The organism is Streptomyces sp. NPDC002870 (assembly GCF_042888505.1).
GTDB lineage: Bacteria > Actinomycetota > Actinomycetes > Streptomycetales > Streptomycetaceae > Streptomyces.
Window position 1 is genome coordinate 1 of the sequence record NZ_JBIAPW010000007.1, and the last position, 57671, is coordinate 57671.

The following is a 57671-nucleotide window of genomic DNA, read 5'->3' on the forward strand; positions in this document are numbered from 1 at the left end:
AACGCTCGGCTGGGAGACCCCAGCCGAGCGCCTGCACAAACTGCTCGCGGCCTGATCAAACCGACCACGTGTTGCGACAATCCCTAGAAACCGCCCCGCGCAGTGCGGCCTGCCGGTTTGCCGCGCAGATCACGGTCAATAGCCGGACCTGGTCCGCGGAAGCCACGAGCGGCAGCCGGGCTTTCGCGGCGAGCGGCTTTGAGCTCCTTCTTTACTGCTGGGCGGACCAACGTGATCTCGATGGCGTGGAGGGACATATCCACTCCTATTCGTGAGGGAATGATCCGGCGTGCCCTCCAGCGAGGGGTTCAGTCGCGGGTGGGAGGCCGTCGGGCAGGCGTACTCAGCGGGGTCATCGGCCGGAAGAGGCGCGAACCAGATGCGTAACAGCCCATGGCTGGTCTCAGCGAAGGGTGATCGGACCGTCCGGCAACCACCCGTCGAGGTAGCCGAGGACAAGATCAGTGGTGCTGTCGACATGTGATTCCTGCAGGACATGGTCCAGGGTCGCGCGCGGCGTCCAGACGGCGGTTGGGCCGGGATGGCCCGCAGTGACCGAGCTTGAGGATGGGGAAGGCCCGGCGCGAGCGAGGAAGACGCGCTCCTCTACTCGTACGAGCGATGGATCATCAGGAGGAGGGGCCCAGCGCCGCCCGACCACTGACCCCCACCGCAAGGGCCGGCCAATGAACCAGCGTGCTGCCACCCGGACAGCGGCTTCTGCGTAGGACTCCGAGAGCCTGACATTGGCCTGCGGCAAGGCCCAGTGCCCGGAGGTCCGACCGGGATGGTGGAAAAGAGCTACCTGCTCGTCGGCGTCGATAACGACGAGAGTGGCCATGCGGCGGAATCGAGGACTGGGAAGACCCATGAGAACAGCATCGGCGTGTGGCCAGACAAATAGCCACCTGGGTGAGCTGAAAGGGCCACAGGGGCGAATCTCAAGTGACCTGGGTTCTGGTGCCCGCGAAGAGGCCGCGGTTCGCGTCGCGCGAGGCATGGGGCGGCTGCGGTGTTGGTGCCGCGCTGGATGACATGCGCTCGGGCCCCACTGGTGGCACGGGCGCATGTCGGACGGCGTTACTGCTGGACGAAGCCCAATGCAGTCTCCTTGTCGAGGCCGCCCCAGCTGTCCGGGGTGCGCCACAGGACGTGGACGCCGAAGACGTTGTGGACGGTGTCGGCCGACCAATCTTCTACGGGCGGTTCGCACAGGACCAGGTAGAGGCCGGTGGCCTGGACGGGAAGCGTGTGGTTGATCTCAAGGAGGCGGGTCGCTCCGGAGCGGAGGTCCTCATACGTGGAGCGGTCGGCCCCCAGAACCTCGTAGATGAACAGGCCCTCGCTGGTGTCGCAACTGACGTCGACGACCGCGGAGTCGGCCGGCTGCAGGTCCGACCACAACAGGGCCGACTTCAGCGCGTGGCGCACAGCCTCGTGCTTCCTGCATGTGCGGTCGGCAGCCGCCGACGTCTCCAGCGCGCGCAGGAAACCCTCCTTCGTGCTCGCTGCCTGTGTGGCGGGGACTTCTTCGACGGCGGTCACGGGTTCGGTTTCCTTCTGCTCGGGTTGATGCGCAGCGGTGGTGGGGGTGTTCTCGAAGTCCAGTTCGGCCGCAGCGGCAAGGCGCGCCTTGAGTGTTTCCCGTGCTTCGGCCAGGGCCTGGGTCCAGCCCGAACTCGCAAGGTTCTCCCGGAGCCGACTTACGTCCGGCGCCTCGTCCTTGAGCGCGCGGTTCGTGCTTGCCGCGAGGTCGCGCAGCACGCTCAGCCGGTGCCGGTCCGGGGAACCGAGCACGCGCCGTACGTCCACCCAGTCCGCCTGGTCGCGGCGGAGGATGCGGTTGGCCATGCCCTGGAGCTCGGAGAGGCGGCTGCGGGCATCCTCCGAAACAGTGCCGCCGTCACCGCTGGTCAGTTCGTCGAGAACGCCGAGCGCCGCAACATAGCGTTCCGCCATCCTGGGCGAGATGGGCTGGCGGCCACGCTGGTCGGCTGTGAGCACGCTCTGGTTCGTCTCGTTGGCGAACACCCAGCAGTCCAGGTCCTCGCCCGGACGCGGAGGAACCGAGCCGTGCCGGACGGTCAGGATCAGCATGCGGTCGATGGCGGGAGACAGGGCCTTGACCTTGTAGCGGCCGCCGGGCCCAGGGCCGATGACCCGGACCCGGAAGTCGGCCCCGATCTCGGGGACGTCACCCAGCGCTGTGCCGGCTTCGGCTTCGGTGGGTGGTGGTTCGGTGGTGTCGTCGGTGTTCGTGAGGCTCTCCGGGAGCGGAGAGGTGTGCAGCACGGTCAGGCTTTGCGTGCTGCGGGTGAGGGCGATGTAGAGCTGGCGCAGGCCCGCCGGGCCGCGATCGGCGATGGTGGTGGGTTCGACGACAAGGACGTGGTCGTACTCCATACCCTTGGCCTGGGCCGCGGCCAGTACGGACACCGCCTCGCGGCTCTGGCCGGTGACGTCGGCACTCTGATCCAGGTGGCGGCTGATCTCGTCGAGCCAGCCCGAGTCGTCGGGGACGATGACGGCCACCGAGCGCAGGGTGTGCCCGTCGCTCGTGTCCACCAGGCGGGTGGCCTGGGCGACGGTGTCGTCGAGGAGCTTCCACGGCTCGGTCGTCACGGTTCGTACAGCGTCCTCGCCGGCTTCGCGCACGGCCTGCGGGTAGGGCAGCGCCGGGGCGACCGCACGGGCCAGGGGTGCGACGAACTCCATGATCTCGGCGGGCACGCGGTAGCTCGTGTTCAGCTGGGCGACGCGCCAGTCGCCGTGGTCGGAGAGGAGGCTGCCGAGGCGGTCCCAGTCCACGTACGTGTGGGGCCCGGTGGCCTGGGCGAGGTCGCCGAGGACCGTCATGGAGCCGTTCACTGCGCAGCGGCGGCGCAGCGAGCGGGCCTGCATGGGGGTGAGGTCCTGGGCCTCGTCGACGACGATGTGTCCGTAGCGCCGTGGGGTTTCCCCGGTGATGAGGTACCGGAGTTCTTCGAGGCAGACGCGGTCGTCGAGGGTCCAGGGGTCGTCGGTGGCGGTGGCCGCCCGGGGGCGGTGCAAGGCGGCCTGCTCCTCGTCGTCAAGGATGTCGTCGGCGCAAGTGCGCAGGAGGTCAGACGAGTCGTAGAGGCTCCGGAGCGCTTCCCTGGCGCCCGGTGACGGCCAGACGCGTTCGATGAGGCGCTCGACTCGGCGGTTGCGTTCCAGGTCGCGACGGATGGTGTCGTCACCGCGGCGCCGCGGGGCAACAGCCATGAGTTCCCGCAGAAGGCGGTCGACGAGCAGGCTGCGGAAGCGGTCGCGCCGATCACGGTAGGCGCCGTCGCCGCCGCGGGCCTCGTCGAGGAGCGCGAGGAGCTCGGAGCGCGGGATGCGTAGGGTCGTGCTGCCTGCCGTGACGGCGAACGCCGCTTCGTCGCCCACGTGAGAGGGGACGCTGGTGAGTGTGTCGAGGGCCTCGGGGCGGCACTCGTTCTCGACCCGCCGCCTCAGGACGGCAGCCATGCGCTCGTCGGACTTCACCAGCCGCGCCTGCGGGGTGTCGGAACCGAGGATCTCGCCGTCCCACAGGCGGGTCAGCTGCACGGCGTTGACGTCGCGGGTGCCGAGGGTGGGCAGGACCTGACCGACGTAGTCGAGGAACCGCTGGTGAGGGCCGACGACGAGGATGTCCTGGGCCTTGAAGTGGTTGTTGTTGACCAGCCACGTCACGCGGTGCAGGCCGACCGCGGACTTGCCGGTGCCTGGGCCGCCCTGCACGACGAGGATGTCGGAGGGTGAACCGGTGACCAGATCCATCTGGTCGCGGCGGATGGTCTCGACGATGTCCCGCATGCTGCCGCTGCGCGAGCGCTGGAGTTCACGCAGGAGAAAGTCGTCGGGCTGCAGCGGCTTCTGACGCTGGACGCGGGCGATGTCGGCGGGGGTCGGGACGGGCGGGCTCGGTGCTCCCCCTTTCTGCGTGACGCTGGCTGGGTCCGTGGGCTGGGCCTCCCGCTGGGCGTCGTCTGTCGCTGGCCGTGGCTGCGGGACGGGGACGGCGACAGTGATCTCGTCGAAGTAGTCCTCGACAACACGCTGTACACAGCGCAGTTGCCGCCGCAGGAGCACCTTGCCCGGGGCATCGGGCAGCGCCTCGAACCACTTCTTGGCCAGCCGACTGGTCCACAGTACGACGACGGTGTCGCGGGTACGGACGTCGGAAACGGCACGTCGGCCGACGTACCAGGTCTTGGGCCTCTTACCCGGCTCGTCCTCGTCGGGTGCGTCGACCCGGCTGATGACCAGCGACTCGTTGCCGAGTCCGCCGTATGCCACGGCCCGCTCCTCGGCCTCGATCCGGTTGGCGACGCTGTCCTTGCCACTGGCGGAGGCCGTGGCGACCGAGCCCCCGGTCATTTCGGCCAGCCGCGCCGCGTAGCAGTCGTAGGCGTGGTCCACCGCCTTCTGCTCGACGGCGATGATCTCGTCGCGCGTGGTGGTGCCCATGTACATTCCCCTCCCCTTGCAGCACCCCAAGGGACGCTGCGACGGGCATACGCCCGGCCCCGGCGAAATAACTATCAGAGACCTACGGGTAACAAACAGTCAGAGGGCCAACGCCCCGACCAGCTCGCCGACTTCCGTCCGCCAGGTGCGGACCTGGTCGTGCGTGGGGCCGATCTCGTACTGGTGGTAGTGGCATCCCAGGCAGAGGTGCGACCACACGGCGTTGGCGCGGCGCGCGGTCTCCGCCGCGGTGTAGCAGCCCAGGCACAGCAACTTGGCGCGCATCGTGGTAGCTGCGAGCCCCGTCACGGCGGCGTCTAGTACGCGGTCGATGGAGATCTCCAGGGCGGTCCGCAGAGCGAGGGAGGCTCCGCGGTGTCGGCCGGCGGCCGTGGCGCCCGTGCGGGCGGCAAGCAGCTGATCGGCCGTCAGCAGGAGCTCCTCGACCGAGGTGGTGGGAGTGCTCATCACACGGTCACCTCCGGCTTGCGCACCTTCTGCGCCATGATCTCGATGTCGTCCACGAAGCCGTGGGGGTCGGTGATCTGCGCTCCCGCAGCGTGGGCGCCGTCCTGGCACTTCCTGAGGAGGTCCACCGCACGCGGTCCGCAAAGGGTGCGCAGTTCCCGGTAGACGTCGCCGGTCCGCCCAGCGTCGCCGAACAGGGCCAGGGCCGTGACTTTCATGAGCTTGTCGGCGCCGCCGACGGCGGCTTGCAGCGCGTGCTCGGGCGCGCCGGAACGGTGGTGCCGGATCCAGGCGGCCTCAAGGAAGGCGTTCTCCAGGGCGATACGGCACAGGCTGGGCAGCACGTGGGTCCGTGCCGCCGTCGGCAGGTCACTGGTACTGGCGATGGCCCGCGCGTCGTCGAGCGCCTGCCGTACCGGGTCGGTCACCGGCTTGACCTTCACCTTGGACGACTCGGCCCGCTCGACTCGAACACCGTCACCGGCAGATCCTGACTGGTGAACGCCCGCTGGAGCCGGGTGTCGTGGGTGAACACGACGACCTGCCGGTGCTCGCCGAGCTCGTGCAGGACCTGGGCGAGTCCGTTGACCTTGGCTGGGTCCATGGACTGTACGGGGTCGTCGATGACGATGAAGCCGAACGGGCTGTCGGCGGTGGCGGCCCGGGGCAGGAACAGGGACAGCGCGAGGGAGTGCTGCTCGCCCTGGCTCATGACGCTGAGAGCCGAGGCCTCCTGGCCGTCGACGGAGACATCCATGACGAGCTTGCGGACAGTGGCCTTCTCGCTGCCCTTCAGGCTCACGGCCTTGAGGTCGATGTTGCTCTCCTGGCGGAGCCGCTCCCAGATCCGCTGCGACTGGTCGGCGAAGCCTTCCATGCGCTGTTCCCGCAACTCGGCGGCCAGCGCCTTGATCCAGGTGCTCGCCTTCCTGATGTCCCGCAGCCGAGGCTTGTTCGCCTCCACGGCACGGGCTCTCTCCGCCCAGCCCGCCAGGCGGATGACGAGCCCGCGCCAGCGTTCGTCCCGCTTCTCCAGCTCCCTGACGGCGTTCTCCTTGACCGCGGTGCAGGCATCGGCCAGGGGCGCGGCGGCCTCGTGGGCGCGCCGGGCGAGCTCGTCGGGATCGCTGATCGTCCGGCAGGCGATCCAGGCGCGCCACGGGTCGGCGAGGGCGGCGGGGATCCGCGGGGGCGTGTGAACGAGGTCCTGCACGGCCCGCGCGGCCGACCGGAGTTCGCTGCGCGCGCCCGCGGCTGCCTCCGCCTCCTGCCGCAGTGCGGCGATCTGGGCGATGGCGTCCGCAGCCCATGCCGCGTCCAGCATTCCGTCGGTCCCGCATACGGGGCAGGAGTCAGCGTCGGGGTGACGGTCGTTGTGCGCCACAGCCCGTTCGAGGAGTTCCGCACGCTGCAGGGCGTCCTCTGTGCCGGTGCCGCGCAGGTCCTCGACGTCGGCGAGAGCTCTGCGCAGGCGGTCCACGGTCGCGCGGACCTGCGCCATCTCGGGTCCCCGCACCTCTGCCTCGGCGCGCAGCCGGGCGAGCAGGCCATCGTCCGTGTTGGCGGGCAGACCGGCGATCAGGGCTTCAACGGTCTCCAAGTCGGGCGTTCCCGCCGTGTCGACGGCGACGAGTGCCTGGACCGCGCGGTCGTCGTCCTCCAGCTCGTACAGGGCCTCCTTGAGGCCCGGCAGCTCCGCCTTCGCCACCTTGTCCGCGTCTTCGAGCGTCTTGGCCTCCTGGCGGAGCCGGCCGTCGGCGGCGCTGAGCTGCCCCAGGCCGAGGATGGTGGCGATGGAGTCGTACATCTCGGAGGGCTTGCCACTGATCATGCGGTCGAGATCGAGGTACGACAGGAAGGGCCGGAAGTCCCGCAGGGCCTGCTTCCAGTCCACCTGGTCGAGGGGTGCGCGGCCGTGTCCGGGGCGCTTGAGCTCGGCCTGGGAGTCGTCGAAGTCGTCGCCCTCCCAGGTGCGGGTGAGTGTGCTGCGGCCGGTGTCGCCCTCGATGGCGAGCTTGACCTCGATCTCCGGCCTGCCGTCGGTGTCGTGGAGGTTGCGCCAGTTGCTGCTGCGCGTCGCGTGCTGCCCCTGCCAGCGCATGTTCACGCCGGTGAAGGCCGTCTCGATGCCCTCGGCGATGCTGGACTTGCCGGAGCCGTTGCGACCCACGACCAGGTTCACGCCGGGCCGGGGGCTGAGCTTGAGCAAGGCGCGCGGTCCGATGCCGCGGAACCGGGCGACGGCGACTGACTCGAGGTAGATCCGGTCGGCCGTGGAGGTCTCACCGGCCTCGCTGTCGCCCAGTGCCTCCTTCAGGAGCGCCTTCACGGGCTCGGTGAGTGCCACCTCGCCCAGGCGGGTCCGCACCAGCTCGGCCACGGGCACGGGCTGGTCGGCGGGGGTCGGCTTAGCGGGGTCGGCGGGGTGGTCCGCGTTCTGCTGGGGCTGTTCCGTGACGGTCATGTGCTGTCTCCCGGGGGCCGGATGTTGGTTCGGAGGATGGGTCGGACACCGGCACTCGGTCGGTGAGGACGATGCCCCTGTCGTTCGCGTCGGGTGGGCGGCGGGGTTGCTCCGTTGTGCGGTGGTGGTGACTGCGGTCGCGCAGTCCCCGCTTCCGCTCGGAAGCAGAACCAGGTAAGCACGTCACTGAAAGCATCGTCAAACAACTTGACGGACTTGACGACCGCTGTAATGTGTTTACTGTTCACTACCGACTGGCCCGAGAGGAGCAGCACCCGACGCCATGCCCCAGCAGCCCGCAGCCCAACTGCCCGCCTCGGCGCACGTGACCGCCGCCGAGATCTCCCGCGTCGCAGGGGTCACGCGCGCCACCGTCAGCAACTGGCGCCGTCGCCACGACGACTTCCCCGCCCCCAGTGGGGGCACGGAGAGCAGCCCGCTCTACGACCTGACGGCTGTCCAGGCATGGCTGCGGGGGCGCGGGCACACCTCCGCTGCCTCGCCCGCCGAGGAGTTGCGTACGGCGCTGCGTCTGCTCGGGCCCGGCTCGGGTGCGGCAGCGCGGCTGTTCCCGCTGGTGGCGGCCATGTCCCGCCTTACGCCCGGGGAACTGGCCGAACTCGCCACCGCATCCGACGACCAGTTGATCGCCCGCATGGAGAAGGCCGCAGCCCAGCTACCCGCGGCTGTGCCCGAGGCCGAGCCGGTCCGCTACGGCCCGGACGATGCGGGCACGGTCCGCGCCCTGCTGGGTTGCGTCCGTGAGGCCGGAGCGCAGGCCGCCCTCGATGTCCTCGCTGAGCGCGAACTGGACGAGGGTGCCGCCAGCGGTGTTTACCAGACCCCAGAGGGCCTGGCTCTGCTCATGGCGCGGCTCCTGCCCGCCGGCGCGGCCCGTGTCCTCGATCCAGCCTGCGGCAGCGGCACTCTCCTCGCTGCCGCTGCCCGGCAGGGCGCACAGAAGCTGTTCGGGCAGGACACGCTCCCAGTCCAGGCCCAGCGCAGCGCCATTCGGCTCCTGCTCGCCGCACCCGGGGCCGACGTGGCGATCCGCGTCGGCGACAGCCTGCGCAACGACGCCTTCCCCGAGGTCACTGTCGACGCCGTCCTGTCCAACCCGCCTTTCGGCGATCGCGATTGGGGTCACGACGAGCTGGCGTACGACCCGAGGTGGGCGTACGGGGTCCCGCCGCGCTTCGAATCCGAGCTGGCCTGGGTGCAGCACGCCCTCGCGCATCTGGAGGCCGGCGGCCACGCGGTCATGCTGCTGCCGCCCGCGCTCGCCTTCCGCTCCTCCGGCCGCCGCATCCGCGCCGAGCTCATCCGCAGCGGGGCCCTGCGAGCAGTCATTTCGCTCCCGGCGCGTGCCGCGTATCCGCTCCACATCGGTTTGCAGATCTGGGTGCTCCAGCGCCCCGAGCCGGGCGGCGCGGACCGGACGCCGGTGCTGTTCGTCGACAGCGAGGGCGAGCAGCGGGACGCCACCACGGGAACGCCTGGCGCGACCGTTGCGGCCACGGCTGGCTTCGGCACACGCGGCGGCTCGCGCCTTGGCCGGTCCGGCTCCTCCTCTTCCGCCGCATCCTCTTCCACTTCCTCTGGTTCCACCTTCGACTGGGCGGGGCTGACCGGCAGGGTCCTCACCCAGTGGGCCGCGTTCACCACCGCCCCCGACACCTACGCCGACGAGCCCGGCGTCGCCCGCGCGGTGCCGCTCGTCGACCTCCTCGACGACGTCGTCGACGTCACCCCGGCCCGCCATGTCCGGGCGACCGCGGCCGACATCGACCCGGCAGCCCTGGCCCGGCGCGTCGCCGAGCTGCACGGGCAACTGGCCGAGCAAGTCGCTGCCCTGGCAGGCGCCTCCGAGTCCGGCGGCTGGCAGCCGTCCGGGGCCTCGGCCCGCGAGTGGCGTACGGCGACCGTCTCCGACCTGGCGCGCGGCGGGGCCCTGACCGTGCTGCGGGCCTCGACCCCCGGGACGCGAGGCTCCAAGGGCGCCGCCACCCCTGTCGCAGACCGGCCGGTCCTCACCGCCCTGGACATCTCGGCCGGGAACCCGCCGTCCGGCGGCGCCGGTGACGTCCACTCGGACGCCACGCAGCCTGTCGCCGCCGGAGACGTCCTCGTACGCGCAGTCGCGGGCGGCGGCGACGCGGCCGGGATGACGCGGGTCGCGGACGACCGGGACGCCGGAGCCCTGCTCGGTCCGAACGTCCACCTCCTGCGCCCCGACCCGGCCCGCCTCGACCCGTGGTTCCTGGCCGGATTCCTCGGCGCCGAGGACAACATCGCCTCCGCGTCCACCGGCAGCACCCTCGTGCACGTCACACCGGGCCGCCTGCGCGTACCGCTGCTGCCCCTGAAGGAACAGCGGCGCTACGGGGAGGCCTTCCGCCGCGTGTACGAGCTGCGCGCGGCCGTCCGCCGAACCGCCGACCTCGCCGCCGATACCGCGGCCACCCTGACCACCGGCATCACCGCCGGCGTACTCCTGCCACCGGACACCCCGGACAGCGATTCCGCCTGAAACGCCCCACGCGTCCCACCGCACACGACCACACTGGATCCAGCGCCGTCCCACGCCTGGACGGCGCTCTTCGGAAGGAAGCCGGGACCTCTTGAACAGCAGTAAGCACACGGAGCTGGCGAACCACGCCTGGTCCGTCGCCGATCTCCTGCGCGGCGACTACAAGCAGTCCGACTACGGCAAGGTCATCCTGCCGTTCACTGTGCTGCGCCGCCTGGAGTGCGTCCTGGAGCCGACGCGCGACAAGGTCGTCGAGACCGTCGCCAGGTTCGCGGGCCAGGAGATCGACACCGACCACTTCCTGCGCAAGGCCTCGGGCCACTCCTTCTACAACAAGAGCGACCTCACGCTGCGGAAGATCGCGGCCGACCCGCAGAACGCCGCGAAGAACCTGCAGATCTACGTCGGCGCCTTCTCCGACAACGCCCGCGAGGTCCTCGACAAATACGAGTTCAACCAGCAGGTCAGGAAGCTCGACAGCGCGAACCTGCTCTACCAGGTCATCGGAAAGTTCACCGACCTCGACCTGCACCCGGACGTCGTGCCCAACCACAACATGGGCTACATCTTCGAGGAGTTGATCCGCCGCTTCGCCGAGCAGTCGAACGAGACCGCGGGTGAGCACTTCACCCCGCGCGAGGTCATCAAGCTGATGGTCAACCTGCTGGTGGCGCCCGACGCGGACGCCCTCAGCCTGCCCGGTGTCGTCCGCACGGTCATGGACCCGGCCTGCGGCACGGGCGGCATGCTCAGCGCCGCCGACGACCGCATCAAGGCCCTCAACCCGGACGCCACGGTCGAGGTGTACGGGCAGGAGCTCAACCCCGAGTCCTGGGCGATCTGCCGGTCCGACCTCATGATCAAGGGCCAGGACCCGGAGAACATCCGCTTCGGCAACTCCTTCTCCGACGACGGCCACGCCCGCCGCAGGTTCGACTACCTCCTCGCCAACCCACCGTTCGGTGTGGAGTGGAAGAAGGTCAAGGAGGAGGTCGAGTACGAGCACAAGTCGCTCGGCGACGCCGGCCGCTTCGGCGCGGGCCTGCCGCGCATCAACGACGGCTCGCTGCTCTTCCTCCAGCACATGATCTCGAAGATGAAGCCGGTGGACGTGAACGGCGGGGGCGGCTCCCGCATCGCCATCGTCTTCAACGGCTCCCCGCTGTTCACGGGCGCGGCCGAGTCCGGCGAGTCCAACATCCGCCGCTGGGTCCTGGAGAACGACTGGCTGGAGGCGGTTGTCGCCCTCCCGGACCAGCTCTTCTACAACACCGGCATCTCGACCTACTTCTGGATCCTCACCAACCGCAAGGACGCCGATCACAAGGGCAAGGTCGTCCTGCTGGACGCGCGCGACTACTGGCTGAAGATGCGCAAGTCGCTCGGCAACAAGCGCAAGGAACTGGGGGATGGCACGAACGGCCGCCCCAACCACATCGGCGACATCACCCGGCTGTACGCGGAGGCCGTGCAGGTCGCGAAGGACCCCGAGCACCCGCTGCACGGCAAGGTCAAGCTCTTCGCCAATGAGGACTTCGGCTACCAGCGCATCACCGTCGAACGCCCGTTGAAGCTGCGCTTCGAGGTGACGGAGGAGACATTGGCGGCACTGGCGGAGGCCAAGCCGGTGGCGAGGCTGGAGCGCAGCGAGGAGTTCCTGGCGACCCCGCGCCCGCTGCTCGGCTCGACGTGGAGGACGAAGTCCGAGGCGTTCATCGCGCTCAAGGACGCTGTGGTCGCGGCTGGCCTGACCTGGCCGTCGGGCGCGCCGTTCGCGAAGGCGGTACGGGACGCGGTCGGCGTCCGCGACCCCAAGGGCGAGGTCCAGAAGATCAAGGGCGCGCCGGAGCCGGACGCGGACCTGCGGGACTTCGAGAATGTTCCGCTGGGGGAGGACGTCGAGGACTACCTCAAGCGCGAAGTGCTGCCGCACGTCCCGGAGGCGTGGATCGACCACACGAAGACGAAGATCGGCTACGAGATCCCGTTCACGCGGCACTTCTATGTGTACGAACCGCCGCGGCCGCTATCGGAGATCGACGCGGAGCTGAAGTCGCTGGAGGCAGAAATTCAGGATCTGCTTGCGGAGGTTACAGAGTGACTGACGGACTGGGCTTGCTGCCAGCTCACTGGGACGCTACGCGGCTCGATCGCGTGGCCACGGTGAATGCACGCATCGGCTGGAAGGCCCTCACCGCGGCTGAATACCAGCCAGAAGGGTATGCATTCCTAGCCACTCCTGGACCTAGTCCGCGGTCTGCGGATTCCCGCTCCTCCCCATTACGAGCAGGACGAGATTATTCGTCGTGCCCACGAAGTGGAAGACGCAGCCGCTCGGCAGGAGCAACTCCAAGTACGCCGCGTCCAGCTACTTTCAGAACGCCGCCAAGCCCTGATCACCGCCGCCGTAACCGGCCAGTTCGACGTAACCACCGCCAGCGGGCGCAACGTAACGGGCGGAGTGCAGCCGTGAGCCCCATCCACACCGAGTCCGCCTTCGGCGAAGCTATCGTCGCCGCCATGACCGAGCGCGGCTGGCGCGAAGCGCGCCCGCAGGACTACCGGGCCGATCTCGGCCTGGACACCAACGAGTTGTTCACCTTCATCGGCGCGACCCAGCCCGACGAGTGGGACGAGCTTCTCACCGTCTACGGCAGCGACCCGAACGAGGCCCAGCGCGGGTTCGCCAGCCGCCTCGACCAGGCCATCGCCACCAACGGGCTCCTCGACGTGCTCCGCAACGGCGTCAAGGACCGGGGTGTTCTCCTCCGCGTCGCGTACTTCAAGCCGAACCTCGTCGCCCACGACTCCGTCCTCGACGGCTACCGCGCCAACCGCCTCACCGTCGACCGCGAGCTGGAGTACGCGACCAAGCAGGCGGACTGGGGCAACCGGCTTGACCTCACCCTCTTCCTCAACGGAATCCCCGTCGCCACGGCCGAGTTGAAGAACCCGCTGACCAAGCAAGGGGTGGAGCAGGCCAAGGAGCAGTACCGCACCGACCGGGACCCCACCGAGCTGATCTTCACGCGCCGGGTCGTCGCGAACTTCGCTGTCGACCCGGACCTGGTCTTCGTCGCCACCCAGCTCAAGGGCAAGAACACCCGCTTCCTCCCGTTCAACACCGGCTCCAACGGTCCCGGTCAGCCGGGCGGCGCCGGCAACCCGGACCCGACCGCCTTCGGCACGTACGCGACCTCGTACCTCTGGGAGCACGTCTGGCAGCCGGACAACTGGCTGGACCTGCTTCAGCGGTTCGTGCACCTGCACAAGAGCAAGACGCCCGGCGGCGGCACCACCAAGACGATGGTCTTCCCCCGGTTCCAGCAGTGGGACGCGGTCAAGAAGCTCACCGCGCACGCCGCAACGCACGGCGCGGGACACGACTACCTGGTCATGGCCTCGGCCGGCTCGGGCAAGTCGAACACCATCGGCTGGCTCGCGCACCGCCTCAGCGACCTGCACACCCCCACCGACCCGCGCGAACTCGACCCTGAGGCCATCGCCAAGGGCCTCAAGCCGGGCGTGCCGGTCTTCGACAAGGTCATCGTCATCACCGACCGCCGCAACCTGGACGCCCAACTCCGGGAAACGGTTGGTAATTTCGAGCAGACCGCGGGCCTCGTCGTGAAGATCGACGAGAAGCACGGTGCGAAGGGAGAGCAGCTCGCCAAGGCCCTCTCCCGCGACACCGGCAAGATCGTCACGGTCACCCTGCACTCGTTCCCGGCGCTGATCTCGTACATCGAGCGCAACCCCACCGAGATCCGGGGCAGCCACTTCGCAATCATCGTGGACGAGGCGCACTCCTCGCAGTCCGGCGACGCCGCCAAGGACGTACGGGCCGCTCTGCGTGACCTCGGCCTGGACTCCGACTCGGACGACGCGGGCGCGACCACGGTCAAGGCCCCGGCCGCCGCCACCCTCGACGAGCAGCTCAGGAAGAGGGCCGAGCAGCGTTCCCGCGCCGCGAACCTCTCCTACTTCGCGTTCACCGCCACGCCCAAGGCCAAGACTCTCGAACTCTTCGGCACGCTCCAGGACATCGATGGCAAGGCAACCTACCGGCCCTTCCACACGTATTCCATGCGGCAGGCGATCGAGGAGGGCTTCATCCTCGACCCGCTGCGCAACTACGTCACGTACAACACGTACTGGAAGCTGGTGAACCAGAACCCCGACGAGCGGGAGGTCGACCCGTCGAAGGCGAACGGCCTACTCGCCCGGTACGCGCTCACCCATGACTCGACGGTCGCCCAGCACGCCCAGGTGATCGTGGAGCACTTCGTGGCGCACAGCCGGGGCCGTCTCGGCGGACGGGCCAAGTCGATGGTGGTGACCGCCACCCGGCAGTCCGCCGCGCAGATGGCACGCGCCATCAAGAGCTACATCAAGGACCGGGACTACGACACCAAGTACCCCGACCTTGGTGTCCTCGTCGCCTTCTCCGGCTCGCTCACCGTCGACGGCGAGGAGACCACCGAGCCCAAGGAGAACGGCGGGCTGTCGGAGAGCGCGCTGCCGAAGGCGTTCGCGTACACGCGTGCCGACGACAAGGCCGCCCGAGCCGGCGGTGCGGGCCAGCGCGAGTACAGGATCCTGGTGGTGGCGGAGAAGTACCAGACCGGGTTCGACCAGCCGCTGCTGACGACGATGTACGTCAACAAGACGCTGACCGGCATCTCCGCCGTCCAGACCCTTTCCCGGCTGAACCGGACCGCCGAGCGCAAGACCCAGGCGGACCTGGCGGTACTGGACTTCGTCAACGACGCTGACGACATACAAGAGTCCTTCCGCCCGTACTTCGAGGAGGCGAACACCCTCCCCTCCGACCCCAACCTGCTCTACACCGCACAGAGCCGGGTCATGCAGGCGCCGATCCTGTCCGGACAGGAGATGGACGAGTTCGCCGCCGCGTACTTCGCCGCCAAGGCGAAGGCGGCGGGGTCCCAGTCCAAGTGGGAGAAGCTGCACGCCGAGCTGTACCGGCTGCTGTCCCCCGCGGTCGCCCGCTTCACGCCCCTGCTCGAAAGCGACGACGAGGACGACCAAGAGACGGCGGAGGGCTTCCGCGCCGACCTCAACGACTACGTCAGGAAGTACGGCTTCCTCGCGCAGATCGTCCCCTACCGGGACGCGGAGCTGGAGCGGCTGCACCTCTACGGCCGCTACCTCCTCAACCGGCTGCCGCGCCGCGCGGACGGCGGCGTGGACATAGGCGAGATCGACCTCAGTCATATGCGGGTGGAGAAGACCGGTGAGTACGACGTCTCCCTCACCGCCGAGGGGCCGACGACGATGCAGGGCTTCGGCGACGGCTCGGGTGGTGCGAAGGAGGCGGAGAAGTCGCTGCTGTCGCAGCTGATCGAGAAGTTCAACGAACGGTTCGGCACGGAGTTCACCGAGCAGGACGTCATCCGGCCCTTCGAGGAGGCCAAGGCCGACCCGAAGGTGCGGGCGGCGGCCGTCGTCAACGACGAGGACAACTTCGGCCTCGTCTTCGACAACGTCTTCGCGGACAAGATGGCTGACCACATCGACACCATCGCGGGCATGGGCCGCCAGTACTTCGGCCCCGACAAGGGTTTCAAGTCCAGCCTGGACCGCAGCGCCCGCAAGGCAGCCTGGCGGATGATCCGCCGCGAGGAGGGCTTGGACGACGACGTCTGATGCGTACGCCCCGGCTGGATATGCCGGCCGGGGCACGCTTTGGTGGACATCGTGAGCCCACAGCTGGACCACTGGCCGCGATCACGCGGGACTGTTCCAAGCACTCTGATACTGAGGCGACGACATGACTCTCTCTGCTTACGAACAACGGGAGTGGGACCGACTCCAGAAGCGAAAGGCGGAGTCCCTCAACAAGCAGTCGAGGAACCTCCTTCCGCAGCAGGCCCGGGACCGACTCGCTTCGCTCGGCCAGAAGGCGATGAGCACCCCGGGCGCCGACAAAGTGGCTGCCGCCTACGGCGGAGCCGCAAAGGGTCTCGGCAGAGTTGTGGGAGACACCGCAGGCCGGACAGTGAGCAGGAAACGTGTCGTTGAGCAGTATCGACGTACCGGACACGAGATCGCCGGGTTGCACGAGATCCGTGAGCTCGACCTGCGGGTCGTCGATGAGGTCGCGAGGCACAACTTGGTTCGGTACGGCCACGCGCTCTCGGCAGCGGCAACCGGTCTCGGATCCGCTGCGGCCGTGACGGGCGGAGAGGTGCTCGCCAGCGCCGGAACAGTCGCCGGCGCGGGCGCGGGTGCCGCACCCGGACTCGGGACCGTAGCTGGGGCGATGCTCGCTGACACCGCGATGATGCTCGCCCTGGCCACGCGAACGGTCGCCTCCACAGCTCTCTCCTACGGCTACTGCCCGAGCGATCCCGAAGAAGAAATCTTCGTGATGTCCGTGATCGCTCTCGGAATGGCCACCGGCACATCGGCGAAGACGGCCGCGTACCGCGAACTGTCTCAACTCACCCAGTTGCTGGCGAGGAACGCTCCTTGGGCCAAGTTGAACGAGAAGGTTCTCACCAAGATCGCCCAGGCCTTCGCAGCACAGTTCACGCAGCAGCTGACGAAGAAGAAGCTCGGACAGTTCGTGCCCATCGCTGGCATGGCTGTCGGTGCAGGCCTGAGTTACAGGCACATCGATCGCATCGCTGTTTCGGCACGCGACGCGTATCGTGAACGCTTCCTGATCGACAAGTCGGGCGGCGACCTGACCGGTAACCCGAACTACGGCGCCGCCGACCCCGCGCAGGACGATGACGCGATCGGCGTGATTGAACTGCTCCGGGAGGAGGATGCTCTGCCGACGTCTGCCCCGTCCGACTCCGAGGACCAGCCGGACAACTGAGCTCGGCGAAGTACCGCAGTGATACCGCAGGAGAACCGTTAGAGACCCCAGGGAGCGTTGAGGGCATGAACAGTGAGACCGCTACCCGACCGCGTCCCCCGGCCCACCAGGCCCACAGGCACTTCGCGATGGGGTTCAGCTCCACCCCGCGCGACGCGCGTCTTGCCGGGCAGCGGCTCGACGCGTAGGGCATCCCCTACGACTGCGACACGCACCGCGCGCTGACGCTGATCGTCGCCGAGCTCGCCGCCAACGCCATCCGGCACGGCCGGGTCCCCGGCCGCGACTTCCACCTCTCGTTGGCCTGCGACGCCACGACCGTACGGATGGAGGTCACCGACACCCGCACCGAAGGCGTACCGGTCGTAGCGAGGCCCACGGACCTCCGCGACGGCGGCCGCAGTCTGCTCCTGGTGGAGCACCTCGCCGACCGCTGGGACTGGCACCCGCGCCGGGACGGCCCCGGCAAGACGGTCTGGGCGGAGTACGTCCTGCCGGCGGGAGGCTGACCGGCCGCCACCGGCCGCCGCACCCTCCCGCCCGTCGTCCACCGCCGCGCCCAAGTCCTGTCGCAGCGCGAACGCTGGACGGCAGATCGACGCAGCGGTCACACTTGACCCCTGACCGTGACTGTTCATCACGCACACCGGGGGCAAGGTGCCGCAGGAGGCGATCTCCGACCGTTACGAACTCCTGGAGGAGCTCAGCCACGGCGGCATGGGCGACGTGTGGCGCGGCTACGACGCCGTGCTCGACCGGCCCGTCGCGGTGAAGCTCATCCGGCAGGCGTCGGTCACCTCCCCGCAGCTGGCCGAGGAGTTCGCCAAGCGCTTCCGCCGCGAGGCGCGCATCACCGCGCGCATCCAGCACCCCGGCGTGCCGCAGGTGTACGACGCGGTGCTCGACGCGTCGTACGAGCGTCTGTTCCTGGTGATGGAGCTCGTCGACGGCGTACCGCTGTCCGCCTACCTCGACCCCGGCCGGCCGCTGCCGGTCAGCTGGGCGGCCGCCGTCGCCGCGCAGATCGCGACCGTGCTGTCGTACGCGCACGACGTGCCGGTGATCCACCGGGACCTCAAGCCGGGCAACATCCTCGTCGCACGCGACGGCACCGTGAAGGTGCTCGACTTCGGTATCGCGGCGATTCTGCGCACCGACGTCACCAAGCTGACCGCCACCGGCAGCCCCATCGGCACCCACCAGTACATGTCGCCCGAGCAGGTCCGCGGCGGACGCATCACCCCGCAGACCGATCTGTACGCGCTGGGCTGTGTGCTGCACGAACTCCTCAGCGGGCGCCTCGTGTTCGAGGCGGAGAGCGAGTACCTGCTGATGTACCAGCACGTCAACGCCGCCCCCACCCCCCTGCGGCAGTTGCGGCCCGACGTCCCCGAGGCGTTGGAGGAGCTGGTCCTGCACCTGCTGCGCAAGGCGCCCGAGGCGCGGCCCGCCGACACGCAGGAGGTGTACGCGCGGCTGCTGCCGTTCCTCCCGCCGCCAGGCGGAGAACCCGGCACGGCCGATGCCGGGCCGGCCAGCGCACCCGACCCGACGGGCGTGTTCCGTCGCCCTTTCGCGCCCCGCGCCCGCGCCCAGGCGCCTGCACTCGGTGGTTCGACGCCGACAGCCGTCCTCCCGGGGGCCCAGCCGGTGCCCGTCCCCGCCCAGCTGCGCGAGGACATCAAAGAGGCGTACGCCCACTCCGACGCCCTTCTGGAGGAGGAGCGGTTCGCGCAGGCCGCCGAGGTGCTCGGCGAGGTCATCGAACCTGCGGCCCTCGCCCTCGGCTCCGAGAGCAAGCCGGTGTTGGCGCTGCGCCGCCAGCGAGCAGCGATCCGCCTCCTCGGGGGCGACTACCGGGCCGCCCTGCCCGAGTTCGACGCTCTCGCCGACGCGTACGCCCGCATCGCCGGACCCACCGCCGAGCAGGCCCGCGCCTGCCGCGCCCAGGCGGCCCGGTGCCGCGCCGAACTCGGCCAGGTCACCGACGCGCTCGCCGCACTCCAGGGCGTGCTGAACGTCGTACGGGCCGTCGACAGCGACGTGAGCGAGGAAGCCGTGGAGCTACGGCACAACATCGGGATGCTGCTGCTCGCCCAGGGCCGGACCGCCGAAGCCCGGCAGGTCCTCGAACCGCTCCATCAGGACATGTGCATGGTGTTCGGCCCCGACGACGAGATGACCGTCGAGATCGCCGAGGCGCTGGCCCTGATCCACCTCGACCTCGACGGCGACGCCGCCGGGTAACCCCCTCGTACACCTCGCAGGCACTCGTAGCCACTCCCAGCCACGGGACGCACGCAACGCACACGCAGAACGGGACACCATGCCACACCTCGCCTTCGATATCGGGTTCTGCGCCCAGCTCGGTAAACTCCAGGGCACCGACAAGCAGGGGGTCTTCGACGCCTGGGAGAAGTTCGAACGCCTCACCCTCGACCAGCTCTTCAAGGACCCCGGCCTGAATCTGGAGTCACTGAAGCAGGCCAAGGATTCACACATCCGCACCATCCGGATCGCCCAGGGCACCCGCGGCGTCATCCTCGCCCCCGACAGTCGGCGACACCTTCGTACTGCTGCGCGTGATGCCGCACGACAAGGCGCCATCGCCTGGGCGATCAAACAGCGCGCCAGCATCAACACGGTCACCCGCGCCCTGGAGATCCGCGACATCGCCATGCTCGACGAACTGACGCCCGCGTATGAGCGGATCGCCGCCGCGGCCGACGAGCGGCTCTTCGCCAAGGTCTCCGACGGTGACCGGCCGCCCTCGGCATCGACGAGACCACCCTGCGCCAGGCCCGTGTCCTCACCAGCAAAGAGCAACTGGAGTCCTTCGCCCCCTACTTCCCGCAGGAACAGAGGGAAGTGGAGTACCTCGCCGAGGGCTTCACCGTGGAGGAGGTCTGGCGCGACCTGGTATCCGTCAACCTCTCGACCTCCGCGTCCGATCCGGTGGACACGACCGACTACCCGACCGCCATCCGCCACACCCGCATTCGCATTGCCCTCGTCACAGCCTCCGACGAACTGCGCGACATCCTCGACAGCCCGTTTGCCGCCTGGCGGGTCTACCTCCACCCCTCCCAGCACAAGGTCGCCTACCGGGCCAGCTACTCTGGACCGGCGCAGGTGACCGGCGGCCCGGCAAGACCGTCGTCGCCCTGCACCGCGTCAAGCAGCTGAAGTTCCTACGCGACGGCGACGGGACCCACACGACCCGCGTCCCCGTTCGACGGGCTGAGCAGCCACTGCCGCCCCCATGCTGCCGGGGTGCAGGATCCCCACCGTAGTGCTGGACATCGGCTTCATGCCGTGAATCTCCTCGTGCCGAGCCGACCTAGCAGGTCGATGGCGGCGCGGGCGTCGGGAACCTGATGGTCAGGTTGAGGTAAGTCTTGCGGCCAAGTCGTGGCACGGTCGATCCACACCGTGCGCAGCTCAGCGGCCTGCCCGCCGCCGATGTCATTCACCGCGCTGTCGCCGACCATCCAAGCCTGGCCGCCGTCGCGGAGGCCGCCGCACCGGCGTACCGCCTCGAGGAACATGGCCGGCTCCGGCTTGCGTGCTCCCGCCTCCTCCGAGATGCAGACCGCGTCCACTCGGTCCGCGATGCCTGTGACACGCAGCTTGGCTCACTGGATATCCGCCGCGCCGTTCGTCGCGATCCCGATCCGCCAGTCGGCGGCCGCAGCACCTCCAGGCCTGCCAGTACGTCGGGCGGACAGAGAACCGCAGCAGCGATATCCGTGCAGTATTGGTCCCACAAGACGGCGGTTGGTTCGCCCAGTTGGAACCGCCCGCGGATCGACTTGAACTGAGCGGGGGCAGCTCGTTCCGCCAGCAGATTCGTCAGCCATGCTTCGTCCTCCTGTCTGAGGCCGTAGCGGGCTCGGAAGGATGCGGCCCAGTGGACTAGCGCGAAATGCCGGTCCACCAAAGTGTTGTCCAGGTCGAAGAGCACCAGAGGCTTCACGCACTGAGCCTATGCCGGGGACAAGATGGCGGGCTTCGACGGGTGCCTCCATGAAGCGGTTGGAGCCGCGTCTCGCTCCTTATGTCCGCCTACAGCTGACGCCGGGTTGACGGCCCGTTCGCATTGACACCCTGCATCCGGGACGGTGCGCGAACACGTACAGCTTGAAGGGCAGGAATGCGTGAGCGATCGCGTGGTCCACTCGGGTGTTCCCGTACCGAGGGACGACAATGTCCGGCGCCTGAGCGCGACGTCGTCGTCTGCGCAGCTCAGACCTACCCGCGAACTGTTCCCGACATCCGGGTTAGCCAGTCACTGCTAGCTGGGATCTCGGTGTATAGGCCTCTACTTGTGAGAAAGTCAGTGTGCATGCTGGGCCGTTGGGAAACGCGGCGGTTTGCGTCGAAACGGAGCGGTGGTGGGGATGCGGACATACAGCGAACCCCAGGCGTGGAGGCAAGCTTCTGCGATCTTGCGATGTGTCGGTCTTCAGGCTGGCGGGGATCGCATTACCGTCGGCCTCTGGAAGGAAGGCAAGGTTCTTCCTTCGTCGTGTCAGAACGGCTGGGGATGTGCTCGATCAGCACAAGCCGGGAGCGTTGCGAAGCGGTCGACTCAGCCCGATCGAGCCCAAGGAGAGGTCGGCGTCGAAGTGGGGGGATGGGAATGAGCGGGGCGTCAGCATCGAAGGGGCAAGGCATTCGGGCATCGGCCGGCGTGCCGTTCGACGACGACATGCTCAGGCTGCAGTACATCCCCTGGGAAGGCTTGATCACAGCCCCGGAGTCGCTCTGTGCGGCTCACCAGTTCTTCTACGACCTTCCCGAAACCGCGGACCGGATCCCGGTGCCTGCTGAGCGGATGCGTCCGGCGCCGCCGTCTGCGGCGAGCATGATCCAGCACGGCCTTCCCAACGGCCTTTACATCTTTGAATCGCGTGCAAACGGCCGGGTCTCCGCGGGGCTTGCGTTGAGTGGTGGTGAGGCTCCCGCCGCCCCCCAACTCAAGCGGCTTCGTGACATCGATGACGGTCACCTGCTTCACCGGGCCTTCCTTCTCTACCAGGAGTGGTGCGCCGCCGACCCCGACGAGACCACGCCCGCCTTCGCCCCCGGCGACCTCGTCCGTCTGCCGAGCCGCGGTGACACCCACACCGTGGTGAAGATCAGGCTGGCGCGGGACGGGGGAGTCCAGTACGTGCTTCAGGACGCGGCCGGGCGCCGCATCAGGGCCTTCGAAGAGGACCTCGAGGCGATTCCGCCCAGTGCCGAGGACCCCGAGGACTGGATCCTGCGCGCACCCGCCTCTGCCGACTGGACGGCGCTCGCGCTTACGCTCGCCAAACTGAGCACGCCGCTCACCGACATCGTCTATTCGTTCCAGTCGAGCCGGACGGTATTTCGGCCGTACCAGTTCCGGCCTGTGCTCAAGCTGATGAGTTCGGACCGCCAGCGGCTGCTGATCGCGGACGAAGTCGGTCTCGGCAAGACCATCGAAGCCGGCTTGATCTGGAACGAGCTGGAGCAGCGCACCCACCTGCGGCGCACACCTGAACGGCGTGGCGGCACCCACTTCCGGGGACTGGTCGTCTGCCCCGCAGCACTCGTCACCAAGTGGCAGGACGAGATGCGAGAACGCTTCGACCGGCGCCTGCGTGTGCTTGACAAAGAGGGCATGGCGGAGCTGGTAGAGCTGTTCCGTAGCGGAAACAGCGACGAGCCGTTCGCCGGAGTGGTTTCCCTGGAGCGACTCCGTCGCGCCGCTCAGCTCGCAGACCTCGCGGAGCTCCAGCCCCGGTTCGATCTCGTGATTGTGGACGAGGCGCACTACCTGCGCAACGCGAGCAGCCGGAGCCACGCCGCAGCGACTCTACTGGCCGACTGGGCCGACGCTCTGATCTTCCTCTCCGCGACCCCGCTCAACCTCGGTAATCAGGACCTTTACAACCTCGTACATCTCCTCGACGAGACTTCATTCCCCGATCCAAAGGTCTTCGAGGGCCAACTCGAACCCAATCGTCACCTCAACGCGGTGGCCGTAAGCCTCGCCGAGGGCGTCGCGGGTACTCCGGGCGGCACCAGTACCCTGTGCTCGGTCCTCGAACGGGTCCGAGGTTCCGCCTTCGGTCGGCTCACGGCCGCCCGGCCGGAGTTCGGCCGCCTCATGGATATCCTGGACACGGACGCGCCGCTGCCTCCTCAAGGGCTGGCCGAGGCCCGGAGGTGCATAGCCGAACTCAACGCCCTCGCCGGAGTTGTCAACCGCACCCGCAAGGTCGATACACCGGACCGCAAGGCTGTGCGCCAGGCCGAGGACATCGCAGTCCGCTGGACGGCCCAGGAACGCACCTTCTACGACGACCTGCACGCCTGGTGCCTCGATCGGGCGGCCCGCAGCGGCACCGCCGCTGGGTTCGCCGCGCAGATGTGGCTGCGGCAGTCAGCCAGTTGCATCCCCGCCATGCAGCAGCGGCTGCGGGAACGCTTCTCGGCTCTGTCGGTCGATGGCACCGCCGCAGCGGAGCTGCTCTACGAAGCGGAGGTCGTTGACGACGACACCGAGGACACACCGACCGACGGCAACCTCGGACCGGGAGCAGCGTCGGAGAAGCTCGCCCGCGAGTTGGCGGACCAGGCAGGCGACCTGTCAGCTCTGCCCTCGTTACTCCGGCCGCTCCCCATGGACACCAAATTCGAGCGCTTCGCCGAAATGCTGCGCGGTGCCCGCGCCAAGGGCCTGCGTCAGGCGATGGTCTTCTCCTTCTTCACCCGTACCTTGGAGTACCTGGAGGACCGGCTGACACCGGAGTTCAAGGTCCGGGTGATGCACGGCAAGGTGCCTCCGCCTGAGCGCGTGCGTATCATGCAGGGCTTTCGCAGAGGCGCATTCGACTTGCTGCTGGTGAGCGAAGTAGGCAGCGAAGGCCTGGACTTCGAGTTCTGCAACGTCCTGGTCAACTACGACCTGCCCTGGAACCCCATGCGGGTCGAGCAGCGCATCGGACGGCTCGATCGGTTCGGCCAGCAGCACGAGAAGATCTTCATCTTCAACATGCAGGTTCCCGGCACCATCGAGACCGACATCTTCCAGCGTCTCTACACCCGCATTGGGGTCTTCCGTGACTCCATCGGAGAACTCGAACCGATCCTTCGCGGGCGCCTTAAGGAACTCCACCGCATCGTTCTGGACCCCCGTCTCTCTCCGGATGAGCGGCGCCGCCAGGTCGACCGTATAGAAGTCGCCCGAGCGGACCGCGATAAGGACCTGCAGACCCTGAACGCGGCCCAGGAGCTTCTCACCGGTCTGGACGGCCTGCTCATCGAGGGCTTCGACGAGTCCAGTCCGGGCAGGGGCCGTTACCTGGGCCCGAAGGAGATCCGCGGGCTCGTCGAGCGCTTCCTCGAGGAAAGCGGACACGGCAGCCTGCATCGGGTCCCTGGCAACGATGACCTGGTGGACATCACCGGCAGCAAGGAACTGCTCCAAGTGATGTACGGGGCGATGGATGCCGGTGCCTTCTCCCAACCCCGTGACGACTTGTTGGCCAGGCTCAGGGGCGGCGGACCGATGCGTGCATGCTTCACCGCAAGCACCTCCTCAGAAACTGCACTTCCGCTGCTCAGCGTCCGCCATCCGCTGGTACGCACCGCCCAGTGGTGGTTCGAAGAGCATGGCGAGCTGCTCCGCCGGTACGGCCGCGTACGGCTGCCCGGCCTGCCGCCGAGCTCCCGCTATCTGGTGGAGGTCCGCCTGGCCCGTACAGACGGCACTCGTTCGCGCCGCGAGCTGTGGACCACCGCGGTCGACACCGAGACCCTGCGGGAGGTCCCCGAGGTCGGAACCGCCCTGCTCACCTCCCTTGCCCATGGCGACTTCACTGACCCGCAGGGACCACTGCCCGTAGAAGTCACCTCGTTGCTCGCCGAGGCGTTGGAAGAGGTGCAGGACTTGGCGGCCGTGCAGGAGCGCACGACCAAGCGGTCCTACGAGGCAGAGAACGCCCGACTTGCCGAGGGGCGGCGTGCCACCGTGCGCGGCACGTTCCGGTTGAAGATCGAGCAGGCGCGCCGTCTCGCCCTCGAGGTGGATCACACTTCGATCAGCAGACTTCACGAAAGCCGGGTCAATCACTTGGAAACCCGGCGAGACGCACTCCTCGCTCAGATGGATCGTGACTCCCGCTTCAGCCTCTCCACGGAAACGGTCGCGCTGGTCCTGGTCGAGGGCGACTGACCGGACCCCAGTCCGGTGGCCAGGCCAGCACGGTTGCCGGTGGACACCGCCCGTCTCACTCCCAGGGGTGGGAATGGAGGTCGGTGAAGGATCTCGGTTGCGGAACTTTGTCACCGGTCCGCAGCCGGGTCAGGCTGATCGCGCCGTGCTCTCCGGCCCGCAGCACGGGCCACCTCTCCACCCTGAACTTCAAAGGCCGGAGAGTGGCGTCCCTGACGACCATTTCACCAGAGATCCGCAGCTCGAAGGAGAAGAGCGTGCGCGGGTGGAGTTCGATGGGCAGATACGGCTGAACAGTGCCGTCCACGGAGAAGTCCATTGGGTCCCCGTCCACCGACACGGCCCGAAGCCGTGCTTTCGTGACCCGCCTGACCTCTGGTATCCCGCTCCAACGGTGGGCCAGATTCCGCTCCCGGCGCATCACCTGGTCCCAGGAATAGAGGGGCTCGAAAGCGGGATAGAGCAGTTCGCAACGCTGGGTCACGTCGGAGTCCTCCCACTGCAGCAGCAGGTCGAAGCCGGGCCTCGGTAGGTTGAGCCGGTGGTAGTTCTGGACCACCAGCCCGGTCACGACCGACTGTTCTGGTGTCTCAAGCGATCTGTCGAATCCCACTTGAGCATGAGGGAACACCTCTTCGAAGGCCTGCCGTACCAACGGCACCTGGGACATGCCGCCAGCTAGCAGCACGTGCCGCACGTCCGACGCCAGATCCCGAAGCCTCATGCGCGCCAGTCTCTCGATGTCGGGCGTTGTGCGTCTGCGCATTCGGGCTTCGCAAAAGGCGGCTCTGACGTGTTCCAGCGCCTCGTTCAACTGGGGCCGGAACGCGTCCTCTAACCGCCGTCGGGTGTAAGTGAGCAACGGTAGATCTGTGAAACCACCGCCAAGCGGAACTGCCTGTTCTTCGTAGCGGGTGTCGGAAAGCAGGACCTTGAGCCGTCGGGCGGCCGCCACGAGCAGTGACCTGATAGTGGATGGATCGGGCATCCGGTCGACCTCCACACCGAGAGCTTCCAGATCCCTTTCGAGGTCCTGTGCGATCCGCCGGTCCAGCGTGTCGCCAGCCTTGGCAACACCCCGTGCTGACAGCACGGTGAGCTCCGGGGCGCCGTCCTGGAGCGACTCGGTGACCTCGACCACCGCGATGTCAAGGGTGCCGCCGCCGAAGTCGAAGACCAGCGTGGTTCCATCGGGCCGGTCTTCGCCAAGGTCCCAGAAGAGACCCTCGGACCAGGCAAGGCCGGCGGCGATCGGCTCGTCGACGATGTCGGCGACGGAAACCGGAATGCCGGCAGCCTTGGCCAGCCCGGAAAGTCGTCTGCGCCGCGGGCCGTCCCAGATGGCGGGGCAGGCGAGGCGGAACACGGCGTCGTCCGTCTCGGCTCCATTGGCCTTGGCTCGCAGCGCCACGTGCTTCAGCATCTGCCCGATCAAGAAGTCCGCCGTGAACCGCATGCTACGGGCCGTGCCCTCGACCGGCAGCGCATCGGGTGACGTGTTGAAGGTGATGCACTGTTTCACCGATCGCAGCGCCGACGGTCCCGCCGCCGCCTCTGCTCCTTCGCCGAAGAGGAGGTCGCCGGAGGCGGAAACGGCTATCACGCTCGGCATCCAGGCCGTACCGCGACCGATCGGCACGTTCTCCGGTAGGCCACCAGGGAGCCGCTGGCTCACCAAGGTGGTCGCGGTACCGAAGTCGATACCGATCAGGGGCTTGTCGTTCTGCAACGATGTCCTCCAAGGACGCGAGCTGCCCGGGACGTGAGGATCCGCGCAGCGGAATGACGACCCTGCCTACTGCTCGGCCTGGCGAACGACAACAGGTTCGAGCACGACATGATCGGAGTCGTCGCCCCCCTGCCAGACGAAGCCAGGACGCTCCACCACCACCCTCGCGGACGGCCCACCCGGCGCCCGGTGCCTCACCGGGTCGTAATCCACCTCTTCCCTGGGTGACCCGATGTCCAACACGCCGACCGCTGCCGCGCGCGCCAGAACCCTTCGGTACAGAGCGCTTGCTGCTCCTGATTCGTCATCCTCGTGCACTGCCTGGTCAGCGACTTCTCCGAGTACCGCGGCCAGCACCCTTAAGGTGTCGATCCTGGCTTGCCGCAACTGTGCCTGCGACGCTCCGCGCACAGCCTTCCGGGCTTGGCGGAGTTCGTTGTCCCGTCGCTGGCCCTGGAGCGTCAGTGCCTCGACGCGCTGAGTTGCCGCTGCGAGATCTCGCTGGGTCGTCTCCCATTTGGCCTCTGTGGCCTGGATGTGCCCCTCGGATGCAGCTAGTTGCTTGTCGCGATCAGCCAACTTGAGCCGCAACCGATTTGTCTCCGCTTCCGCGTCGGCGATTGCAGCCGAGGCGGAACGCTGGTCCCGCTTGTGCTGGGCCCGAGCAGCCTCGGCGCTGGTTCGCTCCGTTTCGAGCAACTTGGTCAGGGTGGCGATCTCGGCGAGCAGGTCCTGCGCGGGCTGCTTCGCCTCTGACAGCCTGTCCGGTACGTCCTCCACAGCGGGTTCGGTCGTGATTGCGGCAACCGGAGAGGCAAAGACGTCGTCGGCCTGCTCCCGGCCCGCGCGGACGGTCTCTCTGACAGCCCCCGAAGGCACATCGGATGCGGCCGTGGCCTCGCCAGGTTCGCCCGCCTTGATGCTTTCGGCTGCTCTGGCTGCTTCGGCTCGGATCTCGATGGGAATGGCCGGATATCCGGCGACGAGCTCGCCCCATTCATGCACTGGTCCGTGCGACAGCTTCCGCAGCTCGGCGTAAGCCAGCAGTTTGCAGGCCCGAGTTGCCATTTCCTCGGCGAATTCCAGCCACAGGCCGTCGTCTTCGCTGGGCCGCCTGAGCAGGGCGCTACGCAGAAGGTTCGGAGCCCTGTCCAGGAGTGGGCGCAACTGCTCCACCGAGATCGGAGCATCCCCCGAGCCGGAGCTCGGAGACACTGCCTGTTCGAAGCACTCCATGAGCGAATGTCCGCAGGCCCAGGCGTTCTTGCCGCTGAGGGCCTTCGCTGCCGTGTCCGCGGCGCGACTCGGAGCAGGCATCGCCACGAGCGGCACGAGCAACGGCAACAAAGGGAGGGAAGAAGGGGGCCCGGCTTCCCGGCTCACGGGCCCGCTGGGCTCAGGCTCAGTCCCTGGGAGGATGATGCGGCGCCGTGCCCGTGACACTTCGGTGATGTGTCTGACTGCAACAGCGCGGACCTCTTCGGGAACGCGCTCGGGGTGGGGCTCCGCCCACTCCTGCGGCCACTCGGCGACGGGTACGTCGAGTGCGTGGGCCGCCAGCAGCTCGTATGGTGAGAGCTCGTCCAGCCTGGCGGACACGATGGGAAGCAGCCTCTTCTTGGCTGCGGCTGTGACGGTTCGCGGAGGGCCTGCCAGCTGCCGAAGCGCCTCCGACGCAGACAGTCGGAGGCCGGACTTGCGACGTGCTATGTCGTCCCCGTGGTCCCACCTGAGAGGGCCTCTCTTCGGCCCCACAACGCGGGGATGGGCCAGGAGTAGTTGGCGCATTTCGCTCCACCGCTCGGTCGGCACGTGTGCCCCGAGGCCCAGAGCCTCCGCCAGTTTCCGAAGTCCGCTTATGGTAGTTGGCTCCCGCAATTCATGGAGCAGCTGCGCGAGCACTTCAACGGGATTGTTGTCGAACTCACTTTGGAGCGCTGTAAGGTTGGCGGCTGCTCGGTACCGGACCGAACCCGGCACGAGAGTGACTACAGACTCCGGCACGGTCAGCCGTTCGGTGTCGCCTCCAGTCCACTCGACGACGACTCCCCTTTCGTCCAGCGCGCGAACAGTTCCGATACGGCCTACGGCGGTGCTGGGGTCGCGTTGCTCTACCAGGGATCCGATCTCCACAGCAGAAAATCCTATCGGTGTCGAGCCAGGACTCAGGGTCCCTGCCTCGATCGTCTATGAGCCTTCGTCAGTTTGATGGTGGGGTCCGTGGAGTGCGGCTGCGGACCAGGGCATGCACATCTGCGATGCAGGAGCCGAGAGTGCAGCCATGTGTGGTCAGTCGGCGGCGTCGCCACAGTCTGCGTCGGTGTTGGCTTGTGTCCATCCAGGTGGATTCTCTCTTGCCTCGTCGAGGAAGCGATCGACGTCGAAGCGGTGCTCGGTTAGCCGCCACATGGCCGTCTCCAGATGATGTTCATCGAACAGACCTCGGTACCAGGGGAGTAGCACGTACGCCTCCACGCTGACGTCCAGTCGGTCGTGCTCCCAAAGCGTCGTGAAACCGTCCGACGCGTCGTGTCCGCGAAGGAGCTGTCGAGCGGCCGCCACGCCACCGAGTCCGCCCAGCATCTGCGCGAACCTCGTCGCGTTGTAGCCGATCTCGCGCTTGAGGCGGTCGACGCCGGCAACCATGTCTGTGTGAAACCTGCGCTCCGCTTCCGTTGACATCTTGGCTCTCTCTCAGTCATGCCGGATCTTTGGAGGGGGGCGACTGGCGTCGTCGCCGATAGGCGTCGTCGTCCACACAGCTGTCAGGCGATCGGATCCAGCGACCTGAGTACCGCGAGCAACCCCCGGACGGGCGTGAGTTCCTCGTCGGGGATTGGGTCGGGGCTGAAGTGCATGAGCTTGTTGCGGAATGCAGAGCACGTTCGCAACGAAGGCAGAACGAGCCCTTGGTAAGCATCCCATTTCAGGGCGCCCCAATGAGCCTCGGGCTCAAGGACGTGTGAGTACTCACCGAGAGTCAGATCGTCGGCCGCATGCACCTTCTTCTGCCGGTGTGGCAGCAGCCTGGATCGGATGGCGTCGAGAGTGAGGGTTCCTCGCTCCAGCGCCTGATTGAGTAGGCGCCGCAGCCGCTGCTCCAGCTCTTCCAGCAGAACGAAGGGCTCGACGCGGGCGCCGAACTGGTTGGTGAGATCCGCCGTTGTGACGATGCCTGTGATCTTGTGCTGGTCATCGCGTATGAAGGCATATCCGTGTTTGTGGATCTGAGGGATCCAGTCGAGCAGCTCAGCCTGGCTGTGAATGTCCAGCGGCTGGACGATGACGTCAGACAGGCTCAGGGAGTTCCCGGACATACGAGCCTTGCCTATCGACTCCCAGGTGATCGCACCGCTCAGCCGACCATCCCCATCCAAAACTGGTAGTTGCGAGAAGTCGTGAAATACCATCTTGGTGATCGCCAGCCGCAGCGTGTCCTCGGGGCGCACGGATACCACTTGGCAGTCCGCCGAAGCGACATGGGCGATGCGGTAGGTAAGCGGGGCCTGCTCGGCTGCCTCATCCGGCACATCGCGGGCGGTGAGCAACGGCTGGCCGGGACCTGGCTCTGCTCCCACGCGAAGGAGCGCTACCTGACTGTCGAAACCGACTTGGGTGATCGGCGGAGCCGCCGTGAGGCCTTTCTCGCCCAGTTTCGCCTCAATCTGGTCGATGACGGTGGATCCGCGGCGCGTCGCGCCCCACGCGCTCAGCAAGTTCCGCACAGTGATCGTCAAAGGCGCATCAGCCGGGGCATCGACGGCTGCCTCCAGCAATTTGACCGAGGAGGCGAATGTGGGGCTGTCTGGAGCGGTGTTGCCGGGGCCGGGGTCCGCCCCGCTGTCGAGCAGGGCGGCGACGCGGTTGGCGGCGTCGTACCGGCGGAGCTCGAAGATCGTGAGAAGCGAACCCATACTGTCGAGCAGGTCCTGTTGCACCGCGTTGCGGTCCAGGTCCGTCCGCACCCAGTTGACAGACCGAGTGTGCTGCAAGCCCGGGTCGGCGTTGGGGACGAACTCGTAAATGCCCGCGATGCGCCCCAGCGCTAGACGCCGTGAGCGGCGCGGAAGGACGACCAGGTCACCCGCCGACATGTCATGACGGAAGCGCCACAGCTGCCCCGCCCAGTTGCCGATTACTCGTGGGCTGTAGCCCGCGTACGTCTTCTCCAACGCAGCGCGAAGGGCTTCGCGGCCGGCCGCTGCTGTGATGTCTCCGAGTTCGGGCCATCCGGCGGCGACGATGCCCTGACTCAGCTCCGGCCCCTCACGCTCGCCGTCGCTGCCAGCCCTGACGACCCATGCGCGCATCTTCAGCCCCCAGCCCCATGCGTCAGCCTTTCCGGATCGTATCCAATGAAAGGGTCTCTCGTGGTGCGGCGAGCGGATCCGAGCAGAGGGCCCTCAGCCACAGCCTTGCTGCCGCCGGCGGACCGGTCCGTGGCCGCCGCGCATCGTGAGCCGAAGCTGCCATCCAGCGTGCAGGGCAGACCACGACTGGCGGCGCAGTGGCTACCCCATTGTCTAGGCAAGGCGGGCCGAAGCGTTGCCGCCGAACCGGGGCGGGTTATTGCCCGCTATCGCGCTTGTGATCGCCCGTGGCTGGCCTCGCCATTACAACGGGACGCGACGACGAGCTGGTGCCGGTACTGCCCGTCATTCGCGCCCACCTGGCCAGCGTCAAACTCGTGGCTGACGGTCGATCACCGGGCGTAACATCTGGGGTCATCCAGGCGGATGATTCCAAGATCGGACCAACCATGCCAGTGCTGACAGCCCTGCTCAGTGACGCCCAACTCAAGCTGTTGGACATCATGTCCGAGCCCTACATGGACAGCGGCGAGTGGCCCGTCTGGCACTACGTCGAGGCGGTGATGTACGACCGTGGCCACGATGCGCGGGCCGTTCTCAAGTCGCTGCCCGTCGCGGGGTCAACCAACATCGGGAGCCGTTCGTACGGTCTGGCGTGGTACGACCACAACCAGCTCGCCGATGACAGCCGCCCTGCGCTTACCGCCGCCGCTGGTTTGCACGTGCCCCGGCTCGAGCCCCTCTTCGAGGACAAGTTCATCAGCGTTCTGAAGTACTTGATTAGCTGCCAGCAGAAGGTCAAGCCGTCGCCGGACCGGGTTGAGCGGGCCTTTGTGACGCCCGACGATTTCAAGCGTAACTTCCCCACCACCACGTCTGAGTTCCGGGCGGCTCTGCCTGACATCCTCCAGCATGAGCCACTGCTGTGGCGCGGCATCAACCCCTCGGGCTCCCACCAAGACGGCTGGCGGTTCGAGCTTGGCCAGGAGCTCATGAAGCTCAAGGACGTGGACAACCTTGCCGCGTACGTCAGCCGGGTAGTCGAGATTGTGGAGGAGGAGCGGTCAGCTACTTTTCAGGAATACGGGCGATTGCGACGGGACCTCCTGCCTCCGCGTGATGACGAGCAACCGACCATCACACCGACCGTCACGCCGGTCATCACGACGCCGCTGTACGTCAACCAGGGCCTCATCACTGAGCTGGATCAGAAGCAGGGTCAGACCAAGTGGAGCCTGGACAAGCTGTTGCAGCTGCTGCGGGAGCTCAACGACTGCTATGCCGAGGACCGGCCGTTTGCCTGCCATGCGCTGGTGCGCGCCATTATCGACCATGTGCCGCCGATTCTCGGGTGCACCTCGTTCGAGGCGGCCGTGAGCAGCTACAAGTGGACTCGGACGGACAAGAAGTACATGACTCGGCTTCTGGACTTCAAGACTCAGGCGGACGACGTGCTGCACCGGCACATCCGCACCAGCAAAGACCCCATCTCGATGCACGACCTGGTGCCCCTCGGCTCGCACATGAACGCCCTACTCCGGGAGTGCGTCGACAAGCTCTAGTCGCCGGGATGGTCGGCAGTCGCCCGTCAGAGCGGCGGCCTGCCCCAGCCGCGGACTGGCCCAGCATGGTGAGCACAACGCTGGGCTAACCGTGCTCATCAGCCTTGATGGTCCGCCAAACACCCGGCTGGTCCAGGCCCCGTTGCCAGGCTCAACAGATGTCAGCCAAACGGCGCCACTCAACGTAATCATCACGCTACGCTCGCCTGGCGATAAAGCTGTAGAGCACGGGGGTGAGAACCATGAGCAGCGCAACTCCAGGTGGCCAGCCAGGTACGGGTAGCGGATCTCAATCAGGTACGCCCCCGCCGCCAGGCCCCGCTCCCGCCGCCGGGCAGACCGGGACTGCGGCGCGGGTCAGCATCACGGTGGCAGCGATCGGAGAAGTGGCCGTCATCGTGGCGGCAATCATCAACGTCTCCGGTAGCAGTGACAGTGGAGGGTCAACGGGCGGCGGATCGCTCCCCGTTACGCCAATCACGAGCGATGATGTCTGGTCGCCGTCATCAACGCCGCCGGACTCGCCCAATCTAACGCCGCCGGACTCGCCCTCTCCGCCACCGCCGAAGCCACCAGCTCCAGCCAAGGTGCGTTGGCGCGGGCCGGTGACGCTGCCCCTTGCTCTGAACGTGGCCTCAGGCGAAGGGGCGGAGCTCGACACCAAGACGCCCGTGCTCTCTGGTGTCGATGACGATCTGAGGGGTGACTACCAGACCACGCCCATGATCCGTGTGCTCAGCGGTCACGCCGCCGAAGCACCCGGAGATGTGGCGGACTTGGGCCTGGCGGACTGTGAAAAGCGACTGCATCCCGGACTGGCACAAGGAGCTGCCTGGATTGATGTGTTCCGCAGCAACAACAGTCCGGGCGGGACCTACTGCTTCACCACGACCAAAGGCCGCGTGGGGGCCTTCTCTATCGAGTCGGCCGGTCCGGATCAGGTGCTCCCCGATTCAGTCATTCTCAGTGTGGTGCTCTGGCAGTAGCGGTTCGGCAGCGACCGGTACTGCTCGTCATGGGCTTAGAAGTTGTTGTCTTTCCGGACTTGAGGGCGGCGTTTTCGCTGGTCAGGAGTAAGGGCGGTGATTCTGTGGGAGTCGTGACCTGTTGTGTCGTCGCTCCCCGGGAGGTCGCGGATGCCGTCAGTTGTCGGACTGCTGGAACAGCACGAGCTCGCAGCTCGCTGTCGGGTCGACGGGCTGCGTGAGGAGGCCGACCGCATCCAGGCCGAGTTGGCCGTGGCCGAGCTGGAATGGCAGGAGTGGGTGATCGCTCGCAGGCGGGTCGATGCGGTGCTGGCTCCAGACGGCGGCAGCACCGCCGGCACGGAGGATGTCCCGGATCCGCGGGATGCGGGCGGGCCGTCGGCGCCCCGGGATTCGGCGAAGCCGAAGTCGCAGGTGCCGGTGTGGCGTGAGGGGCTGGCCCGGTCGGTGCTGTCGGTGGACTACCAGCGCATTCTGCAGGCGCTCGCGGACCGTCTCCGGCTCCATCAAGGGCCGCTGACCTGCCAGGAGATGGCCGCCGTGTTCGACATGGAGGTGGTGCCGGCGCGGGTGGAGGCACTGCGGTCGAAGGCGAAACGCCTGGTCGCGCGAGGCTGGCTGGCCGAGTCGGCGCCTGGCCGGTTCACGCTCGCGCAGGGTGTGGCCGGGCCAGGCGGCGGGTCATGAGCAGGATCATCGACCAGTAGATCATCGCCTCGGCGCTGGTGGTGCGGCGCTCGAAGTCGCGCACCAGGCGGCGGGTGCGCATCAGGTGGGCGAAGAGGCGCTCGACAATCCACCGCTTGGGCAGTACCACGAAGCCACGCATGTCGTCGCTGCGCTTGACGATCGCGAGGACCAGGGCGAGCGTGGCCAGGCAGTACTCAACGAGGCTGCCGGTGTAGCCGCCGTCGGCCCAGACCAGGGCGAGGCGGTGGTGCGTGTCGGCCACCTGCTCAAGCAGGACCTGGGCGGCGGCGCGGTCTCCGGTGTCCGCAGCGGTGACCATCACCCCCAGCAGCAGACCGAGGGTGTCGACCACGACGTGCCGCTTGCGCCCGTTGATCAGCTTGCCGCCGTCGAAGCCACGGCTGTCGGAGCCGACGACGGCGTCCGCCTTGACGGACTGCGAGTCGATCACGCCGGCCGTCGGCTCCGCGTCCCGCCCCTCCCTCTCGCGGATCCTTGCGCGCAGCCGGTCGTGGAACTCCTTGACCAGGGCGTGGTCGCGCCAGCGGCGGAAGAACGCGTATACCCGGTCCCACGGTGGGAAGTCGGCAGGCATGGCCCGCCACTTGATGCCGTTATCGACGAGGTAGCGGACCGCGTCCAGTATCGCCCGGTGGCAGTACGCCTCCGGCTGCCCGCCCCGGCCGCGCAGCCAGCCGGGCACCGGCAGCAGCGGCCGGACCACGGCCCACTCCGCGTCCGTCATGTCCGAGGGATACCGCCGAACACGTTCCGGGTGATCGGCCGCGTTTCCGAACCGGTGAGCGACACAATCACACGTCGGTGCGGCCGAGTTGAACTCCACCGGCGCGAGCACGTAAAACTGCGGCAACAGGGTCTCCTGGATCTCGGTTGGCTTCGCAACCCCGAGCTACCAAGAGGCCCTGCCTTCATGCCTGCAGCCAGCGGCAACCGCCCGATCGAGACTCCCGTTCGACGCGCACCCCTCAAGATCGGTACGACAACACACGAAGGTCGTCAACGGCCTCATCGATGAGGGCTGGGAGGTCGACCCGGTCGACCTGGCCACCATCACCCCGTACATCACCAGCAAAATCCGGCGCTTCGGCACCTGGCACCTGGACATGGAGCCCCCGGACGGACAGGCAGTCGGACACCTGCGGCTGGTCGCGTGACCGCCCTGTGCGCCGGGGACGAGGGTGGATGATGAGAAGAACCTCTGTTGGTGCGCAGATCCCAGGGTCAGTGGGTTTCCGCAGGTGTCGCGGCGTGTTGTGTCCCGGTCATCGCGCTGTTCCTACGGTCCTTCCCCGAGAGCAGGAGCAGGAGGCAGCCGAGCAGCGACGTGGCGGCGAAAGCGAAGCACCCCCACAGGCTGTACGGGCCGGTCCAGAAGGTGCCGGGGGCGGTGCTCTGGATGCCCGTGACTGCTGCGACTCCGATGGCCCCGCCTGCCTGTTGGCAGGTGACCAAGAAACCCGACGCGGTGCCCTGTTCATCGAGGGATGCGGCCGCGCTGGCGAGCATGACCGCTGCCGGGTAGGCGATGGCGATGCCCGTGCCGACCAGTAGGGCCGCGGGCAGCAGGTGTGTGGTGTAGCCGCCTTGCTCCACGGTGGTGTAAAGCAGCTGTCCGGCGGTGATAACGGCGAGTCCGGCAAGCAGTAGCCGAGGCGCGGGCCTGCGGTTGGCCATGCGGGCAGCCGACGTGGAGAGAAGGCCCACGGCGAGTCCCTGCGGCAGGAAGGCCAGTCCGGCTGTCAGTGCAGAGTATCCCTGCTGCTCCTGCAGATCGGTTGCCACCAGGAACATGGCGCCTGTGATTGCCGCGAAGGCACCTCCGAGCGCGAGACATGCCGCTGCCATACGGCGGTTGGTGACGAGAGAGAGCGGCAGCAGCGGTACAGCGGCCTTGGCCTGGAGTACGAGGAACGTGAGGATCCCTGCCGATCCCACGGCTGCGATCAGCGCGATCTCAGTGAGGGAGCCAGTACCGACGCGCCCCACGGCGTACACGACGGCGATGAGCCCGCCGGTGATCAGCAGGGCAGGCAGCCAGGGGATCCGGCTCCGCGGTGTCCCTGTGTCGGCCTCGCGTTCGAGTACGCGCACGCCGATGATCAGGACCACCAGGCTCAAGGGGACGTAGAGGATGAAGGCCCCTCGCCAGCCGACTCCTTGGGTCAGGAGGCCGCCGATGACGACACCGAGCGAGAAGCCCGCCGCGCCCATGGCGCTGAAGACTCCGAGCGCTCGGTTGCGCGCGGCTCCTTCCGGGAACCCTCGGACGATCAGGGCGACAGCCGCGGGCGCGGTGATCGCGGCGCCGACTCCCTGGAAGGCCCGGGCCGTGATGAGCAGGACCGCCTCTTGCGACAGTGCCGCACCGAGCGATCCGGCACCGAAGATTCCCACGCCTATCAGGAACATCCGCCGGTGTCCCCACTGGTCCGCACACTTGCCTCCGACCAGGAGCAGTGCCGCGTACGTGGTAAGGAACGAACTCGCAACCAACTGGAGTTGGTCGGGCCGCAGGTCGAGTGCGTGCTGGATACCGGCCAGCTGCACATTGATGCTCGACAGGCTCATCCCCTCGAAGAGAACGGCGGTGCACAGCACCAGCAGTTTGGTCCATGCGTGCCCGTCGAACCGGAAACCGTCCGTGGCTTCCTGAGAACTGGTCGTCACTGACGCTCCTTGGAGTCGAGGGAGGGTGCTCCGCCGCGCTCGGATGACTGAGCCCGGGCGATCCGGTAGGCCACCCGCAGATCGTCACCGTCGTACTGATAGCGGGCGAGTTCGCGAAGGGCGTCATCGGCGTTCACGGCCACGGTGTGGTTCAGCTCTCGGAACAGGGGGATGTCCGAACCGGAGTCTCCATAGGCGGTGCAGGAGTCCGGGCCGAGTCCCAGCGCTGTACGGACTCGGTCCACGGCCGTGACCTTGTCCGCGGGCGTGAGAATCCCCTCGGGATCGGGCGCGGTGCGAAACGGCAGTGGAGGAAAGCCGGAGGCCACCACATCGTCGACGCCGTAAGCCCTTAGCCGGTCCGCGAAGAAGTCCGGGGACATGGTCACCACGATCGACTGCTCACCGCGCCGGCGGATGTCCGCAAGTACGTCCGCCAATCCGCCGATCCAGGGCGCCTGTGCGAAGACGTCCGCCGCGAGCTCGGGGGTCAGCTCCTGCCACAATCGGCAGATCTCCGCCGCGAAACCACGGGTGTCGACTGCGCCGAGTGCGAAGTCTGCCTCCAGCCGGATCAGGTCGGGCAGACAGCCCAGATGGCGCGCGATTTCCAGACTCGCCATGGTACCAGGCAGCAAGGTGCCGTCCATGTCGAAGACGTGGAGGCGGCTCACTGTCCTTCCCCCAGAAGCGCCATGGCGTCTGCCGTTGCATACACCGTCCATCCGTCGGGTATGGGCTTCGCCTGCCAGGCGGCGAGCAGAGCCGCGCTCGCGGGGAACAGCGGAACGGGAAGCTCCTCGGGCGGGGCCCACACCCAGCGGTCGAAGACCTCGGGCTCTGGGGTGGCCGCCACGGCACCCACGTCCGCCAGCCGCGCCACCACGCCTGCGGTCACCTGAGTCCGGTCCGCATCGGTGTGGAGCGCGATGGCGAACACCCGCGCCCCTGTGACCTCCCGGATGCCGCTCTCCTCGGCGATCTCCCGTACGGCGGCGGTCTCGAAAGCCTCGCCCGCCTCGACGTGCCCACCGGGCAGGCACCAGGACGCGGTCTCTCCTCGCTTGATCCGGTGGCCGATCAGCACGGCGCCGTCGGACCGCACCAAGATGGCCCCGACACCAACGACCGGCTCACGGCGCTTCATGGGCGTGCCCGTCATCGCAGCGCTTCCAGTTCCAGCAGCGCGGAGTCTGCCGCATAATGGCCGCTGATCATTGCCGCGACTATGCCGCGGAAGAGCCCGCACGCGTCACCGGCCACCCAGGCGGGGGTGTCGAGGAGCCGGAGGTCACCGTCCACCTTCGGATACCAGCCGACGCCTTCCAGGGTGGGGCCGATCAGCTGTGTGCCGTTGTCCCGGATGGCGGGGTACGCAGCCGCGAGCCGGGACAGACCACGCACCATGATCTCGCGCAGCTCCGCCCCGTAGACACTGTCGAAGGTGGCAACCGTCTCCGGCTCACTGTCCATGAGTGCGTCCAGGGGCAGGTTGAAGTAGGACTCCTCCTTAGCCATCGCGGCGAGCGCGGGTGCCATGGCCCGTGCCGCCACTGCCTCGTCCAGGATGCGGGTGTTGAAGCCCACGTTGGACCGGCCGGTTGGCGGGCAGTCCGAGCGGCCGGATACGGTCCACAGACCTTGCGTCTCGGTCAGTGCCGCCTCGCCATCACGGCAGGCGCAGAACGTACGCCACTCCACGCTGCCGTCCTGCTCGCGCAAGCGCAGCTTCGGATCGAGCTGCTTCATGTCCTTGAAGAACGCCTGTTCGGCCGGCTGCTCGATACGGAACCCGACCTCCAGGCGGCGGAACGACCGCTCGTCCGTGAGAGCGCGCAGACCGAGGGGACCGAACCTGCCACTGGCCAGGACCAGACGCCGGGCCAACACCTGCGACTCCTGCCCCTTGGAGTCACCGAGCGTCAGCCTGAACACGTCGGTGGCGGGCTCGAACTCGGCCTTCACCACCTCGGTCTCGGTGAGGACGGTGGCATCCGTGGCGGCGACCATATCGGCGGTGAGCCGCAGGCGTGCCTCCAACGAGAGGTAGTCCGAGGGGTATTCCTTGAGGACCCATTCGCCACTGCCCACCGTGAAGGCCGTGGGATCGGACGGGAACGGAGGGGTGTCCAGGCCGTACGAGCCGAGCAGTTCACAGGTCCAGTCATACGCGGCCCGCAGATCGGCGAAACGGGGCAGTGTCCACAGCTCGCTGGCCGAGGGGAAGAACGAGAACTTTCCGTCCGAGAACAAGCCGGCCCCGCCGTGTCCGCGCGTCATATCGACCGCGGCATGGCGGTCCCGCTCGCCGACAAGCTTTCCGCCATCGACGAGCGCAACGTTGTAGGGCGATCCGGCGAGATGCTGCGCGGCAGCGAGCCCCGCGGGACCGGTACCGATAATGACAAGATCGAAGGTGTCCACGATTCTCCAAGCAGGCATGACTGGTCACTGCCTGACCCAGTTGGGCGTCGGGCAGTCCTTTGATGTGGAGGTTCTTCAGGAAGACGCCGACAACGCGGCTGAGGGAAGGCGCACCTCGTGGATGTCGCCGAGGTTGCGGTGCCGCTCGGCGTAGTCGATGCCGTAGCCCGCGACCCAGTGCTCGGTGATGTCGAACCCGACATACCGGGGCTCCACCGGCTTCGCGACGGCATGCGGCTTGCGCAGTAGCACGCAACAGTTCACCGAGGCGGGAGCCCGCTCCCGCAACCGTGCCATGAGCCACGACAGCGTGGTGCCGGTGTCCAGGATGTCCTCGACGATTAGGACGTCACGTCCGGTCAGTTCTTCGCCGATGTCCTTGAGCAGCCGGGGCGTTCCCGCTGTGCTGCCCCGCCCGTATGTGGATACTGCGACCCAGTCCATGACGACCGGCAGATCAATGGCCCGAGCCAGGTCGACCGTGAAGGCAGCCGCCCCCTTGAGCACGCCGATCATCACAAGATCCCGGCCTTGGTAGTCCCGGGTGATCTCGGTGCCGAGTTGTCGGACACGATTCGCTATCTGCTGGCTCGTTAACATCACGCGAGCAAGCTCCCCGTGGGCAGTCACGCCCTACCCCCCTCTGTCGTTCTTGCTGAGCTTCCACGTTCTCGGGCAGACTCAACGCGCCCATTGCGTCCAGTCGTACACCAGTGCGCAATGGGCACAACAGATCGTCAACTTACACGAGTTGTGGAAGTGCCGCAGTAAACTCCGGATTTACTGCGGAAGCGCCGATACGCTCCCTCCGGCACTCCGGCGACGGCCTCGCATGTTCGATCACGCGCCAAGATCACGGCCGGGGGCGAGGTGTACGCATTTACTGCGGCAGAGCCAGGAGGGGCAACACCGTGGCACTCGAACAGGCAACCGCAGCCGAACCCGGCGGCGCACTTCGGCTACCGCGCGCCCGGGTGGTGCCCCTGTCGCCCTCCCCGGGCACCTACACCACCAGTGTCGAGCGGTACCTCACCGGCGCAGGCATCGCGAAGTCCTCCGCCCGCATCTACCGCATCTCGCTCACCACCTGGGGATGGATGTTCGCCGGCACCGCGGCGCCGACCGGACCGGCCCGCCGCGGCGCCCGTCCGCCCGCCTTCGACCTGGCGGCGCTCGACGATCCGGGCCTGCCCCCGGTGCTGGCCGAGCTCGCCGCTGCCCGCGCGGACGAGATGGACGCCGACACCGTCAACCGCGAACTGTCCATCGCCCGCAAGGCGATCGGCTGGTGGCGCTCAGTGGGCTGGATCGACACCGACCCCACCCTCGGCATCGAGCGGCGCCCGGCCCTGCCGGACCGCACCAAGGCCCTGTCCGAGAACCAGATCACCGCCCTCTGGCACCTGGACGCCGCGGTGCGGGAGAAGACCTTCTGGAAGATGCTCTACGAGTCCGCCGCGCGGGCCGACGAGGTGCTGTGCCTGAACGTGGAGGACCTGCTGCCCGCCGACAAACGCGGCCTGGTCGGCTCCAAGGGCGGCGCCACCGAGTGGATCCACTGGCAGTCCGGCACCGCCCAGCTGGTGCCCCGCCTCATCGCCGGCCGCCGCTGCGGCCCGCTCTTCCTCACCGACCGCAAGGCCCCCGCCCGCACCCCGGCCGCGGACATCTGCCCGGAGACCGGGCGGGCCCGGCTCTCCTACAGGCGAGCCGAGGAGATCTTCGAGGAGAGCACCCGCCTGCTGGCCAACCCCCTCGCCACCGAGGAGGACTTCGACGACCTGGAGGGCTGGACCCTGCACCGGCTCCGCCACAGTGCGCTCACCCACGACGCCGAAGACGGGACCAGCACGCCGATGCTGCTGGCCCGCTCCCGCCACGCCTCCGTCCGCTCCCTGGAGCGGTACGCGCGGCCCGGAGTCGATGCTGTCGCCCGACACGTCGCCTCCCGTGACCCCGCCGCCCGCCGCAGGCGCCCCTGACCAGACGGCCGGCGCCGAGTGGCATGCGGCGCGCGTTGTTCGTAAACAGTGGTCTTGCCGACGTCACTCACATCAGTGGCATGCCGCCGACCGGCGATTCGACAGCCCCTCGACGCGCGGCTGCCCCCAGTCCTCACGTGAACGATGACGTCTTGCAGCCGCTCGACGAGTCGCTGGCCTGCTGGGTCAACGCCGTGGCCCGACACCGCGAGGTGGAGACTGCGGTACTGCTTCGAGACCTGCGCTGGTTGGCTTGTGGCCGCGCTGCTGCTCGTTGCCGTGGCGCCGCAGGTTCCCGGGTGCTCCCCGCTGCCAGCGGCCGGTAGCTCTGTTGGCCATGAAGCCGGCCGCCACCTCGCCGCTCTCGGGCGGTGTTTCGAGATTGCCGACTTGTCCGACTCGTTCGATGTCTGCATGATCGAAGATCTGACGAGTTCCCACCGACTCGACCCGTCTACGAGACGTGGCCTGACGCGCCACATCCTCCTGCGGCGGCGTTGGAGGAGGCTGCCCACCGGTACGGCTGTTCCCGAGTAACTCACGCCCTCGCCAGGACTCGACGCCTGGTGCGGCGTCTACCCTCGCTAGTGCTTCCTCCCACGACTTGCATTCGGCGTATTCGGCCGCAACTCCGGTGACTGGGCTGGAGTGCTTGGGACAGCGGGTTGTGAAGTCGCCGCAATGTGTCGGCGGACCTGTTGCTCAGCTATTCGTTCAGAGGCGCTGAGTCCTTCACGTCGCTGGACTTCCGCGGCGGCAGTCTGAGATCGCTGCGTCAGCTGACTGATACGGGACTTCGCGGCGTCAATCTGGGCGCGCCCGTATTGCAGATCTTCCTCCAGCGCCGTGCGTTGCCTGCTGGTGAGGATCTCTCCGCTGGCCCGTATTACCCGCTGTTCGAGCTTCTCAATCTGCCGGACCTGGTTGTCCAACGCATCGCTCGCAGACCGCGCGGCTTCCTGGAGCCTGTTGCTGTGGTGGGCCAGTTGCTCGTCGCTGAGCAGCCCGACCGTTCCTTGTGTCTGAAGGCGGTGGCGTATCGCCTCGGCAGCGATCTTGGATCTGGGGGTTTGCCAGGCCATGGGCGTGTCGGGGCTGTGGATGATCCAGTCGGTGTCGCGGAAGTGGGAGGAGAGGGCGCGGCCGAGCAGGGTCGCGTCGAATGGTCCGCTGGACTCGAAGATGCCCAGGGACAGCGGCCTGCCCAGCCCCTCTTCCCACCTGCTTGCCCACTCGGCCAGCGCCGGGAGGGCGCCCATCACTGTCTGTTTGTCGAGGTACCCGTGGCCGCCCATGAAATCGCCCGGGTAGCGGTCGGAGTGATGGGCGTTCCAGTGCGCGCGGGCGGCCCGGACGATGGCGGTGCTATTGATGTCGAGATCGAAGTCGCTGGGCACCGGCTCCAGACCTAGGCGCCACATAAAGTCGTACGGGCGCCGCAGGGGACGGTCCTGGCTGTCGCCGAACCACTCCCGCAGGCGCTGCGCCGCCTCCGGGCTGCTGACCAGGTCCTCCTCGCGCGGCAGCGTCTTGTGGATCCCGGCGAAGAAGTCAGCGCCGGTCCCCTTGAGGCGGATGTCGACCTGGGACGGTTCGATGCCGTCGCGCTCCAATGCGTCCAGCATCTCCGTGCCGAACTGCTGGTAGAGGGCCGGGGTCATGCCCATGGGCGCCTCTCCAGTGAGCATCCACTTGATTTGGACCGGGTTGATGCCGAGGAAGTCCAAGTCGCGCTTGGTGATGGCATAGCCGGAGTCGTCCTGCGGCCACCAGCTTGGGACCTCCTCCTCGCCGTCGAGGATCCGGATGATCCGGCCGTCAAGCGGGTCAGTGGGGTCGAGCTGGCTCGTGATCGTGAGGGGCCGCCATTGCTCGCCAGATTCCTGGAGAACCGGCGTCGGCCCTTGCGCCGTAACGTTCGCCGGGGTTTCCGCGTCGGCGTCCAGGACGGGGGCACCGATGGCGACGCTGCTCGCCGCGGTCTGCTCCGCTGCGGCCGCCGGGGCCTTGCCTGTGAAGACGCCGTCCAGCGTGATCAGGCGGTCGCCGGGCAGCGTGACCCACTCCTTCTGCGCGAAGAAGCCCATGCCGGTTGTGGGGATGGACAGGATGTCCCGCGCAGGCTTGCGGTCGACCAGGATCACGGCGTGACCGCCGCGCTGTTCCAGCCAATCGGCGACGATCTGGCGGTCCGCCGCCCAGCTTGCAAGCGGCCGGTGGCCCGCCTCGAAAGTGTCGCCGACATTCAGGCCGGCCCAGTCCGGCTGTGCCGCTCCCTCCTGCCAGGTCAGCGCCCGAAAGGAGGTCACTTCGGTGATGCCGCGGCTGGCGAGGACTTCCTGGGTCATTTCGTACTGGGTGCGCAGGAAGTCCCGCAGTGCGTCACTGTTGTAGTCGAGTTCCAGGTCCACTGATTGGCGCGTGTCCGGGTCCATCCGCCACTCCAGCACCTTGGTGAGGCCGAACTCTTCCTTGGCGGCCTCCTGCAACGCCAGCACGCGCAGGTTGTTGTTGGAGCCGTACGCCCAGGAGCTCATGAGCTCGCTGACCGCGATCCAGCGGGCCAGGGTTTCGGCGCGCGGGTCGTCCATGCGCACCATCTTGTTCGGGGCGTGCCGGGGGTTGGCCGGGTCGAGCTCGTCGACGTGGAGGACGTCGGCCCCGATCGAGGGGTACTGCTCATGGTGCGGCACAAGGAGGTAGCGGCCGTCGCCCAGGCGGTGCGCCATATCGGTGCCGACGACCAGGCCGAATGCCGATTGGACGAGCTCGGGCGTCGAAGACTGCATCCGCTCGGCGATGGCCTGGATGGCGATGGTCTTGGCCTGGCTGGTGTCGGTGATACGGCCGTTGTCGGTCAGCAGCGCCTCGCCGATCCGCTGATGGTCGATCCGCTCCTGCGAGCCCGGCGGCGGGGGCAGAGGGTAGTGCCGCTCGGGTGTCGAGTCGGGCAGGGCGACCCGGTCACCAGGCGATCTGGGCAGCAGCGGATCGGTTCCGGTCGCGTGCTGCGCCACCTGGCCGAACCGCTCCATAACCTCGTGGTGCAGGTCGGGTCGACCGAGCTGCTCAAAGAGGGCGCGCAGGCCGTCGAGCTGCCGCCTCATGATCGTGATGTCGCCCGAGGAGATCGGGTTGTCCACCCAGGAGAACACCCGCGGCTCGACCTGCCGGTAGAAGGTGCGGACGAACGGATTCGCGGCGTCCGGGAGGGAACCGTGCGACGCGGAGCCGTCGCCGACCACGATCAGGCTCTGACGTCCCCCGAGGACGAGCTGGTCGACGGTGAGACCGCGGGTGGCGGTCAGCGCGTAGTGCAGACCGAGGAACACACCGTCGCGGGTCGCGGGCACGTCCTGCTCCGCCAGCTCGGTCAGGTTCCGATAGCGAGCGGAGGCCGGCTCACCCGGCATGTAGTCGGTGTAGATCTCGCGGAGTCCCACCGGGTGCGACAGCGGGACGCGGGCGCCCACCGCCCGGCCGATGTACCCGTCGAGCACCTTGGACCTTGCGTCCCCGGTCCGCGCGTACTTCTCGTAGACGGCCCGGGTGCCGTCGTCGAACGTGACCAGCTCTCTGTTCGCGATGCCATCACCATGGTCGATCGCCTCCCTGGCGACCACGCCCGCGCCCGTGACCGGGTGCGCGGGCAGCAGAAGCGCGCTGGTGGAGTGCGTGGCGCCGTTGGTGGACGACTCGCCGTTCAGCACCGCGTCGAGCTCGGCCTGGAAGCTCGGCCAGTTCGTGGCGAAGCCGGGGTGGAGGTTCAAGTTCTGGACCTCGGACAGCGAGACCCAGGCCAGCGTGATGGACTCGTCCTCGACCGGCTGGACCGGTACCCGCCGGTCGACCGAGGCGATCACGGTGTCGTACGACCAGCCGCCGTGGTCGTCCCGGAGGACCCGCTCGACGCGGACGTGGGCGGGATCGAGGTCGCTCTTTCCGACTGCCTCGCGGATTGCCGCCTCTGCCGCGGACTCGTGGCTGTCGCGCGCGCCTCCGAGCAGCGACCAGGTTCCCCCCTGGCCGGTATCCGCGGCCCGTTGATGGATGAGCACGTAGACCTCACCGTCCGCGGCGCGGTGGACGGGCAGCAGTCCGGCGGCTCCGAACCGGCCCCAGTGCGCGTGGCCCTGCGCGCAGTTCACCCAGCCGCCCCCCGCCATCGCGGGCAGTGCGGGCGCCTGGGGGCGCGGCGCGCTGGTGTCCGGCATCGCCTGGATCGCGGCGGCCAGGGATTCGGCCGCACCCACCCATGTCGTGTTGGCCTCGCGCAGGAGCCGTTGCAGGGTGAGCGCGTTCTCCCGCGCCGTGGGAATGTCGAGCAGGGTCTCCCGCAGTTTGTCGGTCCAGCGCGGCACGTCCACCTGGTCCTCGAAGCCCTGCTCGACCAGGCTGAGCCGGGTAATCTCCGGCGGGAAGCGGTCCGGGTCGCCGAAGAAGGCCCCAACACCGCTCGTGGTGGGCAGCAGGACGGGCAGCCCCGCGCCCGCGGCCTCCAGCCCGACCAGCCCAAAGCCCTCCGCCTGCGAGGGCATGACCAACACGTCGGCCTGCTGTATGTCGGCCAGGATCTCGTTCCGATCGATCGAGAACGGCTTGACCACGACCTCGCGGCCGGCGATGTTGGACAGCCGTTCCTTCACTTCCTCCACGGTCTCCGGAGCGGCACCGCGCGCGGTGAGCTGGACGTCGATGCCGTCCTCCAGCAGTCGACGTACCATCAGCGCGGCGTGGTGGGCCCCCTTCTGCGGGGCGTCGGCGCGGCCGACGAACAGCAGTTGGCGCGTTCGCTCCCCGTCCCAGGGCAGGAGCTGCTGCTCCTCGAAGGGCACCCCAGGGATGATCTGGTGGACGGCAGGGACGTGATCGCCCGGGTTGGTGGCGGCGAGCCGCTGAGCCTCGTTCTCCAGCACCGGGCCGACCCCCACGACCATGTCGGCGGCGGCGACCATACGGCGTTCGATATCTTCGAACTCGACCTCCAGGTCCGGCCGGTTCGCCACCCGGGCGAGCGCGCCGGTCACCATGTGGATCACCTGGACGAACGGCGTGTCCGGGTACAGCTCGTTGCGTACCTGTAGCGCCTCGGGGCCGGAGTAGCGGCTGTGCCCGATGATGGCATCAACGTCGGAAGGCAGGTTCTCGCCGTCGTAGACAAGCTGTTCCTGCTCGCCGCGGTTGGGGTCATACCGCCGGGGCCCTATGAGGTGGATGCGGTCAGCGGAGGCGTCCGGCGGCACCTCGTGCCCGACGCGGACGAAGACTTCGTGGCCGGCGGCCGCGAGCCCTTCGACGAGGTTCCGGTTGACCGCCACGATGCCGCCCTTGTGGGGGTCCCATTCGGTGCAGTAGGCGAGGATGCGCAGGCTGAACCGGCCGGCGTCATGCCGCCGGGCGAGCTGTGCCCGCTCCTCGGTGAACTCCTGCCAGACCGCCCCGTGGTCGCCGGGGTATGCCTCGGCCTGGCGTCCCTGGTAGTCGTGGAGCAACTGCTCGCGCTCCTGAACGGCCCGCAGCTCCTCGTCCGCAGCACCGACGTACCGCGCGCGCAGCGTCTCGCTACTCGTAGGGTCAGGCTGTGCGGCGGAGTGCGACCGCGAAGGCACGAACGTCCTCCCTGCTGGCTGCGGTTAAGGCATCATACATAGATCATCCGACGGTACATGGCAGCCGATGTTCCCGCCGTTCGGGCGTCGTTGAGGGGTTCGAAGAGTGGCAGGGGCATCGGGTCCGCGGATCGGCACACCGATGGCAAGCTGGAGAGGATGATGGGGAGCAATGTCGCAGGATGACGTGGTCCGGGCCGCGAACACGCGGCTGCGGGACGCGGCGATCGAGGTGCTCGACGCGATGCCAGCCGTGGAGAACTCGTCGGCGCGGCGCGACGTCGCGCTCCGGAATTTGCGTGCCGTGTTGAGTGGCGACACGCTGCGGCAGTCCGCCACGGAGCGCGGAGCGCTTGATCCGTTCGAGCATTCGCTAGCGGCGAGGCTGTATGTGGGCCGGCGGGCGGAGCCGATTCCTCTTCCGCAGCGGGCGGCGGACCTGCGGCGGCGGCTCGACAGAGACCGGGGCTTGGATGAGCGGCTACCCGGCGAGCCGACCCGCAACGTGGTCATCACGGAGCTACGCGCGATGATCGTCGCCAGCCTGCTGGAGGAGCTGGCCGCCCGGCTTTCCCCGGGGACCGCGTTCGGTCCCGGTCGGAACGGCGAGGAACTGGCGCGCCTCGCCACGGATCTGGCGAAGGAGTTGCTGGACCAGACGTTCCTAGGTGAGTAGCGGTAGATCTCCGTCCTCACAATTCTTCGCTGCTCCGTACGCCGTCTCATCCCCTGCGCCAGTCCGGCCCCGCTCCAGACGGGGCGTCACCAGGCCGGTTCTGCTCAGACGGGGGCTCAGATGTCGCGGAGGAAGGCCTCGGCTTGGCGACGGAGGGCGAAGGGGGCAACGGACCAGACGGGGGTGCGCATCACCTCGCGCAGCTTGACCTCCTTCACCTCCCGGGGGGCGTCCTTGCGCAGGCCAACGTGTGGCCACAGCTGGTCCAGCTCGTCGTATGGGAGATCCCAGGAGACGCCGATGCCGGACTCGGACGTGCCGGGCGGCGGCGGGGGCACGACGTGGACCTCGTCGGCGGTTGCGGCGGGGGTGATCTCGATGAGCGTGAGGCCGAGCCGTTCGACGGCGTCACGGAGCAGCACCCGGTGACCTTCTACGATGTCGGTAGAGGGCGGTTCCCCGTCGAAGAACAGGGCGAGCACCCAGCCGGACTCGCCGGTGCGGGCGAGGTCCAAGACAAGGCGGGTTCCCGTGTCGTCGGTGAAGGAGCGGTGCGCGATGCTCCTCGCCGCCCCGGGACCCTCGGTGCGGGGGGGCTCTTCGAGCCGGAGCGTGCCGAGTAGCTGCTGCAGCTGGTCGGATGTCAGCTCTCCCCGGGAGAGCACCCGGAGCGCGGGCCAGAGCATGAGGAAGGCTCCCTTGTTCGGCTTTCTTCGGGCTGGGGGCAGGCAGGCGAGGTTTGGGTGTCGACTGCGCTCTGGTTGCGAAATGGGGGGTTCGGAGTCCGGGCATCTAGTGTACAGCTGACAAAGGTGAGGCTCGGTCTCAGGCCGTCCGCTCCCATAACGTTCCCCACCTGGGATCTCCCTCGACTGCGGGAGTTCTGCGAATTCAGCCGTAGGGCCCCCACCGCACGATCGCTTGCAGGTCGTTGACCACGAGGCGTTGAGCTTCCAGGTATCGCGCGCCGGTATCACTTGATGCGTCGCCGTTGACCAAGGTGCCTTCGGGCGGTGGGCGCTTCCCGAGATCTATAACCCGGCGCTGCGGGAACCATGGACTCCGCAGAAGAGAATGCAGACTCTTGCTACCCAACAGGCTGCTTCCCGCGGGGCCACTGCCTCCCGGTTCCCGGCTCAGTAGCCTTCAGCATCGCGGCCCGAGTCAAGGACTGTGACTTCATCCCACGGGAGACTGCATCTTGGCGCCGACCATCGCCAGGTTGGCGATCGCCTCACAGGCCCGGGTGAATACTGCCAGCAAGAATTCTTGTACCCGCCGGCCGCCGCCCAACTGGTCGAAGTACTCGTCGGCCTTCTCCTTCACGACGTTCCAAGGGTGGCTGACAGCACCGCGACTGTCTGCAGTTGCTACCGCTCAGGAAGATCTTTCAGCGCGGCAGCGTGATCGTCTGCCTGTTGCAGCGCGTGGTTGACCGCGTTGACTGACTCCTTGACCTGAGCCGGGGAGCGGCTCTCGCCGGCGGGTGGCGGTGCACCCTCGGTGGCCGGAGCAGCGCCGGGCACGGTGCTGCCCCACTGTCGTTCCAACTGGCGCAGATCGTCGCGGACCGCCGACCGAACATCGGCCGCCCCTGCTCGGGCGGAACATGGTCGTCCCATGCCTCCTCGACTGCGTCGAACATCTCCACAGATCTACCAGCTCATCCGCCAGCCCGACGGGAGCGGCCTCGCGGAGCTGTCCTCCGGACGGGTCTCCGTCGCCTGCCCACAGAGGGGAGCTCGCGGTCCGCGCTGCGGACTTGCTTCGCCTTTGCCCACCCTGGCTTTTCGCCGGGCTTAGGGAGGCCTGATCGCCCTGCGGGACCAGGCGCTTGTGCGGGCCCGGGGGCTCTAGGCGCTGATCGGTCATCATCTCCTCCAGGGCACGTCGAGGCGGGCCGGGAACACCGGCGGGTCGGTCGTGCTCTCGGTGCGGCGGCTCCTCCGCGCCAGGTCGACCCATATTGCCCCCCAAACAGGCCGGGCACGGCGCGGAAGCGACTACAATGGTGGGTCGAGCTGCGCCATCACCCGGTTGACCTCAACCGTGGCCGGGTGCTGCGCAGGCTCGGTCGTAGCCTGCGAAGTGAGCAGGTAGGCCTCGAAGTCCTCGCTGGCTCCGGCAGTCGGGGGCGGCGGCTGAGGTGGCTCCTCATGACGGCCGCTGGCGCAGGCGGCTAGTTGTAGCCGGGAGGTGAAGGCATGCAACGTGTTGATCCAGTCCGCCTCCGCAAGATCCCGACCGCCCTCGCCGGCGTAAGTCCGCACCCAGCCGATGTACAGCGCGGTCAGGTGCTCGACGACCGGCGGGTGCCGGTACCAGCAGGCCGGGATCTGGTTGTGCAGCTCGAACGTGCGGCGCAGCCAGTCGACCCAGATCGCGAGCTCGCGCAGCCGCTGCCGGCGCTCGGGCGGGTCCATGGCCGACCAGATCCAGCGGCGCGGCTCCGGCTTGGCCGCGCCGGTCGGCGGCGTCGGCCACAGGGATGCGGGGTTGTCCAGGTCAGCCATGACCAGCCGCCTTGTCCCTCCGCACCGGCTCCGGCACGGCCTCGACCGCCGCGGCGGTCGCGGGCGTGGCAGGGGCGCCGGCCAGGAGCCGCTTGAGGTCCCGGTCGCGGAAGGTGAGCCGCATCTTCACCTTGATAGGCGGAAGGTTGGAGTACTGGGCGATCGCGGTGAAGTCGGGCAGCTGCTGCAGCGAGTGGACCGGCGCGAGGTCGGTCTCGGTGGGCGAGCTGTTGGTGGAGGACTCGCCGCGGGAGTGCCCGCGGGAGGTCCGCATGACTTCGGTGCGGCCGTACAGGCCGGAGAAGTAGCGCAGGGTCTCCAGGTCGCCGCAGCCGGGCAGCAGCATCCGCAGACCGCTCGCGGAGAGCACGGTGTTGGCCTTCTGGGTGCCGAGCCGGTCGCGGAGCTGGGACAGGTCGTGCCACACGGTCAGGACGTCGATGCCCATGCCGCGGCCGGTGGTCAGGATGTTCGGCAGGCGCGGGTAGCGCAGCATGTTGCCGGCCTCATCGACCAGCACACCGAGCGACGGGTTGAGCGGCTTGCCGGTGGCGTTGTAGCGCACTTCGGCGCCGTGAATGATCGACGCGATGATGGAGGTCAGCAGCGGGGCGAAGCGTTCGGCGTCGGCCTCGGAGGCGATCAGGCAGACGGTGCCGTTCTTCTCCAGCAGCTGCTCGACGGTGAAGTCGCTGGAGGCGCAGGTCTCGCGGACTTCTTCGTCGGCGTAGACACGGGCCAGCACGTTGAGGCTGAACTGCACCGATCCGATTCCGTCCTCGTGCAGCCGCAGCCAGGGGGAGGCGTAATCGTCGGCGACTTCGGTGTAGCCGTGCTGCAGCAGGACGGCGCGGACGTGGTCGACGGCGTCCTTGCCCAGGCCCAGCCAGCGGCGCATCACGTTGATGCCGCCGCCGGACAGGTTCGCGGCCAGCAGCACGCCCTTGAGGACACTCTTGGCCTGGTCGATCCACGGGGCGGCGCGCTTGTCGTCGCCGGAGGAGGAGGCCTCGGCCATCCAGGCGGCCATCCGGTCGGCGGCCTTGGCGTCCGTGCAGTACTCCACCGGCGACCACTTGTTGGTGGCGCGGCCGGGAATCCCGGCCGGGGCGATCACCCACACCGGCCCGAGGGTCCGGCGGCGAGCGTAGATGATGTCCAGGTCGGCGGCCTTGGTGGTGGTGACAACCAGCGGGCCCTGCCATTCGGCGGCGTTCGGCAGCACCAGGCCGGTCGTCTTCGACGAGCCGGGGACGCCGAACACGGTGGCGGAGATGTTGGGCTGGGCAGCCACGATCTTCTTGGTGCGCATCCCGCGCCCAGCGGTGATCCGGTTCACGCGGGCGGCCGGGTCCTGCGGGGCGGCGAGCTTGCGCTCGACCTTCTTGCCGCCCCACTGCGCCCCGCCGGTGGAGCCGAATCCGTTCAGCGCGGAGACCGCCTTGAGGACCACGGCGAACAGGCCGACGACCAGGAGCACGAGCAGCGTGTAGAACAGCCAGGCGGGCGGGGCCGGTTCGTAGGCGGAGCCGGGGCCGCGGACCAGGGCGAGCAGCACCCGGGAGGGGATGGGCTGGTCGCTGTGAGCCCAGCCACGGCCCGAGAGCAGTCCGGCGAGTGGGGCCGCGATCAGTACGCCGCCGCCGACCGTGACGGCCAGGCCCGCGGCGTACGCGGCGAGCAGGCTGTTGTCGTCCAGCCCTCCGGCGGCGCCCGCACCGGTCTTGGAGGGCATTTCAGATCACCATCTTCTCGTCGGTCTCGAAGAGCTTCTCCTCGGTGTGCGAGAGGACCAGTTGCACGGCGTGCGAGCCGCCGCCGCGACCGACCTTCCACAGCGCGCGGCCGCGCTGGCCGGCGCCCCAGGAGCCGATCAGGTCGCATTCGGCGTCGGTAAGTCCGATGGCCTCGCGGGTGATCTGCAGTGGGCGGGTGTCCTGCGCGAGCTGGATACGGGTCTCGCAGGAGGAGATGAGGTCCTTGGCGATCGCGACGGCTTCGGATCCGGCCGCGCCGACCGACTCGAAGTCCGAGAGCCGGTGGGTGGCCAGGACCTGGATCGTTCCGGTGGCGCGGGACAACCTGAGGTCGGCGTCGATCTTCTTGACCATCGCGGCGCCGCCGGAGCGCATTTGCCGCCACAGCTCGTCCCGCACCACGACCCACGGGCGGGAGCCGGGCCGGTCGATGGCGCTTTGCGCCCAGGAGGAGACGCAGGACAGCACCATGGCGACGGTCTCGTCGCCGTAGTCCTGCAGGGCGCTGATGTCGACCGACTGGATGGGGGCGTCCCAGTCCAGGCCGATGCTCGTCTCCTGGTCGAACAGGCCGCCGAGATGGCCGTTGACCATGCCGCCGAGCGCGGAGCGGATGGAGGCCATCTGCTCGCGGGCGAGCTGCACCTCGCCGTCGCGCACCCGCAGTTCGCGGGCCATCTCCTCGGTCGGGTCGCGCAGCTTGTCGTATACCAGCGGCAGGGTGGGCACCGCGAGGCGGGACTGCCCATGCAGCTCGCCGGTCACCTCCCGCACCGAGACGTCCAGCGCCTCTTCCTCCTGCGGCTGCAGGGTGCGCCGCAGCTGGAGCTCCAGCAGCGCCTTGAGGAGGGTGAGGCGGCGGCGGTGGATCTCCTGCATGCGGCTGCGGAGTTCGGCCGGGTCCGTCACGTCCTCCAGGCCAGCGCCGAGCGGCCCGGCGTCCAGCGGGTTGAGCCGGCCGGGCAGGCCGGGGCCGAGCCGGACCGGCTCCACGCCCAGATGGCGGCAGAGCCCGGCGTACTCGCCCTTCACGTCGCCGGCGATGAGCGTGCGGTGCCCGAACGCCATCAGCCGGAACGCCAGCGCCTTGATGTGGGCCGACTTCCCGCTGCCGGGGATGCCGGTGATCATCACGTTCGGGTTGGTGCACAGCCCTTCGCTGACCCAGACCGCGGGGTGCGCCGAAAAGGCCTGCGTGGTCAGCGTGTTCTGGCCGATGTAGGCGCCGACCGGCGGCAGGCCGCCCGCGTGCAGAAACGGATAGGCGCCGGCGGCGGTCGTGGTGTCGGCGCGGACCACCTCGACGCGCGGCAGGGACGCGGCCCGGCCCGCGTACGGCTGCGGCCAGCCCTTGCGGGGCGCGACCCGCATGACCGTGTCGGGGTTCTCCAGCAGCCGCGCCCGGCGCAGTTCACGCGCCGAGGGTGCGGCCTGCGCCGGCACGGATCTGGCGTCCAGGCCGCTGGCCTCGCCGAGCCCGGCGGCCTCCAAGAGGGTGTCGCCGCCGCGGCGGCGTGAGAGCAGACCCATCAGAAGCCCATCCTTCGTTCCGGCAGGCCCTGTCCGAGCGGCAGCGCACTGGCGGCGAAGCCGACGTCCTGGGCTCCCCACATGCGCCGCAGCTCCAGCCCGGAGGCCGCGGCATCGGCCTGGATCTCGGCGCACGCGGTCTCCAGCTCCGCGACGTCGGTGACAGTGACGGCGAGGAGGGCCGTCATCCGCACCACGCCCTGACCGGCGGCCCGGGCGGCGTCCTGGGTGCGGGCGATCAGGGCCTCGCGGCGCTCGTCCTCCGACTCGTCCCGGCCTGTCTTGGCCCGCAGATGACGGGCGGAACTGCGCTTGGCCTTCTCGCGGGCCAGCTCCTGGCGGGCCCGGCGCGGCCCGATGGGCTCGTACACCAGGCTCATGGACCGCCGCGCGTTGCGCCGCGGCCGCAGCAGCGGCTGCAGGACCGTGGCGTACACCTCGGACTGCGGCCAGATCCGCACCTGGTAGGTGACCGTCCAGGCGCCGTCGTGCCGGTAGGTGCCCCAGCCAGACTCCGCGGCCGCAGGCCCGGCCAGTGCCGGGTCGACGCCCGGCACGAGCCCGCTCCAGCCCTCTTCCTCGGCGGCCGCCGCGCGGGTGGCCAACTCCATCTGCGCGTCCGGGTCGTACGCGCTGCGCACGGTGGCAGCGACGCCGCGGGGCGAAAGCCATTCGACGACCTGCAGGCTGGCGGTGCTCAGCGAGCCGAGCATCGCGGTGGTCTCGCGGACCAGGACGGCGGCCGCGCCAACCTGGCCACCGCCGGCGCCCTTGATGGCGAGCTTGGCCCGGGCCGCGGACAGGGTCACCGCCAGATACGTCTCCCTCGATGTGGCCGCAGGGCCTGCGCCCTCCATCACCTCGGCGAGCGCGGTCACCGCAGCGGCCGGGGCGTCGGGAGTGACGTGCCGCCCCGTCCACGACCTCAGGGCTGCCCCGTCGTCGGGCAGGCACCGCTGGTGCACGGCGATCCGCACGATGGGGGAGTCCTCCGTGCAGAACGAGCGCAGCAGCCCGGCCCACGCATTGACCCGGGCAGTCTGCTGGTCGGTGTCGACCAGCGCCAGGCCGGGGAAGGTGACGCGGGCGACGGCCGTGTAATGGCCCGTCACCGGGTCGTGGACGACGCCGAGCTGGCCGCCCAGGCCGTCCGGCGCCTCCAGGATCCGCAGCCGGGCCAGGGTCCCCGGCAGGTCCATGGGCTGCTCGCCGGTCTTCGTGGAGGCCGGGGCGAACGCCCCGGAGAAAAAGAGGTTCCGCTTCTTGGACACGGCGATCTGATGCCTAACTGCGAGAACGATCCATTCGTCGGCGCTCAGGCCCATGACCCGCCCCAGGGCGAGGACGAGCAGGAGCAGGGACACCGGGATGCACACCAGGGCGGCGCTCCAGCTGCCCAGGTTGATCGGGATCAGGGCGGACACGGAGGCGGCGGCCACCAGCGCGAAGCCGGGGCCGGACAGACGGCCCATGAAGCCCGACTTCTCGGACTGCCACCCGCCGTAGGTACTCGGTTGTGAGGTCGCCACGGATCAGCTCCCGTTCCCGTTTGGCGGGGTGTTCGTGTTGCCGGAGGGTCGTGGGGCGGGCGGCGGGGCCGACTCCCGTACGCCCGGCGGCGGCATGGCCGGCGCGGACGGGGCGGGGTGCGCACTGTCCGGCGGGGCCTCAACGGCAGTCCCGCCACCGGAGCGGCGGGGGGCGATGACCGCGTGACGCCCGCCGGGTGAGCCGTGATCGAGGCCCGCGTGCGCGGCCGTGTTGGCCATGCCGGACTCCAGCACGTCCTTGCCCGCGGCCAGGACCTGCAGGGGCAGTGCGATCGAACCGGCGACCTTGGAGCCGAAGCTGCGGCCCGCAGCGGCGTTCGAGCCGCTGGCCATGGTCTGCGAGGTGTCGCGCTCCAGCGCCTGGGTGTAGCCGCTGCCGCCACCGACCGCGCCTGCGCCGCTCACGTCCGGGCGGTAGCCGCCGGTCGTGGACGAGGCGGACGAGCCGATCGAGCTGATGAGCCCGGAGGCGACCGAGCTGCCCCCGCCGACGGTGGAGAAGGTCATGAACTTGGCGAGCACCGGCCAGGCGAAGCAGGCCAGGACGAAGATGACGAGGCCGACGAACATGTTCTGGGCGCCCTTGCCCTCGGTCATGGCGCCGAAGCCGATTGCGAAGCAGATGACGATCGCCGGCTTCATCAGGATGAGCGCGATCAGCGCGTTGCGAGCCTTGGGCCACCACTCCTGGGTAGCGTCCGACAGTTGCCCGACCAGGACGACGGGCATCGTCGCCACCAGGATCATGATTCCGGCCTGGCGGAGCAGGACCTCGATCCACAGGGCTGCGATGGCAAGGATGCACACGATGCCGATCACGATGATGACGCCGACCGCAGCGACCGTGATGGTTTCGCCAGCGATGAGGGCGCCGCCGACGGCGGCCGTGCCTCCTCCGCCGACGATGAGGCCGCCAAAGAGTGTGCCGAGCTGCTGCTGCATGGCCGCAGTGGCGTCGGCCTCGCCGCTGCCGCCGCCTTCGAAGGTGTAGTTGATGATCCAGGTGCTGATCGCGTCGGACCAGCTCAGGGCGGTCTGCGTCGCCAGGAGGTAGACGGAAGAGATGACCGCCCACTTGGCCAGGCCGACGAAGGCCGTGGCGGCGGGCTCGCCGCGCTGGCTGAGCCCGACCTTGCCGAACTGCAGCAGCAGCAGGAACGTCGCGACCACGACGGACAGGGCCGTCATGATGCCGGTGACCGAGCCGATGCCGGTCTCGTTCAGGTTGATGGTGGAGGCGGAGTTGAAGACCTTCGCGAACTCGCTCAGGAGCCACACGACGGCCTTGCCGATGTAGTTGGCGGCCTCCTTCAGGGCGTCCGACGCCAGCTCGGAGATCTTGCCACCGATCCAGTCCATCGGCCCCTTGGCCGGCGGCGGGTACTCCTCGCTGCCCTTGCGCAGGCAGTCCTCGAACGTGCCGCCCTTCTCGACGCAGGCGGTGACGTACTTGTTGAGCTTCTCGAACTCCGGAGCGTCCTTGTTGTACGCCTTGCGCCACTTCTCCAGGCGCCGCATCTCAAAGGCATGCCGGTCCGCGTCCGAGCACTCCTCCGAGGCAGAACCGGTGCCGTCGGCGCCCTCGCAGATGTCGATGGTGCCGGGAATCTCGCCGGCGTCCAGGTTGCAGCCCTCGGCCTCGTTGAGGACGCAGTAGTTGCCGTCCTGGTCGATGCCGATGGCCAGGCCGCCCTCCACCCACTCCTTCGGCGGGTCCTTGGGCGGGCCGTAGTCGGCGTGCTTGCTCGGGTCGTCGGCCGCGTAGGCCGCCGTGGCTCCGGCACCGCTCAGGCCGAAGGAGAAGAGCAGGACCAGCAGGAGGGACAGGACCCGTGCGAGCCGCTCAGTCCGCATGCCGCACCTGCCACCAGCCGTCCTGCCAGGCATAGGGCGAGTTCGGGTCGTAGGCGACGGGGTTGGTGCGCTTGGACAGGTACTTCGCCTCGTTGGTGAGCTTCCATCCGCCGTTCTGCCACTTCAGGACCAGGTCGGACGTGTCGCCCTTGATCGGGTTGTCGTCCGCCCCGCCCTCCGGGCCAGTCGCGTAACGGTCGAAGGACAGCCAGACGTGGACGACGTCGCCACGGGCGACGTCCGGCGCGAGGATCGACTTGGCGCGTACGGCCTCGACGGTGGTGGTGACGGTCAGGTTCGCCGGGGCGCCGCCGGACGGCGGCAGGCCAGCGCCCTCGCGCAGCTTGCGGACCTCGGAAATCTGCTCGTCGATGTAGCCGGTGGCGTCCGGGGAGGTGATGACCTCCAGCTGCTCCCGTGCCCTTTGGTCATCGAGCCAGGCGTACTCCTCGTGGAAGTACACGGCGGCCGAGATCGCACCGAACGCGGTGCGCGGGAAGCCAGTCGACAGGCCGTTCTTCTGGCCGGTCGGCACCTCCAGCTTCACCTTCTGTCCCTTGGCCGGGGTCATCTTCTTGTTCCACAGACCCTTGTCGGCCGAGGCGGACGGCGACGGCGTCGCGCTCGCCGACGGCTTGTCGGACCCGGACTTCGCCTCGTCGTCGCCGCCGAGGACGAGGAAGGCGGTCACACCTCCGCCGACCAGGGCGGCGCCGACCAGGGTGCCGAGGCCGATCAGGGTGAGCTTGGCGCGGCGCGCCTTGCGGTCGTGAGCATCCATGTCAGCCGCCCTTCGTCATGTTGTAGAAGG

39 protein-coding genes and 1 pseudogene (1 of these 40 running past the window's edge) are annotated in these 57671 nt (G+C 68.4%); 14 read left to right on the forward strand and 26 right to left on the reverse strand.

Annotation, left to right across the window (positions count from 1 at the left end; genetic code table 11):
- Positions 1 to 1080 precede the first annotated feature (1080 nt).
- The 4 genes from ACFYWY_RS11040 to ACFYWY_RS11055 all read right to left on the reverse strand — a co-directional run bounded on the left by ACFYWY_RS11040 (position 1081) and on the right by ACFYWY_RS11055 (position 7411).
- Positions 1081 to 4479: a HelD family protein gene (locus ACFYWY_RS11040; protein ID WP_389183122.1), complete on the reverse strand. Its 3399-nt coding sequence runs from the start codon at positions 4477 to 4479 to the stop codon at positions 1081 to 1083.
- A 99-nt stretch (positions 4480 to 4578) separates the two neighbouring features.
- Positions 4579 to 4947, reverse strand: a complete 369-nt coding sequence (locus ACFYWY_RS11045; RefSeq protein ID WP_389183125.1) for a hypothetical protein — start codon at positions 4945 to 4947, stop codon at positions 4579 to 4581.
- Positions 4947 to 5375, reverse strand: a complete 429-nt coding sequence (locus ACFYWY_RS11050) for a hypothetical protein (RefSeq protein ID WP_389183128.1) — start codon at positions 5373 to 5375, stop codon at positions 4947 to 4949. Before ACFYWY_RS11050 ends, ACFYWY_RS11045 begins: the two co-directional genes overlap by 1 nt.
- 11 nt (positions 5376 to 5386) lie before the next feature.
- The gene (locus tag ACFYWY_RS11055; RefSeq protein WP_389183130.1) at positions 5387 to 7411 is read right to left on the reverse strand and encodes an AAA family ATPase; all 2025 of its coding nucleotides are present in this window, start codon (positions 7409 to 7411) and stop codon (positions 5387 to 5389) included.
- 283 nt (positions 7412 to 7694) lie between these two features.
- Here ACFYWY_RS11055 and ACFYWY_RS11060 point away from each other — a divergent pair, with 283 nt between their 5' ends.
- The 8 genes and pseudogenes from ACFYWY_RS11060 to ACFYWY_RS11095 form a co-directional block, all read left to right on the forward strand.
- The gene (locus ACFYWY_RS11060; RefSeq protein WP_389183133.1) at positions 7695 to 9941 is read left to right on the forward strand and encodes an N-6 DNA methylase; all 2247 of its coding nucleotides are present in this window, start codon (positions 7695 to 7697) and stop codon (positions 9939 to 9941) included.
- 91 nt (positions 9942 to 10032) lie between these two features.
- Entirely contained in the window at positions 10033 to 12042 is a 2010-nt protein-coding gene (locus tag ACFYWY_RS11065; RefSeq protein WP_389183136.1) for an N-6 DNA methylase, read from the forward strand.
- A 368-nt stretch (positions 12043 to 12410) separates the two neighbouring features.
- Positions 12411 to 15611, forward strand: a complete 3201-nt coding sequence (locus ACFYWY_RS11070) for a type I restriction endonuclease subunit R (protein WP_389183139.1) — start codon at positions 12411 to 12413, stop codon at positions 15609 to 15611.
- Positions 15612 to 15735: 124 nt separating this feature from the next.
- Positions 15736 to 16791, forward strand: a complete 1056-nt coding sequence (locus tag ACFYWY_RS11075; RefSeq protein WP_389183142.1) for an EcsC family protein — start codon at positions 15736 to 15738, stop codon at positions 16789 to 16791.
- Positions 16792 to 16856: 65 nt separating this feature from the next.
- Entirely contained in the window at positions 16857 to 16979 is a 123-nt protein-coding gene (locus tag ACFYWY_RS11080; RefSeq protein ID WP_389183145.1) for a hypothetical protein, read from the forward strand.
- Between the two features lie 3 nt (positions 16980 to 16982).
- Positions 16983 to 17300, forward strand: coding sequence for an ATP-binding protein (locus ACFYWY_RS11085; protein WP_389183765.1), 318 nt, complete (start codon positions 16983 to 16985; stop codon positions 17298 to 17300).
- Between the two features lie 148 nt (positions 17301 to 17448).
- Positions 17449 to 19038 (forward strand): protein kinase, encoded by a 1590-nt coding sequence (locus ACFYWY_RS11090; RefSeq protein ID WP_389183148.1) that lies wholly within the window; start codon positions 17449 to 17451, stop codon positions 19036 to 19038.
- Positions 19039 to 19117: 79 nt separating this feature from the next.
- Positions 19118 to 19997, forward strand: a pseudogene (locus ACFYWY_RS11095) (DNA helicase UvrD); the annotation flags it as partial.
- A gap of 102 nt (positions 19998 to 20099) precedes the next feature.
- On the opposite strand, the gene ACFYWY_RS11100 reads toward ACFYWY_RS11095, so the two are convergent.
- A complete protein-coding gene (locus ACFYWY_RS11100) occupies positions 20100 to 20393 on the reverse strand; it encodes an HAD family hydrolase (RefSeq protein WP_389183151.1) in 294 nt (97 codons plus the stop codon).
- 1091 nt (positions 20394 to 21484) lie between these two features.
- Here ACFYWY_RS11100 and ACFYWY_RS11105 point away from each other — a divergent pair.
- Positions 21485 to 25000, forward strand: a complete 3516-nt coding sequence (locus ACFYWY_RS11105; protein WP_389183154.1) for a DEAD/DEAH box helicase — start codon at positions 21485 to 21487, stop codon at positions 24998 to 25000.
- 55 nt (positions 25001 to 25055) lie between these two features.
- Here ACFYWY_RS11105 and ACFYWY_RS11110 read toward each other — a convergent pair whose 3' ends face one another.
- The 4 genes from ACFYWY_RS11110 to ACFYWY_RS11125 form a co-directional block, all read right to left on the reverse strand.
- On the reverse strand, positions 25056 to 26729 hold the full coding sequence (locus ACFYWY_RS11110) for an Hsp70 family protein (RefSeq protein ID WP_389183157.1): 1674 nt from the start codon (positions 26727 to 26729) through the stop codon (positions 25056 to 25058).
- A 66-nt stretch (positions 26730 to 26795) separates the two neighbouring features.
- Entirely contained in the window at positions 26796 to 28862 is a 2067-nt protein-coding gene (locus ACFYWY_RS11115; RefSeq protein WP_389183160.1) for a hypothetical protein, read from the reverse strand.
- A gap of 156 nt (positions 28863 to 29018) precedes the next feature.
- Complete coding sequence (locus ACFYWY_RS11120) at positions 29019 to 29411, reverse strand: hypothetical protein (protein WP_389183163.1); 393 nt, start codon at positions 29409 to 29411, stop codon at positions 29019 to 29021.
- Positions 29412 to 29494: 83 nt separating this feature from the next.
- The gene (locus ACFYWY_RS11125) at positions 29495 to 31039 is read right to left on the reverse strand and encodes a CBS domain-containing protein (RefSeq protein WP_389183166.1); all 1545 of its coding nucleotides are present in this window, start codon (positions 31037 to 31039) and stop codon (positions 29495 to 29497) included.
- A 287-nt stretch (positions 31040 to 31326) separates the two neighbouring features.
- On the opposite strand from ACFYWY_RS11125, the gene ACFYWY_RS11130 reads away from it, so the two are divergent.
- The 3 genes from ACFYWY_RS11130 to ACFYWY_RS11140 all read left to right on the forward strand — a co-directional run bounded on the left by ACFYWY_RS11130 (position 31327) and on the right by ACFYWY_RS11140 (position 34274).
- Positions 31327 to 32601 (forward strand): hypothetical protein, encoded by a 1275-nt coding sequence (locus ACFYWY_RS11130; protein ID WP_389183169.1) that lies wholly within the window; start codon positions 31327 to 31329, stop codon positions 32599 to 32601.
- A gap of 605 nt (positions 32602 to 33206) precedes the next feature.
- Positions 33207 to 33587 (forward strand): hypothetical protein, encoded by a 381-nt coding sequence (locus ACFYWY_RS11135; protein ID WP_389183172.1) that lies wholly within the window; start codon positions 33207 to 33209, stop codon positions 33585 to 33587.
- 150 nt (positions 33588 to 33737) lie between these two features.
- A complete protein-coding gene (locus tag ACFYWY_RS11140; protein ID WP_389183174.1) occupies positions 33738 to 34274 on the forward strand; it encodes a hypothetical protein in 537 nt (178 codons plus the stop codon).
- On the opposite strand, the gene ACFYWY_RS11145 is transcribed toward ACFYWY_RS11140, so the two are convergent.
- The 6 genes from ACFYWY_RS11145 to hpt form a co-directional block, all read right to left on the reverse strand.
- Positions 34231 to 35022 (reverse strand): IS5 family transposase, encoded by a 792-nt coding sequence (locus ACFYWY_RS11145; protein ID WP_389183177.1) that lies wholly within the window; start codon positions 35020 to 35022, stop codon positions 34231 to 34233. The two genes, ACFYWY_RS11140 and ACFYWY_RS11145, sit on opposite strands and share 44 nt — an antisense overlap.
- A gap of 497 nt (positions 35023 to 35519) precedes the next feature.
- Positions 35520 to 36965, reverse strand: a complete 1446-nt coding sequence (locus ACFYWY_RS11150; RefSeq protein WP_389183180.1) for an MFS transporter — start codon at positions 36963 to 36965, stop codon at positions 35520 to 35522.
- Positions 36962 to 37639 (reverse strand): HAD family hydrolase, encoded by a 678-nt coding sequence (locus ACFYWY_RS11155; RefSeq protein WP_389183183.1) that lies wholly within the window; start codon positions 37637 to 37639, stop codon positions 36962 to 36964. The genes ACFYWY_RS11150 and ACFYWY_RS11155 overlap by 4 nt, the downstream gene beginning before the upstream one ends.
- The gene (locus ACFYWY_RS11160) at positions 37636 to 38127 is read right to left on the reverse strand and encodes an NUDIX hydrolase (protein WP_389183186.1); all 492 of its coding nucleotides are present in this window, start codon (positions 38125 to 38127) and stop codon (positions 37636 to 37638) included. The genes ACFYWY_RS11155 and ACFYWY_RS11160 overlap by 4 nt, the downstream gene beginning before the upstream one ends.
- Positions 38124 to 39407, reverse strand: coding sequence for a hypothetical protein (locus tag ACFYWY_RS11165; RefSeq protein WP_389183189.1), 1284 nt, complete (start codon positions 39405 to 39407; stop codon positions 38124 to 38126). The genes ACFYWY_RS11160 and ACFYWY_RS11165 overlap by 4 nt, the downstream gene beginning before the upstream one ends.
- Before the next feature lie 57 nt (positions 39408 to 39464).
- Positions 39465 to 39989 (reverse strand): hypoxanthine phosphoribosyltransferase, encoded by a 525-nt coding sequence (hpt, locus tag ACFYWY_RS11170; RefSeq protein ID WP_389183768.1) that lies wholly within the window; start codon positions 39987 to 39989, stop codon positions 39465 to 39467.
- Between the two features lie 311 nt (positions 39990 to 40300).
- Here hpt and ACFYWY_RS11175 point away from each other — a divergent pair, with 311 nt between their 5' ends.
- Positions 40301 to 41371: a tyrosine-type recombinase/integrase gene (locus ACFYWY_RS11175; protein ID WP_389183192.1), complete on the forward strand. Its 1071-nt coding sequence runs from the start codon at positions 40301 to 40303 to the stop codon at positions 41369 to 41371.
- Between the two features lie 584 nt (positions 41372 to 41955).
- On the opposite strand, the gene ACFYWY_RS11180 is transcribed toward ACFYWY_RS11175, so the two are convergent.
- Positions 41956 to 46980 (reverse strand): glycosyltransferase, encoded by a 5025-nt coding sequence (locus tag ACFYWY_RS11180; protein ID WP_389183195.1) that lies wholly within the window; start codon positions 46978 to 46980, stop codon positions 41956 to 41958.
- 172 nt (positions 46981 to 47152) lie between these two features.
- Here ACFYWY_RS11180 and ACFYWY_RS11185 point away from each other — a divergent pair, with 172 nt between their 5' ends.
- Positions 47153 to 47656 carry a hypothetical protein gene (locus ACFYWY_RS11185; protein ID WP_389183197.1) on the forward strand — a complete coding sequence of 168 codons (504 nt, stop codon included), beginning with the start codon at positions 47153 to 47155 and terminating at the stop codon, positions 47654 to 47656.
- Positions 47657 to 47772: 116 nt separating this feature from the next.
- Here the strand turns inward: ACFYWY_RS11185 and ACFYWY_RS11190 are convergent, their stop codons facing one another.
- From ACFYWY_RS11190 to ACFYWY_RS11235, 10 genes are all read right to left on the reverse strand, one after another.
- Entirely contained in the window at positions 47773 to 48342 is a 570-nt protein-coding gene (locus ACFYWY_RS11190; RefSeq protein WP_389183200.1) for a hypothetical protein, read from the reverse strand.
- 493 nt (positions 48343 to 48835) lie between these two features.
- Positions 48836 to 48982: a hypothetical protein gene (locus tag ACFYWY_RS11195; protein WP_389183203.1), complete on the reverse strand. Its 147-nt coding sequence runs from the start codon at positions 48980 to 48982 to the stop codon at positions 48836 to 48838.
- A gap of 44 nt (positions 48983 to 49026) precedes the next feature.
- Positions 49027 to 49278, reverse strand: coding sequence for a hypothetical protein (locus ACFYWY_RS11200; protein ID WP_389183206.1), 252 nt, complete (start codon positions 49276 to 49278; stop codon positions 49027 to 49029).
- A 381-nt stretch (positions 49279 to 49659) separates the two neighbouring features.
- Complete coding sequence (locus ACFYWY_RS11205; protein ID WP_389183209.1) at positions 49660 to 50169, reverse strand: hypothetical protein; 510 nt, start codon at positions 50167 to 50169, stop codon at positions 49660 to 49662.
- Positions 50162 to 51904, reverse strand: coding sequence for a type IV secretory system conjugative DNA transfer family protein (locus ACFYWY_RS11210; RefSeq protein ID WP_389183212.1), 1743 nt, complete (start codon positions 51902 to 51904; stop codon positions 50162 to 50164). The genes ACFYWY_RS11205 and ACFYWY_RS11210 overlap by 8 nt, the downstream gene beginning before the upstream one ends.
- Before the next feature lies 1 nt (position 51905).
- Positions 51906 to 53456 carry a type VI secretion protein gene (locus ACFYWY_RS11215; RefSeq protein ID WP_389183215.1) on the reverse strand — a complete coding sequence of 517 codons (1551 nt, stop codon included), beginning with the start codon at positions 53454 to 53456 and terminating at the stop codon, positions 51906 to 51908.
- Positions 53456 to 54985, reverse strand: a complete 1530-nt coding sequence (locus ACFYWY_RS11220) for an SCO6880 family protein (protein ID WP_389183218.1) — start codon at positions 54983 to 54985, stop codon at positions 53456 to 53458. Before ACFYWY_RS11220 ends, ACFYWY_RS11215 begins: the two co-directional genes overlap by 1 nt.
- A 3-nt stretch (positions 54986 to 54988) precedes the next feature.
- Positions 54989 to 56860, reverse strand: coding sequence for a hypothetical protein (locus tag ACFYWY_RS11225; protein WP_389183221.1), 1872 nt, complete (start codon positions 56858 to 56860; stop codon positions 54989 to 54991).
- On the reverse strand, positions 56850 to 57641 hold the full coding sequence (locus ACFYWY_RS11230) for a hypothetical protein (RefSeq protein ID WP_389183224.1): 792 nt from the start codon (positions 57639 to 57641) through the stop codon (positions 56850 to 56852). The genes ACFYWY_RS11225 and ACFYWY_RS11230 overlap by 11 nt, the downstream gene beginning before the upstream one ends.
- 1 nt (position 57642) lies before the next feature.
- A protein-coding gene (locus tag ACFYWY_RS11235) for a hypothetical protein (protein WP_389183227.1) crosses the window boundary here: on the reverse strand, positions 57643 to 57671 show its final stretch. The gene runs 337 nt beyond the window's last position; 29 of the gene's 366 nt are visible here — the last part of the coding sequence; its start codon lies beyond the right edge, outside the window; its stop codon occupies positions 57643 to 57645.

Excerpts from the sequence above, each read along its gene's own strand:
- ACFYWY_RS11040 (WP_389183122.1), bottom strand. The coding sequence starts at position 4,479 with ATGGGCACCACCACGCGCGACGAGATCATCGCCGTCGAGCAGAAGGCG.
- ACFYWY_RS11045 (WP_389183125.1), bottom strand. The coding sequence starts at position 4,947 with ATGAGCACTCCCACCACCTCGGTCGAGGAGCTCCTGCTGACGGCCGAT.
- ACFYWY_RS11055 (WP_389183130.1), bottom strand. The coding sequence starts at position 7,411 with ATGACCGTCACGGAACAGCCCCAGCAGAACGCGGACCACCCCGCCGAC.
- ACFYWY_RS11060 (WP_389183133.1), top strand. The coding sequence starts at position 7,695 with ATGCCCCAGCAGCCCGCAGCCCAACTGCCCGCCTCGGCGCACGTGACC.
- ACFYWY_RS11075 (WP_389183142.1), top strand. The coding sequence starts at position 15,736 with ATGACTCTCTCTGCTTACGAACAACGGGAGTGGGACCGACTCCAGAAG.
- ACFYWY_RS11080 (WP_389183145.1), top strand. The coding sequence starts at position 16,857 with ATGAACAGTGAGACCGCTACCCGACCGCGTCCCCCGGCCCACCAGGCC.
- ACFYWY_RS11120 (WP_389183163.1), bottom strand. The coding sequence starts at position 29,411 with ATGTCAACGGAAGCGGAGCGCAGGTTTCACACAGACATGGTTGCCGGC.
- ACFYWY_RS11125 (WP_389183166.1), bottom strand. The coding sequence starts at position 31,039 with ATGCGCGCATGGGTCGTCAGGGCTGGCAGCGACGGCGAGCGTGAGGGG.
- ACFYWY_RS11140 (WP_389183174.1), top strand. The coding sequence starts at position 33,738 with ATGCCGTCAGTTGTCGGACTGCTGGAACAGCACGAGCTCGCAGCTCGC.
- ACFYWY_RS11145 (WP_389183177.1), bottom strand. The coding sequence starts at position 35,022 with ATGACGGACGCGGAGTGGGCCGTGGTCCGGCCGCTGCTGCCGGTGCCC.
- ACFYWY_RS11160 (WP_389183186.1), bottom strand. The coding sequence starts at position 38,127 with ATGACGGGCACGCCCATGAAGCGCCGTGAGCCGGTCGTTGGTGTCGGG.
- ACFYWY_RS11165 (WP_389183189.1), bottom strand. The coding sequence starts at position 39,407 with ATGCCTGCTTGGAGAATCGTGGACACCTTCGATCTTGTCATTATCGGT.
- hpt (WP_389183768.1), bottom strand. The coding sequence starts at position 39,989 with ATGTTAACGAGCCAGCAGATAGCGAATCGTGTCCGACAACTCGGCACC.
- ACFYWY_RS11185 (WP_389183197.1), top strand. The coding sequence starts at position 47,153 with ATGTCGCAGGATGACGTGGTCCGGGCCGCGAACACGCGGCTGCGGGAC.
- ACFYWY_RS11190 (WP_389183200.1), bottom strand. The coding sequence starts at position 48,342 with ATGCTCTGGCCCGCGCTCCGGGTGCTCTCCCGGGGAGAGCTGACATCC.
- ACFYWY_RS11200 (WP_389183206.1), bottom strand. The coding sequence starts at position 49,278 with ATGGGACGACCATGTTCCGCCCGAGCAGGGGCGGCCGATGTTCGGTCG.
- ACFYWY_RS11205 (WP_389183209.1), bottom strand. The coding sequence starts at position 50,169 with ATGGCTGACCTGGACAACCCCGCATCCCTGTGGCCGACGCCGCCGACC.
- ACFYWY_RS11210 (WP_389183212.1), bottom strand. The coding sequence starts at position 51,904 with ATGCCCTCCAAGACCGGTGCGGGCGCCGCCGGAGGGCTGGACGACAAC.
- ACFYWY_RS11215 (WP_389183215.1), bottom strand. The coding sequence starts at position 53,456 with ATGGGTCTGCTCTCACGCCGCCGCGGCGGCGACACCCTCTTGGAGGCC.
- ACFYWY_RS11225 (WP_389183221.1), bottom strand. The coding sequence starts at position 56,860 with ATGCGGACTGAGCGGCTCGCACGGGTCCTGTCCCTCCTGCTGGTCCTG.
- ACFYWY_RS11230 (WP_389183224.1), bottom strand. The coding sequence starts at position 57,641 with ATGGATGCTCACGACCGCAAGGCGCGCCGCGCCAAGCTCACCCTGATC.